Source organism: Streptosporangiales bacterium, assembly GCA_009379955.1.
GTDB lineage: Bacteria > Actinomycetota > Actinomycetes > Streptosporangiales > WHST01 > WHST01.
Map to the genome: position 1 here is coordinate 1 of WHST01000010.1, position 57,671 is coordinate 57,671.

The following is a 57,671-nucleotide window of genomic DNA, read 5'->3' on the forward strand; positions in this document are numbered from 1 at the left end:
CGCCGAGCATCTCCGCAGCGAACGCCACCAGCCGCGGCCTGACCTGGTCCATCTCCTCCGGGGTCACGGATCAGAACACGACCACATCACGAGCCGGATCAGCGGTAGCGACACACGTAACAAAGTACTACTAGTGTCCTGCGTCGGAAGTTGTGTGCCGCTGCCGGCGTCCAGGTGGGTGCATCGCAAGGCGGAGGTAGGCCCTCGTACTGGGCGTACTTGGGCTCTGCCGACAACGCAGCGAGGTGCCCGCCTGGGCGTCGGCAGGGGTGAACGTACCTCCGACGCAGGACACTAGCTGCCCGGGCCGAGCGCCGCGGCGCGGGACTGGAGGTAGCGCTGCTCCGGGACGCGCAGGGTGCGACGGGCGGCGGTGAGGTAGGCGTCCCCGGCGGCCTCGCGGTCACCGACCAGCTCGAGCAGGTGGGCGCGCACCGCGTCCACGCGGTGGTGCCCCGTCAGCGCGTCGTCGGTCTCGGCCGCGGCCAACTCGCCGAGACCCGCGTCCGCACCGTGGACCATCGCGACGGCGACGATGCGGTTCAGGGTGACCATCGGCCCGGGCGCGACGGTGCGCAGCAGGTCGTACAGGCCGAGGATCTGCGGCCAGTCGGTGTCCTCGGCACGCGGAGCCTCGGCGTGCAGAGCGGCGATGGCGGCCTGCAGCTGGTACGGGCCGACCGGCCCCTCGGCGAGCGTCCGCGTGACGAGTGCGACTCCTTCGTCGATGGCCTCCCTGTCCCACAGGCTGCGGTCCTGCTCGGTGAGCGGGACGAGCGCACCGTCGGGACGGGTGCGCGCCGGCCTTCTCGCGTCGGTGAGCAGCATGAGGGCCAGCAGGCCTGCCACCTCGCCGTCGTCGGGCGGCACCGCGAGGAGCTGTCGGGTCAGCCGGATCGCCTCGGCGGTGAGCTCGACGCGCAGCAAAGCCGCGCCCGAGCTCGCGGTGTATCCCTCGTTGAAGGTCAGGTACAGCACCTTCAATACCGCGGCGATCCGCTGCGACCGTTCCTCCGGCGGAGGAAGCCGGAACTCCGCACCACTGGCCTTGATCCGCTGCTTCGCTCGGCTGATGCGCTGGCCGATGGTCGACTCGGGGACCAGGAACGCGCGCGCGATCTCCGCCGTGGTCAGGCCGCCGACGGCGCGGAGCGTCAGCGCCACCTGCGAGGGCAGCGTGAGCGAGGGATGGCAGCAGAGCAGCAGCAGCAGCGCCAGCACGTCGTCCCCGGCCGGTGCGGCCTCGCTGTCCTGTGGTTCGAGCAGCGCCGCGGTGTCCTCTCGTCGGCGGCGGGCGGTGTCGTTGCGCATCGTCTCGATCAGCCGGCGCGACGCGACCGTGACCAGCCACGCCTTCGGACTGTCCGGCACGCCGTCGACGGGCCACTGCTGCGCGGCCGAGAGCAGCGCCTCCTGTACGGCGTCCTCGCAGCTGTCGAAGTCGCCGTACCGCCGGACGAGGCGCCCCACGACCTGCGGCGCCAGCGCGCGCAGCAGGCCCTCGACCTCGGTCTCCGCCGTCACATCTCCAGTCCGCTGAAGGTGCGGACCGGCCGAACCTCGACCACACCGGCCTCCGCCTCGGGGATACGTGCCGCGATCTCGGTCGCGCGGTCGATGCTGTTGCACTCGACCAGGTAGAAGCCCGCCAACTGTTCCTTCACCTCGGCGAACGGCCCGTCGGTCGTCATCGCCTCCCCGTCGCGCACGGTGAGATGCTTGGCGAGTGACGGATCAGCGAGCGATTCCGACACGATCATCTCTCCGGACGCGGCGAGGTCCTCGTTGAGCGCGGCGTAGGCCCGCAGACCACTCGCCTTCTCGGCCTCGGGCAACTGCTCCCAGAGCTGTCGCGCGTCCGGGTTGGTGTAGATCAGGACCAGGTATCGCACAGGTGCCTCCAGAAATCTCGAGGATTCTCCCACTCGTATGTCGAAACCGGCGCCGCAGCTTCTACCTCCTCGTGAGACCCGCAGAGAGAGGAGAACTGATCATGACCGACCAGACCAAGGCACGAATCAACGGGGTGCGGACCGTCGGTATCCCCGTGAGAGACCAGGACCGGGCGCTGGAGTTCTACGTCGAGACCCTCGGCTTCGAGAAGCTCGTGGACGCACCGGTCGAGCAGCTCGGCGGGCGCTGGATCGAGGTGAGCCCGCCGCAGGCCGCCGTCACCATCGCGCTGACACCCGCCCACGACAAGGTGCCCGCCGGTGTCGACACGGGAATCCGGTTCACGACCGACGACGCGGCAGCGCTGCACACCCAGCTGTCCGGACGCGGCGTGGACGTCGACGAACTGCTGCGCTGGGAGGGCATCCCGCCCATGTTCGACTTCCGCGACCCGGACGGCAATGTCCTCTACGTCGGCGAGAGCTCCTAGGAGAGAGCGCGCATCACCAGGGCGTTGAGGTGCCAGTGCACGCCGGAGTCGCCGGTGAGCTCCAGGTCGTGCTCCGTGCCGCCGGCCAGCTCGAACCGCAGCCAGGTGAACGAGCCGTCGGGCTGCGGACCGGTCTCGGCGAGCAGCGTGCCGCCGGACCTGATGTGCGTCGGCCCGGACGAGACCGTGTCGCCGACGAGGACGTGCACCTCGTGGTCGCCCGACGGCACGGTGAGACGCAGCACGCCGGCGGCGGAGTTGTTGACGAAGTCGCGCCGCAGCGGGTCGACGGTGGCACCGCGGTCGCGGGACTGGGGTGCGGTGCCGACCCAGCCGTAGCCGCGCTGCGCATCCCAGGCGTCGCCGGGAGCGAGCCGCGTGTACGTGTCGAGCAGCGGGGAGTCGGCGGAGCCTGCGTCGAGCGCGAGCGCGACCTCGTCACCGGACGGCACGACGTCGACGCGCTCGTCGCGGCGGTCGACGGCCTCCTCCCCGCCGGTACGGACCTCGATGCCGATCGTGGCCACGGTCGGCGCCACCGTGGGAGGAGTGACGGGCACCGTCACCTCGGCGGTCTCGCCGGCGGGGACCGTCGCGGTGTCCTCGCCACCCGTCCACCCGTCGGGGACATCGGCCAGGACGGTGACCGCGAGGGCTGCGTCGGTGGTGTTGGTGACCGGCACCACCACGTCGTTGGCGCGGCCACCGAACATCGGCGCCGGTACGCGCGCCTCGCCGAGCACGGCCTGCGGCACCTCGCCTTCTGGGTCGATCACGACGAGCGCGTTGAGGTGCCAGTGCTGGGTGTCCTCGCCGCTGAGCTCGAGGTCGATCTCGCGTCCGCTCGCGCCGCCGTCGAGGGTGAAGCTCAGCCAGGCGAACGTGCCGCCGAACTTGAACTCGCTCTCGGCGATCACCTTGCCCTCGGAGCGCACGAACGTCGGGTACGACGAGTGCTGGTCGCCGGTGAGCAGGTAGGTGTCGTACCGACCCGCAGGGATCGCGAGGCGCAGCGTGCGGGCCGTGGCGTCGTTGCAGAAGTCGCGCCGGAGCGGGTCGTAGGAGGTGCCGCGGTCGCGGGTCTGCGGCTTGCCACCGACCCAGCCGTAGCCCAACGCCTGGTCCCAGGTGTCGTCGGGTGTGAGTCGCCGGTACGTCGACATCACCGGGCTCGACGTGGATCCCGCGTCGAGCGCGAGGACGCACTGGTGCCCGGTCGGGGCGATGACGACGGAGACGTCGGCCCTGGCGCCGGTGAGCACGTCGACGCGTGCCGCGTCGGCCTCGACGTGCATCATGGCGAAGCCGGTGAGGACGTCGGTGGGCACCGTGACCGGCAGCGTCGCCTCTCCGAACTCGCGCGAGGGCACGGACAGGTCGGCGGTGCCGCTGGTCCAGGTCTCGGGGACCTCGGCACGCGCGGTGAGGTCGACCGCCCTGCGCGTGGCGTTGCCCGCGGTCACTCGGAACCGGTTGGTCAGGCCGGTCAGGAACGCGTGCGGGCCGTCGGCCGAGCGGATCTGCACCCAGGAACGCCGCGCGTCGAGGATCCGGCACCACTCGAAGTAGTACTCGACCATCGTGTCGCGCCAGACGGTGGCGTGGTCGACCTGGCGGTCGAAGCGCTCGAGCGTGTCGGCGTACCTGCTGGCGTCGATGCGCGGCCGGACCGAGCGCCACTGCCTGCGCAGCCGTTCCGCGGCCTCGAGCCCGTCGAAGTGCGTGTCGTAGATGTGCTGGATGACGTTGCGCCCCGACCGCAACCGGTGCGAGAACGGCACGTGGTGGAAGAACAGCAGCAGCTCGTCGGGACAGCTGTCGAGCGACTCGTACAGCCGGGTGTTCTCCGGGTGGTACAGGCCGGTGTAGCCGTTGCCGGTGGCCGTGGTTCGGTCGAAGCCGGTGCCCTTCTCGTCGGTGCGGTGGAAGCCGTGCGAGACGACCGGGTCGGGGTCGAGGTGGTTGGATCCCGACGACATGAAACCGCAGCCGAGAGGTGAGGTGTAGTCCTCGTAGGTCTCCCACGACGACAGCAGGATGCGCTTCACCGTGGACACCGTCTGAGGATGCGACCCGTAGGTCATGCGCACCCACTCCTCGGCGATGTCGTCGGCCTCGAGCGAGGGGTTCCAGGCGAGCCGCGCGTATCCGTGGTTGTTGGCGGCGGCGAGCTGGTGGAGGGTCCAGTCGTCGCCGTCGTCACCGAAGTTCATGACGCCGGCGACGCCGCTGTGCGAGTAGTCGTACGCGGTGCCGTCGACGATGTCGGCGACCGTCGGACCCTTGCCCTTGGCGTGGGTGTCGAAGTCGTAGACCTGCTTCCACTGCGGCACGAGGTAGCACAGGTGCGTGGTCTGGCCGGTGTACTCCTGGGTGATCTGCAGCTCGAGCATCGAGTTGGTCTTCGGCAGCGCGCCGAACAACGGGTGCACTGGTTCCCTGACCTGGAAGTCGATCGGCCCGTTCTTCATCTGCAGCACGACGTTGTCGGCGAACTCGCCGTCGAGCGGCTTGAACGTCTCGTACGACTTGTGCGCCCAGGTGTCCGGGTCGAAGTCGTGGATGAACGCGCGCCACATGACGATGCCGCCGTGCGGCTCGACCGCCTCGGCGAGCATGTTCGCGCCGTCGGCATGGGTGCGCCCGTAGTCGAGCGGGCCCGGCTGTCCCTCGGAGTTGGCCTTGACCAGGAAGCCGCCGAAGTCGGGGATGGCGGCGTAGATCGTGTCGGCCTTGCGTCGCCACCAGGCCCGCACCTCGCCGTCCAACGGGTCCGCGGTGTCGAGCCCGTCGAGCAGCATCGGGCTGGCGTAGTTGGCGGAGAGGTAGCAGGTCACTCCCCAGGCGCGCAGCGTTTCAAAGAGGCCGCGCAGGTCGCGGATCATCGTGTCGGAGAGGAACTGCGAGTTGGCGTTGACGTTGTTGACGACGGTGCCGTTCATGCCGACCGAGGCGAGGATCCGCGCGTAGTCGGTGTAGTGCGGCAGAACCTCGGGCAGCTCGTCCCAGTGGAAGACCGACAGGCCCGCGTAGCCGCGTTCGACGGTGCGGTCGAGGTTGTCCCAGTGGTTCGCGATCCGGATCGGCAGCGCGGGGCGTTCCCTGACGTCGAGACCGCCGAGACCGCGCTGGGTCTGCAGCAGCCGCAGCAAATGGAACGCGCCGTAGAGCGCGCCGCGCTCGCTCGCGCTGGCCACGAGCACCGCGTCGTCGCCGTCGACGCGACGCCGCCTGAGCACGTAGCCCTCGGGGCCGAGCCGGTCCAGCTCCGCGGCGCCGACGTGCCTGGCGATCCATCGTGACGACCGCCGCGTGCCGACGATCACCGCGCCGTCGTCGCGCGGTTCCTGGCGCTCCGGGATGCGCCGGTCGAGCAGGCCGGACAGGCCCTTCGTCAGCTCCGCCGCCGCGGACCGCAACACGGGATGGCTGCCGCCGGCGACCACATGGGTCAACGCCTCGCGGTACGCGTGCAGCAGGGAGGAGTCGTCGACCCGCGGGTAGCGCAGCCACAACGCGTGGCCGTCCTCGTTCGGCGGCGGACGCCAGTCGGCCCATGCCTCGCGCGGGTTCACGACCAGGCCCGCCGCGGCCACGGCCGCACCGCCGACCAGCAATCCCCGACGTGTCACGTGCTCGGTCATCGCGATGACTCCAGCCTGCTCCGGCGACGCTGCGCGGTATGAGCAACCGGTTTCTGACCGTAGGGTCGGTGCGGAGTCGCGTCAAGGTCGCAGGACGCGGCTACGGACGGTGAGCGCCTTGTGGCCGCCGCCACCTCGGGTGCCCGATCGCGCTGTCAGTGCTGGCTCATCATCGGTCTCGCGGTACGTCACCGGCTCGGGTCGCCGGTTCCCGCGACACGGGTGCCCGAGTAGTATCGACGCACGGTCACCGATGGATGAGAAACCGGTCTCCATGCCGGCTCGAGTGCGTAGGGGGTTCGTTGCGACGCGCCGGACACGTGACGATCTCGAACGTCGCCGCCGCCGCCGGCGTGTCGAAGGCCACCGTCTCGCGGGTGATGAACGGCGTCTCGACGGTCGCGCCCGAGTTCGTCGACCGGGTACGCGACGCCGCCGACCGGCTCGGCTACCTGCCGAGCGCCACCGCGCAGAACCTCTCCCGCGGGCGCACGGGTGCGGTCGGCGTGCTGGTCCCCGACCTCGCCAACCCGCTGTACACGTTGATGCTCAAGGGCATCGAGTTCCAGGCGCGTGACGACGGCTACCACACACTCGTCGCCGACACGAACGAGGAGCCCGAGCAGGAGCCGTGGCGGGCCGCCGAGCTCGCCAGGCAGAGCGACGGGCTGATCCTGTGCGGGCCGCGGATGAGCGACGCCGCACTCGCGGAGCTGACCACGACCGGCCTGCCGGTGGTGGTCGTCAACCGCCGCTCGGCGCGCGGCCTGTTCCTCTCGGTGTGGGTCGACTGTCGCGAGGCGATCGACGGCCTGGTCGCGCACCTGCGCGAGCTCGGCCACCGGCGCGTGGCGTACCTCGCCGGTCCCGAGCGGTCCGCCGCCGACGCCGACCGGTGGACGGCCCTGCAGGCGGCGACGACGCGGCCGATGAGACTGACGCGGGTGGCGGCGGGCGCGATGATGGACGACGGCTACCGCGTGGCCGACCAGGCCCTGGAGCAGGGGGCGACGGGCCTCGTCGGGTACAACGACCTCGTCGCGCTCGGCGCGATGGCCAGGCTCGCCGAACGCGGCATCGCCGTGCCCGACCAGGTGTCGGTGGCGGGCATCGACGACATCACCTACGCCAGGTACACCAGCCCCGCGCTCACCACGATCGCCGTGCCCCAGGCCGACTTCGGCAGGGAGGCCTGGCGGCTGCTCGCCCCGTCCCTGCTCGGCCGCAAGGGCCGCCGGAGCCGGACCCTGTCGGCGCGCCTCGTCCTCCGCGCCAGCACGGGCCCCGCGCCCCGTTGATCACGTCAACGTGATCAACGGTGACTTCACCTCGTGCAGAGACGAGGTGAAGTCACCGTTGGTGAGGTGAAGCGGTCCTACCAGGTCGTGCGGAGGCCGGCGATGAACCACTCGAACGCCGGCGCCATGCTCGGCATCTCGTGCTGCCAGCCGTTCACCTTGCCGACGAGCTGCCAGTAGCGTTCGACGCGGCGGTCGTTGAACAGTGCCAGCCGGTCCGCCAGCTCCGTGCGGTACGAGCCGCCCGCGGGGTCGTCGCCCTCGCCCGCCATCGCCGCCGCCAGCTCGTCGACCAGCGGCCGTGCCTCGGCTGACGCAGGGTCGACGCCGTCGGCGAGGGCCCGACCGGCCTTCTCCGCCACGAGCTGTGCCGCCTGCTGCGCGTTCTCGTCGGGCTGGCCGACGCCCTGCTCGCGCAACTCCTGGCCACGCACGGTCATCTCGCGCGTCCTGGCCTTGTAGTCGGGGTCCTGGATCAGCTCGGCGAGCTCGACCCACGCCTCGACCTGCTCAGGCGTCGGGTCGTCCGGGAGCTCCGGCGGCGCCTGACGCATCATCGACCCGACGGTGCCCTCCTCGACACCGGCGAAGGCGTCGTCGAGGTACTCGGTGACGAGACGTCGCCGTTCCTCACCGGTCATCTGGGCCAACTTGTTCATGATCTCCATCTCCTTGGGTGTGGCCCCTCGCCTGGCCACCGCGCGCAGCACCGTGCGATGCAGGCGCAGCATCCGGATGTGCGCGTCGAGCGCGTCCGCGTGGGCGGACGCGACCTCGGCGACGGTGACCTCGCGGGCCAGCACGCGCTGGACCGTTCGCAGATCGACACCGAGGTCGCGCAGCGTGCGGACGAGCGCGAGCCGGGCAAGCGCCTCTTGCCCGAACAACCGGTAGCCGGCGGGGGTCCTGCCGTCCGGCGGAACGAGACCCTCGTCGGACCAGAACCTGACCGTCTTCACCGTGAGACCGGTGCGCCTGGCCAGTTCGCCGATCGAGAGCAGTGCCGTGCCGCCGTCCATGTCTCCCACCGTGCACCCTCCAGTCGCTGGAGACTCAAGTCCCGATTCTGCACGGTCCGCGCTGCGGGCGGAGTCAGTCGGCGCGCAGGACGGGGCGGAGGGCGTCGAGCACCCCGGCGTCCTCGATGGTCGACGGGACGGGTTCGTCGCGGCCGTCGGCGATGCCGCGCAACGTCTTGCGCAGGATCTTGCCCGACCGTGTCTTCGGCAGGGCGCCGACGACGTCGACGCGTCGCATCGCCGCGACCGGGCCGATCTCCTCGCGTATGTGCGCGACGAGCTCGGCGCACAGCGCGTCGGGATCGGCGTCGATGCCGGCCTTGAGGACGACGAACGCCCGCGGCACCTGCCCCTTGAGGTCGTCGTGAACGCCGACGACGCAGCACTCGGCCACCGCCGGGTGCGCCGCGATGACCTCCTCCATCGAACCGGTCGACAGCCGGTGCCCCGCGACGTTGATGACGTCGTCGGTGCGACCCATGACGAACAGGTAGCCGTCGTCGTCGAGGTGGCCGCCGTCGCCGGTGAGGTAGTGCCCGGGATGCCGGGAGAGGTACGAGGACACGAACCGGTCGTCGTCGCCCCACAGCGTGGGCAGGCAGCCGGGCGGCAGCGGGAGGCGGACGACGATGTCGCCGTCCTCGCCCGCCGGCGCCTCGGTGCCGTCGGGACGCAGGATGCGGACGTCGTAGCCGGGTACGGGGACGGTGGGTGAGCCTGGCTTGGGCGGCATCGGCTCCAGGCCGCGCAGGTTGGCGGCGATCGGCCAACCCGTCTCGGTCTGCCACCAGTGGTCGAGCACCGGGATGCCGAGCAGTCGCGACGCCCAGTGGTACGTCTCCGGGTCGAGCCGCTCGCCGGCGAGGAACAGCGAGCGCAGCGACGAGACGTCGTAGTCGTGCAGCCGCCTGCCGTCGGGGTCGTCGCGCTTGACGGCGCGGAACGCGGTGGGCGCGGTGAACACGACGTGCACGCCGTGGTCCTGCACGAGCCGCCAGTACGCACCCGAGTCGGGCGTGCCGACCGGCTTGCCTTCGTACAGCACCGTCGTGCACCCGTGCAGCAGCGGCGCGTAGACGATGTAGGAGTGCCCGACGACCCAGCCGATGTCGGAGCCGGTGAACATGGTCTCGCCGGGCGCGAGCCCGTAGACGTTGGGCATGCTCCAGTTCAGCGCCACCGCGTGTCCGCCGTTGTCGCGGACGATGCCCTTGGGCTTGCCGGTGGTGCCCGAGGTGTAGAGGACGTAGAGCGGGTCGGTGGCCGCGACCGGCACGCAGTCGACAGGCCCCGCGGTCTCCATCGCCTCGTACCAGTCGACGTCGCGCCCGGACACCAGCGGGGTCCGCGCCTGGTCGCGCTGCAGGACCACGCAGTGCGTCGGCTGGTGCGCGGACAGCTCGAGGGCGCGGGTGAGCAGCGGCCCGTACTCGACGACCCGCGCGGGCTCGACGCCGCACGACGCCGCGACGACGACCTTGGGTGCCGCGTCGTTGATGCGCGCCGCGAGCTCGGCGGCCGCGAAGCCGCCGAACACCACCGAGTGCACGGCTCCGATGCGTGCGCACGCGAGCATCGCGACGACGGCCTCCGGCACCATCGGCATGTAGACGACGACGCGGTCGCCCTTCTCGACACCGAGCCCGGTGAGCACCCCGGCGAAGCGCGCGACGTCGTCACGCAGCTCCCGGTAGGTGTACGTGCGGGTGGTGCCGGTGACCGGGCTGTCGTAGCGCAGAGCGTCCTGGTCGGCGCGGCCGCCTTCGACGTGCCGGTCGAGGGCGTTGTGGCAGGTGTTCAGCTCGCCGTCGGGGAACCAGCGGACGAACGTCGGATCGGTGTCGTCGAGCGCCGTCGTGGGAGGCCGGTGCCAGTCGATCTCCCCGGCTGCGTCGAGCCAGAACCCCTGCGGATCGTCGAGACTCCGCCGGAACGCCGTCGCGTACGCACCCATCGGGTACCTCCTGTGTCGCACGGTGGGTCCACGCCGAGCTCCCACTGGACCGTACTCCGCCGACCCGCCGGCGCGATACGTCGCGGCGGTCCGATTGCGAGGCATCAGGTCACGCGGGCACGATGGGGTCATGCGTCTGATCGCGGCACTCGGCTCGCTCCTGCTCGCCTGCTGTCTCGGCTCATGGGTCGCGCCGGAAGTCTCCGCTTCGACCGCGAAGGTGCGAGTGGTCGACGCCGACGCGCCGTACCCCGAGGGCCCGCTGTGGCGGCACGGCCGGCTGTACTACACCGACTACGCGAACTCGCGGGTCACCGTGTGGCGGCACGGAAGGGAACGGACGTTCTGGCAGCAGAACGGGTGCGGGGCGAGCGGCCTGCTGCCCATGCCGCGCAGCCGGCTCCTCGTCACCTGCTACGACTCGGACACCCTGGTCGAGCTCGACCGGTACGGCACCGTCGTCCGCACGATCGCGAGGGACAGCGCGGGTCGGCCGTTCCTCGGTCCCAACGACTTCGCCCGCGCCCCCGGTGGTGGGATCTACTTCTCGGCGTCCGGCGTCTACGACGTCGACGCGCCGGTCCAGGGGAAGATCTACCACCTCGCCCCCGGCGGCCGGATCCACCAGGTGGCGGCGAAGCTCCACTACAGCAACGGCCTGGCCGTCACACCGGACGGCCGGCACCTGCTCGTGGCCGAGATGCTGGCCAACCGGGTGCTCGGCTACCGCATCCGCGCCGACGGATCGCTGGGCGAGCGCCGGGTGTTCGCCGACATGCGCGAGCTCACGCCCGGACCGCCGCCCACCGACCCCTATACCGGTCCCGACGGGCTGAAGATCGGCCCCGACCGGCGGGTCTACGTCGCGCAGAACGGGACCGGCCGGGTCGTGGTCACGGACCTCCGCGGTCGGTTCGTCCGTGCACCGCGGGTGCCTGCCAGGTACGTCACGAACGTGGCGCTGGGCCCCGGCCGCGCGCTCTTCGTCACCGCGGCGTTCGACGCGAACGCCGAGCCGTACCCGGGTGCGGTGTACGAGCTGCGCCGCTAGTGTCCCCGCCGGAGGACTCGCGGACGACCAGGGACGGTTCGAAGACCAGGCGCTGGTGGACGTGGTCGTCCGGCTGGTCGGCCTCCTCGATCAGCAGCCTGGCGGCCGTCGCGCCAAGCTCGTGGCGCGGCTGGCGTACGGACGTCAGCGGCACGGCGGCAGCGGCGGCGAACTCGATGTCGTCGTAGCCGACGATCGCGAGGTCGTCGGGCACCCGGACGCCGCCGCGCACCGCCTCCTGCAGCGCACCGAGCGCGAGCAGGTCGTTGGCGCAGAACACGGCCCTCGGCGGGTCCGGCAGATCGAGGAGGCAGCGGGTCTGCTCGCGGCCCGAGGCGACGTTGAGGCCGCCGCCCTCCAGGACCACGAGGTCGGCGGGCTTGCGGCCCGCGCGGTCGAGGGCGCGCAGGGCGCCGATGTGCCGGTCGCGGTCCTGGCGGATGGTGAACGGCCCGCAGATGTAGCCGATGCGCTCGTGCCCCTGCTCCAGCAGGTGGGTGACCGCGATGTCGCCGCCGAGCACGTCGTCGACGGACACCGAGCACTGGTCGCGCCGGCTCGCCCTGCGGTCGACGAGCACGACCGGGATGCCGCGTTCGCGCAGCTGGGCGACCCGGCTGCGCAGACCCCTGACCGGACTGATGAGCACACCGCGTACGCGTTGCTCCTCGAGCACGTCGAGGTACGCGGCCTCCTTGCGGGGCGACTCGTCGCTGTTGCAGAGGATGACCGCGACCCCGGCCTCGTTGGCCGCGTCCTCCGCCCCGCGTGCGACGTCGGTGAAGAACGGGTTGGCCACGTCGAGGACGACGAGGCCGATGGTCCGGCTGCGTCCCAGGCGGAGCTGCCGCGCCGACTCGTTGCGGACGAAGCCGAGGTCGGAGATCGCGCTCTGCACACGCTCGCGCGTGGACGGGGTGACGAGGTCGGGACGGTTGAGTACGTTGGACACCGTGCCGACCGACACGCCGGCCCTGGCCGCAACCTCCCGGATGCTTGTCGTGGGCGCCACCCGTCCCCCCGTCCCTCTCCTTGACAGTCAAGACGGCCCGATCCTACCCTCACAGCCAGGGCGCTTGAAACGATTCACATAATCGTGCTGCGAGACGGGACGCAATGACGGACACCGCGCAGGTCAAGGAGCTGCTGCGTACGCAGCGAATCGAGACGCCGTCATGGGGGTACGGCAACTCCGGCACCAGGTTCAAGGTCTTCGCGCAGCAGGGCGTGCCGCGCACCCCGTACGAGAAGGTCGACGACGCCGCCAAGGTGCACGAGTACACCGGCATCGCGCCGAGCGTCGCGCTGCACATCCCCTGGGACACCGTCGACGACTACGACGCGCTCGCGAAGCACGCCGCCGACCGGGGCGTGCGCATCGGCACCATCAACGCCAACGTCTTCCAGGACGACGACTACCGGCTCGGTAGCGTCGCCAACCCTGACCCCGTTATCAGGCGGAAGGCGGTCGCGGCCCTGCTGGAGTGCGTCGACGTGATGGACGCGACGGGGTCGCGCGATCTGAAGCTCTGGTTCGCCGACGGAACCAACTACCCGGGGCAGGACGACATCCGCGGCCGGCAGGACCGGCTCGCGGAGACCCTGGCGCGGACCTACGACCGGCTGTCGGGGCAGCAGCGGCTGCTGCTGGAGTACAAGCTGTTCGAGCCGGCGTTCTACAGCACCGACGTGCCCGACTGGGGCACTGCGTACGTCCACTGCGTGCGGCTCGGCACGCGCGCGCAGGTGGTCGTCGACACCGGACACCACGCGCCTGGCACCAACATCGAGTTCATCGTCGCGCTGCTGCTGCGCGAGAAGAGGCTCGGCGGGTTCGACTTCAACTCCCGGTTCTACGCCGACGACGACCTGATGGCGGGCGCCGCCGACCCGTTCCAGCTGTTCCGGATCATGCACGAGGTGATCCGTGGCGGCGGGTTCGGCGCCGACACCGGGATCGCGTTCATGCTCGACGAGTGCCACAACATCGAGCCGAAGATCCCCGGCCAGATCCGCTCCGTCCTCAACGTCCAGGAGGCGACGGCGAAGGCGCTGCTCGTCGACGCCGACGCGCTGGCGCGGGCGCAGCGGTCCGGTGACGTCCTCGGCGCCAACGCCGTGCTGATGGACGCGTACGACACCGACGTGCGGCCGCTGCTCGCCGAGCTGCGGGCGGAGCAGGGCCTCGACCCCGACCCCATGGCCGCCTACGCCCGCTCGGGCTACGCCGAGCGCATCGTCGCCGAGCGGGTCAGGGGCGAGCAGGCGGGTTGGGGAGCGTGAGGTGACACCGGAGGTTGGGCGGCTGCTGGATCGCTCGCACGAGCTCGGGGCCGACCCGCGCACCACCAACTACGCCGGTGGCAACACGTCGTGCAAGGCGGCGGTCGACGACCCCGTCACCGGCACGCCGACCGAGTTGCTGTGGGTGAAGGGCTCAGGCGGCGACCTCGGCACGCTCACCGAGGACGGCCTCGCCGTCCTGCGTCTCGACCGGATGCGCGCGCTCGTCGACGTCTACCCGGGCGTCGAGCGCGAGGACGAGATGGTCGCCATGTTCGACCTGTGCCTGCATGGCAGGGGCGGTGCCGCGCCGTCCATCGACACCGCGATGCACGGCCTGGTGCCGAGCGCGCACGTCGACCACCTGCACCCCGACGCGGGCATCGCGTTCGCGGCGGCGGCCGACGGCGAGGCGCTGACGCGGGAGTGCTTCGGCGACCGGGTCGTCTGGGTGCCGTGGCGGCGTCCGGGGTTCCAGCTCGGGCTCGACATCGCCGCGATCCACGCGGCCAACCCACGGGCGATCGGCTGCATCCTCGCCGGCCACGGCATCACGACCTGGGGCGACACGTCGGTCGAGTGCCGCGACCGTTCGCTGGACGTGATCCGCACCGCGCAGGCGTACATCGACGCGCGGGTCGCCGAGCCCTTCGGCGCGGTGCTGCCCGGGTACGCTCCGCTGCCCGACGCCGAACGCCGTGCGCGTGCCGCGGCGCTCGCCCCGGTGATCCGCGGTCTGGCCTCGAAGGATCGGCCGCAGGTCGGCCACTTCACCGACTCCGCCGAGGTGCTCGACTTCCTCTCGCGCGCCGAGCACCCGCGACTGGTCGCGCTCGGCACCTCGTGCCCCGACCACTTCCTGCGCACCAAGGTGCGGCCGCTGCTGCTCGACCTGCCGCCCGACGCACCGCTCGACGACGTCGTCACGCGGTTGGCCGAGCTGCATGCCGCCTACCGGGAGGACTACGCGGCGTACTACGGGCGGCACGCCACCGAGGACAGCCCTCCGATGCGCGGCGCCGACCCGGCGATCGTGCTCGTACCGGGCGTCGGCATGTTCTCGTTCGGCAGGGACAAGCAGACGGCGCGTGTCGCGGGCGAGTTCTACGTCAACGCGATCAACGTCATGTACGGCGCCGAGGCGATCTCCACGTACGCACCGATCGGCGAGGCGGAGAAGTTCCGCATCGAGTACTGGGAGCTCGAGGAGGCCAAGCTCAGGCGTATGCCACCGCCGAAGCCGCTGGCCACACGCATCGCGCTGGTCACCGGCGGCGGCTCGGGCATCGGCCGCGCGATCGCGCGGCGTCTCGCGAGCGAAGGCGCGTGCGTCGCGGTCGCCGACCGCGACCTCGCCGCCGCCGAGGAGACCGTCGCGGCGATCGGCGGGCCCGACCGGGCCGTCGCCGTGCGCGTGGACGTCGGCGAGGAGGACGCCGTCGAGGCGGCCGTCCGCGCGACGGTGCTCGCGTTCGGCGGTCTCGACCTCGTCGTCAACAACGCCGGGCTGTCGCGCTCCGCGCCACTCGTCGAGACGTCCGTCGACGACTGGGACCTCCAGCACCGGGTGATGGCGCGCGGCTCGTTCCTCGTCAGCCGGGCGGCGGCGCGGGTGTTGACGGCGCAGGACATGGGCGGCGACATCGTCTACGTCGTCAGCAAGAACGCCGTCTTCGCCGGGCCGAACAACGTCGCGTACGGCGCGGCGAAGGCCGACCAGGCACACCAGGTGCGGCTGCTGGCCGCCGAGCTCGGCGGCCAGGGCATCCGGGTCAACGGCGTCAACCCCGACGCCGTCGTCCGCGGATCCGGCATCTTCGCGTCGGGGTGGGGGGCCCAGCGCGCGGCGGTCTACGGCGTGCCGGAGGAGAAGCTCGGCGCGTTCTATGCGGAGCGCACGTTGCTCAAGCACGAGGTGCTGCCCGACCACGTCGCCGCCGCGGTGTTCGCGCTGGTCGGCGGCGACCTGAGCCAGACCACGGGGCTGCTGGTGCCCGTCGACTCCGGCGTGGCGGCGGCGTTCCTGCGCTGACCGATGATCTTGGAGGTCCTCTCATGACGGTGACACAGGGTTCGGTCGGTCTCGACCGGGTGGCCGGCACGCGACCGAGGATCGGGCTGGTGTCCGGCGGTCTTGGCGCGTACTGGCCGCAGTTCCCCGATCTGCTGCCGCAGCTGCGGGAGTCGGCCAGGCGGGTGGGTGAGCGGCTGCGTGAGCTCGACGCGGACGTCGTCGACGTCGGCTTCGTCTCCGACGCGCAGGAGGGTGCGGTCGCCGCGGAGAAGCTGCGCGCGGCCGGGTGCGACCTCATCTGCGGGTTCCTCACGACGTACATGACGGCGACGATGCTCGTGCCCGTCGCGCAGCGCAGCGGCGCGCCGATGCTGCTGCTTAACCTGCAGCCCACCGAGGTGATGGACCACGCCACGTTCGACACCGGGCAGTGGCTGGCGTACTGCGGCGCGTGCCCGCTGCCGGAGATGGCGAACACGTTCGAGCGGTGCGGCGTGCCGTTCCGCTCGGTGTCGGGCTACGTCGAGGACGAGCGTGCGTGGGAGCGCATCGCGCGCTGGGTGAGCGCGGCCGGCATCCGTGCGACGTTCCGGCGCGGCCGGCACGGCCTGATGGGTCACCTCTACCCGGGCATGCTCGACGTCTCGACCGACCTGACGCTGGTGCCGGCGCACTTCGGCGGGCACGTCGAGGTGCTCGAGTTCGACGACCTCCGGGTGCGGGTCGAGAAGGTGACCGACGTGCAGGTCGAGACCAAGCTCGCGCAGACGCGACAGGTCTTCGAGCTCGACGACTCCGTCGACCCCGACGACCTCGGCTGGGCGGCCCGGGTGGCGTGCGGGCTCGACGTCCTCGTCGACGACTTCGAGATCGACAGCCTCGCGTACTACCACCGCGGGCTCGACGGAGAGACGCACGAACGCCTCGGCGCAGGCATGATCCTCGGCGCCTCGCTCCTCACCGCGCGGGGCGTCCCCGCCGCCGGCGAGTACGAGCTGCGCACGTCGCTGGCGATGCTCGTCATGGACCGGCTCGGCGCGGGCGGGTCGTTCACCGAGATCCAGGCGCTCAACTTCCGTGACGGCGTCGTGGAGATGGGGCACGACGGCCCGGCGCACCTCGCGATCAGCGACGGCAGGCCGTTGCTGCGAGGGCTCGGCGTCTACCACGGCAAGCGCGGCTGGGGCGTCTCGGTCGAGTTCGACGTACGGCACGGGCCGGTCACCGCGTTCGGCCTCACCCAGCTGCGCGACGGCTCGTTGCGGTTCGTCGCCGCGGAGGGCGAGGTGGTGGCGGGGCCGTTGCTGCGGATCGGCAACACGACCTCGCGCGTCGACTTCGGCCGCGACCCGGGCGAGTGGTGCGACGCGTGGGCGGCGACCGCCATGTCGCACCACTGGGCGCTCGGGACGGGACACCGCGTCGGCGAACTGCGCGCGGTCGCCGAGCTGCTCGAGATCCCGCTCGTGGAGGTCGCGCCGTAGCCTGGCGGCATGAACCCAGCGCGGGAGAAGGCGGGCGCATGAGTGGCGACTCGTACACGCATGGCAGGGCCGAGTTCGACGACCGCATCACGGCCGACCCCAACGCGCGCTGGCCGGTCGAGCCCGAGCGCTACCGGCTCGTCGCGTCGCTCGCCTGCCCGTGGGCCAGCCGCGCGGTCGCCGTGCGCCGGCTGCTTGGCCTCGAGGACGTCCTCGGCCTCGCGATCGTCGACCCGATCCAGGACGAACGGAGCTGGCGGTTCACCCTCGACCCCGGCGGCCGCGACCCGGTGCTCGGCATCGCGTTCCTGCACGAGGCGTACGACGCGACCGGCGTCGACTACAGCAACGGCGTCAGCGTGCCGGCGATCGTCGACGTGCCGTCCGGCAGGCTCGTGACCAACGACTTCCACCGGATCACCCTCGACCTTTCGACGCAGTGGACCGCCTACCACCGGCCGGGCGCGCCCGACCTGTGGCCAGAGCCCCTGCGCGACGAGATGGACGAGGTGATGGGGCGCGTCTACCGGGAGCTCAACGACCCCGTCTACGGCGCGGGCTTCGCCGGCAGCCAGGGCGCGTACGAGCACGCGTACGCGAAGGTGTTCGGTTGCCTCGACTGGCTGAGCGAGCGGCTGCGTGACCGGCGATACCTCATGGGCGACCACGTGACCGAGGCGGACATCCGGCTGTTCACGACGCTGGTGCGGTTCGACCCCGTCTACCACGGCCACTTCAAGTGCAACCGCAACAAGATCGCCGAGGACCCGGTGCTGTGGGCGTACCTGCGCGACCTCTACCAGACCCCCGGCATCGGCGACACGGTCAACATGACGCACATCAAGCGGCACTACTACGAGGTGCACACGAACATCAACCCGTCCGGCATCGTCCCCGTCGGCCCCGACCTCGCCTGGACGTCACCCCACGGCCGCGAGGAGCTCGGCGGCTCCCCCTACGGCCCCGACGGCACCCCACCCACCCGCGCCGCCGACCTTCCCACCTACCGCGACACCCTCGACACCTGACCGGTGCCCGAGCGGCCCTTGGTCGAATGATCACGTTCAGTTGGTGAACCCGCACCGAACATGGCGCATGCGCCATGGGAGGTGCGTACTCACCGTGGGAAGTGCGCGGAGTGATGCATCGCGGACGGACGCGCCGCCGCACGCGCGAACGCCGCCCTGACCTTTGCGACGACGCGCTCCGGGTGGGCCAGGTCGGACCAGACGATCCTGACCACCTCGTAGCCCAGCTCGCGGAGGCGGTCCTCGCGGCGCTTCTCCCGGAAGAGCACCAGCGCCGGGTCGGCGCCGTCGGGCGCGTACTTCACCTTGCCGTCGAACTCGACGACAGTCCGCTCCTCCGCGAACAGGAAGTCGACGCGACCGACCACGGCGCCGTCGGAGTCTGTGATCGTCACCTGCGGGACGGGTTCAGGCATGCTCATCCGGTCGAACAGCACTCGGAGTCTCGACTCGCCCACCGACTCGGCTCGGCCGTCGGCGAATCCCACGACGGCTCCGACATCGTGGGAGTACGGCCACGCGTGGAGCTCGGCCGACGCGTCGGCGAGATCGTCCGGAGTGGCGAGATCGCGGTACAGCGCCGCGTCCGCCGCGACCACCGCAGTCTCGAACGAGGCGAAGCACGCTGTCTCCACGACCGCGCGAGCCGTCTGGACCACCGCTACGCCGTCGATCCACGTGGTGTCGCCAGCCCTGAGGTTGCCGACGTGGTGGTGTACGCCGCCCTCGGTCCTGGCGGCGCCCATGTCGGTCCTGGTCACGTGCACCTGCCGCAGATCGGCGTCCCACAGCGGCAGGCCGTACAGGGCCGCGGCCGAGAGGTGGCTCACGACGGTTCGCTCGCCGAGGGACAGGACGACGGCGCGCGTGCGCAGGACGTGCCGGCCGACCTCGTCGAGGCCATCGTGGTACGCGCGTGCGACGTACGCGCCGCGGCGGATCCGCAGCCACAGCCCGTCCCGCAGATACCTGCGTACGTCCTGCTCGGTGTATCCGCAGGCGAGGAGTTGGCCGTAGGTGACGACCTGGCCCTGTTGGGCGAAGAGTGCTTCGAGGCGTCCGTTCATCCGTTCACGATGCGGCCTCCGGAGTGGACCGAGCGGTGCGAGAGGTGGATCTGTGGACGGCGGGTCTCCCACACACTTCCCACGGTGAATACGCACTTCCCACGGCCCATGAGCCGTGTTCGGTGCGGGTTCACCAACTGAACGTGATCATTCGCGGAGGGTTGCGGCGGTGGGGCGTTTCGGGTAGGACCGTTGAAACGATTCACGGGCCGGAGGGGCGATGACCACGGGCGGGACGGTGACGTGTGCGGCCGTCGACCTCGGGGCCGCGAGCGGGCGGGTGGTGCTCGGCAGGGTCGGCGCGGACGTCCTCGACGTCACCGAGGTGCACCGGGTGCGCAACGAGCCGGTCCGCCGCGGCGGTCACCTGTGCTGGGACGTCCCGCGGCTGTACGACGCGGTGCTCGACGGACTCGCCGTCGCGGCGCGTACGGCCGACGTCGTGAGCGTCGGGGTCGACTCGTGGGCCGTCGACTACGGTCTGCTCGACGCTGACGGCGAGCTGCTCGGCGACGTCGTGCACTACCGCGACGAACGGACGGCCGGGCTGGTCGACGACGTCGCGTCCGTCGTGCCGCGGCAGGAGCTGTACGCGCGCACGGGCATCCAGTTCCTGCCGATCAACACCGTCTACCAGCTCGTGGCCGAACGCGCGGACGGCCGGCTCGCCGCCGCGCGCACAATGCTGCTCGTCCCCGACCTGCTCGCCTACTGGCTGACCGGCGAGGTCGGCGCCGAGGTGACGAACGCGTCGACCACCGCGCTGCTCGACGTCCACACCGGCGGCTGGGCGACGGACCTCGCCGAACGCCTCGGTCTGCCCGCGCGGTTGTTCCCCCCGCTGCGTCACCCCGGTGACCGCATCGGCCCGCTGACGGCCGACGCCCGCCGCCGCACCGGGCTGCCCGAGGCGACGCAGCTGCTCGCGGTCGGCTCCCACGACACCGCGTCGGCGGTCGCCGCGGTGCCCGCGAGCGGGGAGCGTTTCGCCTACGTCTCGTGCGGCACCTGGTCGCTCGTCGGCGTCGAGCTGCCCGCACCCGTCCTGAGCGACGAGAGCCGCGCCGCGAACTTCGCCAACGAACGCGGCGTCGACGACACGGTCAGGTACCTGCGCAACGTCATGGGCCTGTGGCTGCTGCAGGAGTGCCTGCGTCACTGGCGCGAGGACGGGTTCGACGCCGACATCGCGTGGCTGCTGCGCCGGGCCGGCGACGAGCCCGCGTTCGCCGCCGTGGTCGACCCGGACGACCACGCGTTCCTGCCGCCGGGCGACATGCCGGCGCGCATCGCCGACGCGTGCCGACGCACGGGGAAAGCCGTCCCCGCGACCCCTGCCGCGACCGTCCGGTGCGTGCTGGAGAGCCTCGCCCTCGGCCACCGCAGGGCCGTACGCGACGCGGTGCGGCTGTCCGGACGCGACGTCGACATCGTCCACATCGTCGGCGGCGGCGCGCGCAACGCGTTGCTCTGCCAGCTCACGGCCGACGCCTGCGACCGGGCGGTGGTCGCCGGTCCGGTCGAGGCGACGGCACTCGGCAACCTCCTCGTGCAGGCACGCGCCCTCGGGAGGCTCGGCGACCTCGCCGACCTGCGCCGTCTCGTCGCCGCCACGCAGCCGACGACGCGGTACGAGCCGCGTCCCGCCCTCGTCTCCCGGTGGGACGCCGTGGACGCATCGGTGCCACGCACCGCAGGCTCCGGCTGATTCGACGGACCCGGCACGGTCCGTCGCTGTTGTGGCGCGGCGCGTCGCCGGCGACGACAATGCCGACATCGACATGCGGCGAGGAGCTGACCCATGGCCGGTGGGACGGGACGTGGGGGCGGGCAGGGACTCGCGGCGATCTCGGCGCCCGGCCTCGTGGGCCGCGACGGAGAGCTCGCCGCGCTGGTCGAGGCGCTGTCCGGGCAACCCGCGCTCGTCCTCGTCGCGGGTGAGGCCGGCATCGGCAAGTCCCGGTTGTTGCGGGAGTTCCTGGCGCGGAACGACGGTCACCGGCGCCGCACGCTCCTCGTCGGCTGCCCGCCGTTCCGCGAGCCGTACACCCTCGGCCCCGTCGTCGACGCGGTACGGCAGGCGACCGACGACGTCGCCGACCTCGGGCTCTCGGGGCTCGCCGGCGCACTGCGACCCGTCTTCCCGGAGTGGGCAGACGGGCTGCCGCCCGCACCGGAGCCGCTCGACGACGCGAAGGCGTCACGGCACCGGCTGTTCCGCGCACTCGCCGAGCTGCTGAGCCGGCTCGACGTCGGCACGCTCGTGCTCGAGGACCTGCACTGGGCCGACGAGGTGACGCAGGAGTTCCTGCTCTTCCTCGCGTCGTACGACCCGCAGCAGCTCAGCCTCGTCGTCTCGTACCGTCCCGAGGACGTGCCCGCCGACTCGCTGCTGCTGCGGCTCTCGTCGCGGCTGCGGGGCCGCACTCCGCAGCTGCGGCTGGACCTGGAGCCGCTCGACGTCGACCAGACGGCAGGACTGGTGTCGTCGATGCTCGGTGGCGAGCACGTCTCCGCCGCCTTCGCGACGTTCCTGCACGGGCACACCGACGGCCTCCCGCTCGCCGTCGAGGAGTCGGTGCGGTTGATGCGCGACCGTGCCGACCTCGTGCGCCGCGACGGTGAGTGGGTCCGCCGGCGGCTCGACGAGATCGAGGTGCCGCCGACCGTCAGGGACGCCGTGCTCGAACGCACGTACCGTCTCGGCGCGGACGCCCAGGTCGTGCTCCGGGCCGCGGCGGTCCTGAGCGACCCGACCGACGAGGCCGTGGTGATCGCCACCTCGGGCCTGGAGCGCGATCGCGCGACGGCGGGCCTGACCGACGCGCTCGCCTGCGGGCTGCTCGTCGAGGACGAGCGCCTGCTGGTGTCGTTCCGGCACATGCTCGCGGGCAGGTCGGTCTACGACGCGGTCCCCACGCCCCAGCGACGCGCGCTGCACGCCCGTGCGGGCAGGGCGCTCGAAGGGCGCACCCCGCCACCGATCGCGCGCCTTGCGCGGCACTTCCGCGAGGCCGGCGACACCGAGACGTGGTGCGGGTACGGCGAGCGCGCCGCCGATCTCGCGCTCGCCTCGGGAGACGAGGCCACGGCGACGGACCTGCTGTGCGACATGATCGGTGCCGGAGATCTGTCGCCCAGGGCGCTCATCCGGTTGTTCGACAAGGTCAGCATGGGAGCGCTCGCTCACCCGTCGTCGTTGCATGACATCGTTCGCGTGCTCCGCGCGGCTCTCGCCGCCGGCGACCACTCGCGCGAGATCGAGGGCGAGCTGCGTTTCCAGCTCGGTCGGGCGCTGAGCGGGCTCGAGGAGTACACGGCGTGCGGCGACGAGTTCGTGCTGGCCGTGCCGTTGCTGACCCACGCACCGCTCAAGGCGGTCCGGGCGATGTTGCTGCTCGGCCGGCCGCGCCGCACCGCAGAGGCGGTCGCCGGTCACCGCCGCTGGCTCGAGCGGGCCGCGAAGTCGTCGGTACGCCTGTCGGCGACCGACCGCCTCGGCGTGCAGGTGGAGCGGGTGACCTCGTTGCTGCTGCTCGGTGAGGAGGACGGCTGGGCGGAGGCGGCCAAGATTCCCGAGGAGCCTGCGTCGCCGGACGAGCGCCAGCACGTCGTCCGCGCACACCTCAACATCGGCGACGCGGCCGTGCAGTGGGGCAGGTACCCGGAGGCGCGGCGCCGGCTCCAGCTGACCGTCGAGATGGCGGAGCGCTACGAGCTGGTTCGCAATCGCTGGCTGGCCCGTGTGAACCTCGTCCACCTCGACTGGTTCACCGGGAACTGGCAGGGACTCGCCGAACGCGCTGCCGACCGGGAGCTCGACGGCGTCGACCTGCCGATGCTGCGTGAGGCGGTCCTCGTGCGCGGCCTGTTGCTGGCGGTGGCCGGCGAACGGGTGGCGGCCGCGGAGCACCTGGAGCAGATCCTCGCGGACACCGGTCGCACCGGCGCGGTCGACGCGAGCCTGGAACCGGCAGCGGCCCTCGCACACGTCCATCTCGCCGACGGTAGGGTCGACGAGGCGCTCGCGGTGACGGCCGACGCCGTCACCGCGATGAGGACCAAGGGACTGTGGTTCCTCGCCACCGAGATCGTGCCCGCCCGCGTCCAGACCCTTCTCGCCGCCGGCCGGGTCGCGGATGCCGGCGAGCTGGTCGACGCCTTCACCGCCGGGCTCGGCGGACGCGGCGCGCCGAGCGCGGGAGCCGCGCTCGAGCTGTGCCGGGCGCTGCTGACCGAGGCCACGGGCGACGCGTCGGACGCGGCCGTTGCGTACGGTCGCGCCGCCGAGGCCTGGCAGGCGCTGCCGCGCCCGTACGACGCGCTGCTCGCCCGGGAGCGGCAGGCACGCTGCCTGTTCGCGTCCGGTGACGACGACGCGGCGCTCGCCCTCCTCACCGGCGCGCTCGCCGGGCTGACCGAGCTCGGCGCCGTGGCCGACGCGACACGGGTGACGCACGCGCTGCGGCAGCACGGCGTCGACGTGAAGCGTCCCTGGCGCGGGGGGCGGCGAGGGTATGGCGACGAGCTCTCCCCACGCGAGCTCGACGTGGCGCGCCTGGTCATCGGTGGCCGGACGAACCGCGAGATCGGTGCGGAGCTGTACCTGTCGCCGAAGACGGTCGCGCGGCACCTGCACGGCGCGATGCGCAAGCTCGGCGTGTCGACCCGGACCGCACTCGCCGTCTCGGTCGTCGAGGCGGGCCTGGCGTCCGACACCGGACGACCCACGGCAGAGCGCGCGGGCTGAGCGAGGGGCGGAGCGCAGGAGGGCTGCGGGAAACTGGGTCATCTGCCCACTCGCTACGGAGCAGGGCGCGGCCACAGCCTTGGCCCATGCCACCTCCCCCTGATCACGCGGTGCCCGACCAGCCCGACGGCGTCCCCGACGACGCGGCGTCTGCGGACGGCGTGACCGGGGAGGACGGCGACCGCGACGGCTACGAGCCGCTCTGACGACGGACGCCCGCGCACCCATCGGCCGACGATGAGACCACATGAAGATCCGGAGAGCGATCGGGGCGCTGGCCGTCGCGTTGCTGACGGTCGGTGGTGCCGCCGGCGGGGCGGCGGCGAACACCGACCCGCAGGGCTCCGACCCGGCGGTCGACGAGCGCGGTGTCCCGCGCGACGACGCCGCCGCGACCGGTGCCCCCCTGCCGCCGAGCTCGACGGTCACGCTCGTGTCGGGTGAGCGCGTGCGGCTCGACGTCACACCGAGCGGGGAGCAGGACGTCGAGGTGCTCACCAGCGCCGACGGGAAGGCGAAGCCGGACGCGTCGACGTTCGTGCAGTTCGCCTGGCACGGCGACGAGTACGTCGTGCCCGACCGCGTCGTCCCGTACCTCGGCGGCACCCTCGACCCGCGGCTGTTCGACGTGAGCTACCTGGTGCGGGCGAAGCTCGACGACGCCCACCGCAAGAACGTGCCGGTCACCGTCGAGGAGACTACGCGCGGCGCGGCGGGCGACCTGCCGGGCGTACGCGTGCAGCGCACGGCGGGTGACAAGGCGCAGGCGGCGGTCGACAAGTCCCAGGCCCCCGGCTTCGGCGGGATGCTCGCCGACCGCTGGGCGTCGAGCCGCGCTGCGCGGTCCAGCGTCCCGGCCGGCCGGCTCGCCGGCATCGAGCGGATCAGCCTCGCCCCACCGTCCGGAGCGCCCGCCCCGCCCGCGTCGCCGTTCGCGGAGCCCACACGCGCCGAGGGCATCCCGTACCGCACCCTCACGGTCCGGGTCACCGACCGCGACAGCGATCCCGGCGTGGCGCTCGGCTTCGTCCAGAACGTCGACGACGCACGCCTGTCCCGCCTCCTGGTCACCCTGGAGGGCGAGGCGAGCTTCAGCGTCCCGCAGGGCACGTACAGCCTCGCGTTCAGCGTGCTGACGGCCATCCCGACCACGGACGCGTTCGAGACCGCCCTCACGGTGAAGCCCGAGGTACGGGTCGCCTCCGACACCACGGTCCACCTCGACGCGCGCAGGGCCGTGCCGTTACGTGCCGAGCTGGACACTCCCGCGGACCACAACTACCGGTGGGAGGCGTTGCGCTTCACCAGGACGAGCGCGACCGGCGGCGGCACCACCGTTGCCGGAGGCGAGATGCTGGCCATGCGGCTCGTCGCCGTGACACCGAACAACAACCCGGGCTTCGGCGCCTCGCGTCTCCTGGCGACGCCCACGCCGAAGGTGACACGCGGAACGTTCGGGTTCGAGGCCGCCACGCAGCTCCGGATGCGTGACGCCCAGGGCAGACAGACCTCCGCGCCTTCCTACTTCCTGCACTTCCCCCGCGAGGGGCGGATCCCGTCGTCGCTGACCTACCGGGTTCCGGAGCGGGACCTGACGACGGTGCGGTCGCGCCTGTACGACAGCGCGACCGGTACCTGTGACCAGCGACAGCTCAGTGCCGGACTGACGTCGACCCGCTGGGCCGGGGGACTGTCACTCGCCCTGCCGCTGGCGTCCGCGCAGGACCGCACGGACTACTGGTACACCGCGGAGCCGGGGGCGACCAGTTGGTCGTCGGCCTACACCGCCAACGACTGCGTGCAGCGGTTCCGTGCTCCCCGCACGATCGCCCACGGCCAGCGGATCACCGAGGTGTGGGCCAAGGGTCCGCCGGTGCCCTCTCCGGCACCGTCGATCGTGAACAAGCTCAGCCAAATGCCGAACCCGCCGACCAACAGCGTCACCGTGTGCCCGGCCTGCCGGCAGGACGACATCGGCATGCTCTACCTGATGGAGGGCGGGGACTCCGATCCCGCGCACTTCGCTGACCTCGGCCTGTGGAACCACCGTGAGACGCACCTGCGGCTCTTCCGCGACGGCGAGCTGGCCTTCGACAGCGCCGGCCTCGACGTCGGCTCGGTAGGCCCGACCGGCACGCTGAACCCGATCAAGGTGCCGCTGCCTCTCCTCCCCGACCCGGCGGCCTACCGGCTGGAGTGGCGTCACGCCGGGGCGAGCCATCCGGACGACGCGAACATCGAGACGTCGTGGGCGTTCCGCTCGTCGCGCAAGGACCCGAAGGCGACCTTCCCCGAGACGCAGACGTGCAGTCCCGACCCGAGCAGGAGATGTTCATTCCTGCCGCTGCTCTTCCCCGTCTACGACCTCGCGCTCGACCACGCGGGCACCGCCCGCGCGGGTGGGTCGTTCGACGTCGCCTTCAGCGTGACCGGCCAGGCGTACGCGCCGGAGCCGTTCGGCGCGCATGCGTCGGTGTCGGTCTCGTACGACGACGGTGAGACGTGGCGGCCCGCGGAGTCCGGCCGCGCCACGAAGGCGGCCGGCGACGGCAACGCGTTCGGCGTGACGATCGAACACCCGCCGCTCGCCGAGACCAGCGGGTTCGTGTCGCTGAAGATCCACGCGGAGGACCGTGCGGGCAACACGGTCGACCAGACGGTGATCCGCGCCTACGGGCTCAGGGACTGACCGCGGTGCGGGCGAAGGGAGCAGGAGCCATGACGGAACGGCGTGGAGGGGCCCGGCGGGTCGCGTGGCTGGTCGTCGCCGCGCTCGCGGTCTCGCTCGGTGTGGGCGGTGGTGCGGCGCCGGCCGAGGCCAGGCCCGCGGCGGGGTTCGCGGCGCCGCGGGGGATCGCCCCCGAGCAGGTCTGCGAGGCACCGGCGAAACGGCGGGCCGGTTGTGACGCGACGGTCGTCGTCGACAGTGCGGGCCGGCCGCTGGGACGCAAGTCGGCCACCGCGGCGGGCCTGCGGCCGTTCACGGCGGCCGACCTGCAGGACGCGTACAAGCTGCCGTCCGCGCTGCTCGGTGCCCGGCAGACGATCGCGATCGTGTCGGCGTTCGACGCGCCGAACGCGGAGGCCGACCTGGCGGTCTACCGCGAGGTCAACGGCCTGCCGCCGTGCGATGCGGACTTCCCGTGCTTCCGCAAGGTCGACCAGCGCGGAGGCACCGCCTACCCGCGGCCCGACCAGACCTGGTCCACGAGCTCCACGATCGGCCTGCAGATGGCGTCCGCGGCCTGTCCCAACTGCGAGCTGCTGCTGGTCGAGGCGGACGACAACCAGCTGCCCAACCTCGGCGCCGCGGTCGACACCGCCGTCGAGCTCGGCGCCGACGTGGTGAGCAACGCGTACAACGCCCGCGAGTACGCCGGCATGCTCACCGACCTCGGCGATCACTACGTCCAGCCCGAGGCGGTCGTCGTCGCGGCGTCGGGTGGCGCGGGGTTCGGCGCCACGGTCCCCGCCGCCCTGCCGAGCGTCGTCGCCGTCGGCGGCACCACGCTCTACCGCGACGACAGCGCGAGGGGATGGGGCGAGGAGGCCTGGGCGAGCGCGGGCTCCGGGTGCTCGGCGTACATCGCCAAGCCCGACTGGCAACTGGACCGACTGTGCGGCAAGCGCACGGTCACCGACGTCGCGGTGGTCGCCGACGGCAACACACCGGTCGCCGTCTACGTCACGTACGGCTATCCGGGCTGGGTCGCCGCGGGCGGCCCGAGCGTGGCCGCACCGTTGGTCGCCGGCGTGTACGCACTCGCCGGCAACGCCGGCGAGATCACCCCGGGCGCGCGCCTCCGTGCGCAGCGGGACCGCCTCTTCGACGTCACCTCCGGCAGCAACGGCGTGTGCGGCGGTAGCTACCTCTGCACGGCGGTCCGCGGCTACGACGGCCCCACCGGGTGGGGCACCCCCAACGGCGTCGGCGCCTTCTAGGAGATCTCATGCGCATCGGCAGAACGGTCCTCGCCCTCACCGGCGTCACGGTGCTCACCGCCGTCATCGGCGGCGCCGGTCCCGCGGTCGCCGCGCCCGCCGGCTGCACGCCGACATGGCAGGCGGTCGAGACCCCGCCCAACCCGCCGGGCTACAGCAAGCTGACCAACGGCGGGGTCTCCGCCGTCGCGCCCGACGACGTCTGGTTCGCGAACTCGGTCGGCGAGAACGCGACGCCGGAGATCTCCGCGATCACGCGCTGGGACGGCAGGGCGGTCCGCCCGATGAAGCGCCAGATCCCGCAGGACCGGGTCATGAACCCGACGGTCTACGACGGGTCCTTCGACAGCGGCACGAGCGGCTGGGTCATCGGCATCGACTCGGTGTACGGCCTCAAACCCGGGACGGTGCCCTACGCGACGCGCTGGTACGACGGCCGCTGGACGCGGACCCCGCTGGCGCCGTCGCCCGCGCCGTCCACCACCAGCGTCGCCCTGTACGGGATCGCGTCGGTCTCCCCGACGGACGCCTGGGCGGTCGGGAGCGCGGCCGGCGCCGAGAGCGGGGCGGTCGTCCAGCACTGGGACGGCACGCGGTGGTCCGCGACCGACCACCCCGGTGGACGTGTGGCGAACGCCGCCCTCATGGACGCCTCGGCCACGGCACCCGACGACGTCTGGGCGGTCGGCAACGTCGGCAACGGCACCACCGAGGACGTTCCGCTCGTCGAGCACTGGGACGGCACGTCGTGGACCGTCGTCGACCTGCCCGAGCTCCCGCCCGGTGTGGCCCTGGGGTCGCTCACGAGTGTGAGCAGCTCGGGCCCCGACGACGTCTGGGTGAGCGGGTTCCAGGGAGCGGGCCAGTGGTCCGGCCGCGCACTCCCGCTTCTCGGGCACTGGGACGGCGAGAGCTGGCGGTGGGTCGACCTGCCCGACACCGGACCGGCGGTGCTCACCGGCGTCTACACCGCGGGGCCCGCCGACGTCTGGGCGGTGGTCAACCGACCGGGCGGTGACCCGGGCGAGCTGCTGCGCTGGGACGGCGAGGAGGCCACCCTCACCGCGTGGCCGGGCCGCCAGGAGTACGGCCTCCACTACTTCGCGAACGACATCGACGGCACCGGACCCGACGACGTCTGGGCGGTCGGGTCGGCCACGAGGAACCCCGGCTCGACCGTCTCCGAGGTTCGGCAGATGGTCGCGCACCTGAGCTGCGTCGAGCGATGAGGCGGCGAGCCATGCGGAGCGACGACGACACCCCCAGGAGGTCCACCGTGCGGCAACGACCCGTGAGGTCCCTGCGCAGGTTCGGTGTCGCCGCGGCGATGCTGTGCCTGGTCTCCCTCGTCGGTGGCATGCTGGCGCCCGCGTCGGCGGGTGCTGACCTCACGAAGGCACCCGACCCTCGCGCGAAGGTGGAGAACCGGCTCGAGACCGCGTTCGCGAAGGACGGCAGGCAGGACTTCTGGATCCGCTTCGCCGAGCGCGCCGACACGAGCGAGGCGCGGCGGATCGACGACTGGGCGAAGCGCGGTGCGTACGTCCACGACGAGCTCAGGAAGGTCGCGACCGAGTCGCAGCGCCGGGTACGGCAGCGGCTCGACGCCGACGACGTGACGTACGAGGCGTTCTGGGTCAGCAACGCGATCCTCGTCCGCGACGGCTCGCAGGCGCTCGCGCTGCGCATGGCGGCGATGTCGGAGGTGGGCAGCGTGCGGCAGCCGCGCGAGTACCGGCCGGTGGAGCCGGTCGAGTCGCGCCCGGCGGCGAAGCAGCCGCGTGCCGCGGAGTGGGGGGTCTCGCGCATCCACGCGCCGGAGGTGTGGAGCACGTACGGCGCCACGGGTGAGGGCATCACGGTCGCGAACATCGACACCGGCGTCCAGTACGACCACCCGGCGCTGGCGACGCACTACCGCGGCTACACCGGTCCCGGCCAGGTCGACCACGACTACAACTGGCTCGACACCGGCACCACGAGCCCGGATGCGCCCGCCGACGGCAACGGCCACGGCACGCACACGATGGGCACGATGGTCGGCGACGACGGTGCGGGCAACCAGGTCGGCGTCGCCCCCGGCGCGACGTGGATCGCCGCCAACGGCTGCTGCGCGTCGGACCAGACCCTCATCGACTCCGGTCAGTGGATGCTGGCGCCCACCGACCTGCAGGGAGCGAACGCCGACCCCGCCAAGCGCCCGAACGTGGTCAACAACTCGTGGGGCACGTCGACGCCGACGAACGACCCGTTCATGGAGGACGTCCTCCTCGCATGGGGCGACTCCGGGATCTTCGGGGTGTTCTCCAACGGGAACAACGGCGAACAGGGTTGCGCCTCCAGCGGCTCACCCGGCAGCAGGGTGGCGACGTACGCGGTCGGCGCCACCGACTCCGCCGACAGGATCGCCCCGTTCTCCAGCCGCGGCGCGGGTCAGGACGGTGAGGTGAAGCCGAACATCTCCGCGCCGGGCGCCGGCGTCAGATCGGCGTGGCCGGGTGGCACGTACCAGCAGATCTCCGGCACCTCGATGGCCGCCCCGCACGTCGCGGGTGCCGTCGCCCTGCTCTGGTCGGCGGTGCCGGGGCTCGTCGGCGACGTCGAAGGGACGCGGGCACTGCTCGACGAGACCGCCGTCGACACCTCCGATCTGACCTGCGGCGGCACCGCCGACGACAACAACGTCTACGGCGAGGGTCGGCTCGACGTGCTGGCGCTCGTCGAGCTCGGCAAGCTCGGTGGCACCCTGACCGGGCGCGTGACCGACGCGGCAGGCGCGCCGATCGTCGGCGCCACGGTGACGGCGTCAGGGCCGTCGCAGCGCACGGCGACGACCGACGTCGAGGGCGGCTACGGGTTCCCCGCACTCGCCGGCTCGTACGAGGTCCGCGTGACGGCGTACGGCCACGAGCCGCACGACGCGACCGGCGTCGTGGTGACGACGGGCGAGTCGGCGCGGCACGACGTGACGTTGCAGCCGACCGAGCGCGTCGACGTTGCGGGTGTCGTGGGCGACGGCTCCGGTCACGGCTGGCCCCTGTACGCGAAGGTCACGGCGACCGACGCTGACGGGCACAAGGTGTCGGCGTACTCCGACCCGGTCACCGGCCGGTATCGCCTCGCTGTGCTGCCGGACACCGAGTACACGGTGCGCGTGGTCGCACAGGACCCCGGCTACACCGAGGCAAGCGAGACCGTCGACGTCGCGTCGGGTGACGTCGCGAAGGACGTCGACCTCGCCGTGGACGCCCTCGCCTGCACCGCGCTCGGCTATCGCGCCGAGCGGTCGGGCACGACGCAGGCGTTCGACGCCACCACGGTGCCGGCGGGCTGGCGCGTCGCGAACACCGACCCGGTGCAGCAGCCCGGCTGGGCGTACACGCCCGGCTGGCAGTTCACGAACCCGGGTGACCGCCCCAACGACACCGGTGGCACGGGGAACGCCGCGATCGTCGACAGCGACCACACCGGGGCGCGGCACGTGCAGGACACGACGCTGACCACCCCGGCGATGGACCTGTCGGACGTCACGCGGCCGGTCGTGCGGTTCGCGAGCGACCTCGAGCCCGCGGTCAACTCGACGGCGACCGTCGACGTGAGCGTCGACGGCGGCACGACGTGGACCACGGTCTGGCGCAGGGCCGGCTTCCCCGGTCTCCGCGGTCCCGCGAGTCCCGTCGTCGGGCTGCCGACCGCCGCGCACCAGGCCGACGTCAGGGTCCGCTTCAGGTACGTCGGCAGCTGGTCGAAGTGGTGGCAGCTCGATGACGTCTTCGTCGGGCAGCACGACTGCTCACCCGTGGCCGGTGGGCTCGTGACGGGCCTGGTCACCGCGACCGGCGGCGAGGGCCTCGTCGGAGCGACGGTGACGGCCGACGCCGACCCGCAGGCGCGGGCGACGACGGTGGCGACGCCGGACGACCCGGCGTTGGGCGACGGCCTGTACCGGCTGTTCTCCGCGGCGACGGGTGAGCAGGCGTTCACCGCCGCGATGGCCGGCTACGCCTCGACGTCGGTCACGGTGACCGTCGCCGCCGACGCCGTGACGTCCGCGAACGTCGAGCTACCGGCGACCGGCGGGTGACCCGTGACGGGCACCCTCACAGTGCCAGGGTGCGGTGAGGGTGCCCCTCACGGGTGCGAACGCCCCGGCGTCGAGGGGTCAGGCCGCCAGCTCGCAGGCGGCCCGACCGCGGGCCTCGCCGGCCGGGGTGAGGCAGTCGCGCAGGTGGTACGTCTGCTGGCCGTAGCGGGCGTCGGGGACGACCGTGACGTTGCCGGCCTCGTCGACCTCGCACGGGTTGTCGAGGCTGCAGTCCGCGCCGGTGTTCTCGTACGCGGTGTTGTTGACGCCGACGATCTCGTTGCTCGCGGCGTCGATCACCGGCGAGCCGGACGTGCCGCCGATGGTGTCGCAGCCGGGCGTGTAGCGGATGGAGTCCTTGGCGACGTAGCCGTCCTCCTTGAGCTGGGGGACGAACCCGTCGATGCCGCAGGAGTAGATCTCCTCCCAGTAGCCCGACACGACCTTGATGTCGGTGCCCGCGGTCGGGTGGGACTCGGCGAGGGTGAGCGCCTCGGTGTCGTACTCCGACCTGAGCTCGGCGTACGTCTCCTCGACCCGGTACACGGCGGCGTCGGTGTCGGTCATCGTGGCGTACGCCAGCAGGTCGGCGGTCAGCGTGCCGACCGTGTCGTCACCGGCCGCGTTGAGCAGCTGGAACGTCCTGGTGGACGGCTCGTTCGTCATGACCTCGCCGGGCTCCGGCATGCCGTCGACGCAATGGCCGTTGGTGAGGACGAGCGCCTTCGCGTCGTCGGCCGAGTCGGCGAACCGGAAGACCGAGCCCGAGCAGTTGCTCAGCTTCACGATCCCGCGGAAGTCGACCGCGGCCCGGTCGGTGCTCGGCTGGTCCGTACGGGGCGCGGCACCTGCGGAGCCCGTGGCCATGCCGAGGGTGAGCGCGCCGCCGAGCACGGTGGCCAGCAGCGCGGTCGTGAGGGTTCGTGCCTTGCGACGCATCGGCGTCCTCCCGGGGATGCGTGGCGCCGTGGGGGGTCGGCGCCGTACTCGACTGAGGGCAATCGGCCCACTACACCGAGTTGTGGGAGATCGGTCAAGTACGGGTGGCGTCCGCCACAGTCCGTAGTGGCCGGAACGGTGCCTCGTACAGTGTGGGCCCATGAGTGCGGACGAATCGGCGGTACACATCGGCACGCTGGGTGAGCACCGGCCACGGGTCCACGAGGAGGCCTGGGTCGCTCCCGGCGCCGTCCTCGTCGGTCGAGTGACGATCGGGGCCAGGTCGAGCATCTGGTACGGCTGCGTCCTGCGCGCCGACGACGAGGACGTCGTCATCGGCGACGAGGTCAACATCCAGGACCTCTCCTGCCTGCACTCCGACCCGGGCCAGCCCGCCGTCCTCGAGGACCGCGTCTCGGTCGGGCACCGCGCCATCGTGCACGGCGCCCGCATCGGCGCGGGGTCGCTCGTGGGCATGGGCGCGATCGTCCTCGGCGGCGCGGAGGTCGGCGCGGGCTCGCTCGTGGCCGCCGGCGCGGTCGTCCGCCCCGGCGCCGTGATCCCGCCGGGCATGCTCGCCGCGGGCGTCCCCGCCAAGGTGCTCAGGCCGCTCAAGGACCAGGAGCTCACCATGCTCGAGGGCACCTGGCGCTCGTACGTCGGCCGCGCCGACCGCCACCGCACCGCCACCTGGTGAGGTGGGCCTAGCGCTTGCGCGTCGTGACGTAGTGCGCCACCTCGTGCAGCTCGTCGCGGACGTCGCCGGCGAGCGGGACGGCGTCGAGTGCGCCGAGCGCCAGGTCGAGCCTGGTCGCGGCCTCGCGCTCCGCCCAGTCGCGGCCGCCTGCCGCCACCACGAGGTCGGCGCAGCGGCGCAGCCCGTCCTCGTCGAGGTCGGGACGGGCATACGAGGCAGCCAGCTCGGCGGCCTCGGGACCCGCCGACCGCAGCGCGTACACGACGGGCAGCGACTTCTTCCGCGTCCGCAGGTCGGTGAGCACGGGCTTGCCCGTGACGTCCGGCGTGCCCCAGATGCCGAGGAGGTCGTCGACGAACTGGAACGCCAGCCCGAGGTGGTGGCCGTAGTCGCCCAGCGCGGTCGTGAGTGCCGGTGACCCGCCCGCCCACAGCGAGCCGAGGGAGCAGGCGGCGGACAGCAGCGCGGCCGTCTTCGCCTCGGCCATCGCGACGCACTCGTCGACGGCGACGTCCGCGCGCCGCTCGAACGAGATGTCGACGGCCTGCCCGGTCAGCATCCGCCGCGTCGCCGTGGCGAGCGTACGGCCGGCCGCCTCGGCGCGTCCCGCGTCGCACGCGACGGTCTCGTGGGCGAGGGTGAGCAGCGCGTCGCCGGCGAGCACCGCGGCCGGCATGCCGAAGACCGCCCACACCGTCGGACGGTGGTGCCGCTCGCCGTCGCCGTCGATCAGGTCGTCGTGCACGAGCGAGGAGTTGTGCACCAGCTCCACGGCGACCGCCGGTGGGATCGCCTCGGCGTCCGACCCGCCGGCGGCCCTGGCACCGAGCAGGGCGAGCGCAGGTCGCAGCCCCTTGCCCGCGCCACCGTCGTGCGGGTGGCCGTGCTCGTCCAGCCAGCCGAAGTGGTAGCCGACGACCTCCCGCAGCGGCGACTCCAGTCGCTCCACCGCGGCGCGGATCGCGGGTCGGACGGCCGTGCGCGCCGCGCCGAGCACCGCGGGGACGTGGGTCACGCCTCGCAGCGTACGTGCGCTCCCGTTGGCCGTGACGTACGGGATTGGCCAAGATGGGGACCATGACCCACCCCGCGGTGCTCTGGAGTCCACCCGACGACGTACTCGAGACCTCGCGCATCGGTGACTACCTGCGCTGGCTCGAACGCACCCGCGGCCTTGCCTTCGCCGACTACGCCGCGTTGTGGCGCTGGTCGGTCGACGACCTCGAGGGCTTCTGGTCGTCGCTGTGGGACTACTTCGACGTCCGCTCACACGCGCCGTACACGGCGGTGCTGAGCGGCCGGACGATGCCCGGTGCCAGGTGGTTCGAGGGCGCGACGCTCAACTACGCCGAGCACGCCCTGCGGATGCCAGGCGTCGCCGACGACGACGTGGTGATCGTGGCACGGTCGCAGTCCCGCGGGCCCGTCGAGCTCACGGCGGCGGAGCTGCGTGACCAGGTCGGACGCGCGCGCGCCGGGTTGCGCAGGCTGGGCGTCGGTCGGGGTGACCGGGTGGCCGCGTACCTGCCGAACGTCCCCGAGGCGACCGTCCTGCTGCTCGCGACGGCGAGCCTGGGCGCGGTGTTCTCCTCGTGCGCGCCGGAGTTCGGCAGCCGCAGCGTCGTCGACCGGTGGCGGCAGATCGAGCCGAAGGTGCTGGTGACCGTCGACGGCTACCGCTACGGCGCGAAGGACGTCGACAAGTCCGCGGAGATCGCGGCGATCCGTGCCGAGCTGCCCGGCCTCGCGCACACCGTCCTCGTGCCCTACCTCGATCCCGGCGCGCACCTGCCGGACACCGTGGGCTGGGCTGAACTGCTCGCCGAGCCGGCGGAGCCGGTCACCGACCCGGTGCCGTTCGACCACCCGCTCTACGTGCTCTACTCCTCCGGCACCACCGGCCTGCCGAAGCCGATCGTGCACGGGCACGGCGGCATCCTGCTCGAGCACCTGAAGATCCTCGCCCTGCACTCCGACCTCGGGCCGGGCTCGCGGTTCTTCTGGTTCTCCACCACCGGCTGGATGATGTGGAACTACCTCGTGTCCGGTCTCCTCGTGGGCTCCACGATCGTGCTCTTCGACGGCAACCCGGGGCACCCTGACCTCGGCGAGCTGTGGCGGATCGCCGGCGAGACGGGGATGACGTACTTCGGTACGAGCGCGCCCTTCCTGATGGCGTGCCGCAAGGAGGGGATCGAGCCGCGTGAGGTCGCCGACATCTCACGTCTGCGCGGCATGGGATCCACCGGAGCGCCGCTCACCGCCGAGGGCTTCCACTGGGTGTACGAGCACGTCGCCGACCAGGACGACACGCCCGGTCTGCAGTTGGCGTCGGTGTCGGGCGGCACGGACGTGTGCACCGCGATCGTCGGCGCCGTGCCGCTGCTGCCGGTCCGGGCAGGGGAGATCCCCTGCCGGTGCCTGGGCGCGCGCGTCGAGGCGTACGACGAGGAGGGCGCGCCGACGATCGGGCGCCAGGGGGAGCTGGTGATCACCGCGCCGATGCCGTCGATGCCGGTCGGCTTCTGGGGTGACACCGACGGGTCCCGCTACCGCGACGCGTACTTCGACACCTACGACGGCGTGTGGCGGCACGGTGACTGGATCACGATCGGCGCCGACGGCCACTGCCTGATCACCGGGCGGTCCGACGCCACGCTCAACCGGGGTGGCGTGCGGCTCGGCACGGCGGAGTTCTACACCGTTGTCGAGGGGATGGACGAGGTCGTCGACAGCCTCGTCGTGCACCTGGAGCGCGGCGACGACCCCGCGGGACGGCTGCTGCTGTTCGTCGTGCTCGCCGACGGCGTGAGCCTCGACGACGGGCTGCGCAGGCGCATCGCCACCGAGCTGCGCACGGCCCTGTCGCCCCGGCACGTCCCGGACGACGTGCACCAGGTCGCCGCCGTCCCCCGCACGCTGTCCGGCAAGAAGCTCGAGGTGCCCGTGAAGCGGATCCTCACCGGCACACCGGTCGAGGAGGCCGCGGCGAAGGGTGCCCTGGTCAACCCCGAGTCGCTCGTGGAATACGAGAGGTTGGGAGTCCGCTGCTGACCCCGCCCGCCGCCCGTGTGACCATTGTCGCCGGGTGGGCGCGTAACCACTTGTTGCCCTAACATGCCCAACGCGTAACCGCCCCGTTCATAGGAGCTAAAGACGTGCGTATACGGCTTACGCCGCGAGACCAGACGTTCTACGAGCTGTTCACCGAGTCGGCCAAGAACATCCTCGTCGGCTCCAGGCTCCTCGTGGACCTGTTCAACGACGGCGCGGACCGTGCGGCCATCGCCGAGAAGATGCGGGCCTGCGAGCACGCGGGTGACGACTGCGTCCACCGGATCATGAAGCGGATGAACCAGACGTTCGTCACGCCGTTCGACCGGCAGGACATCCACCGGCTCGCCGGCGAGATGGACGACGTCCTCGACTTCATGGAGGCCGCGGCCGACCTCATCGTCCTGTACCAGCTCGAGGAGCTGCCGAAGGAGATGATCGCGCAGGTCGAGGTGCTCGAACGGGCCGCCGAGCTCACCGCCGAGGCGATGCCGCGGCTGAAGGCGATGCGCGACCTCGAGGAGTACTGGATCGAGGTCAACCGGCTGGAGAACCAGGGCGACCAGATCTACCGGCGGCTGCTCGCCAAGCTCTTCGGCGGCGACTACGACGCGCTCACCGTGCTCAAGCTGAAGGAGGTCGTCGACCAGCTCGAGCAGGCGATGGACGCGTTCGAGCACGTCGCCAACACCGTCGAGACCATCGCGGTCAAGGAGTCGTGAGCGTGCGACCTGCGGCGAAGGGCGGGCGCGCGTAATGGAGTTCGCCGGCCTCGTCGTCGTCCTCGCTGTCGCGTTGCTCTTCAACTACACGAACGGGTTCCACGACGCCGCCAACGCGATCGCGACGTCGGTCTCCACCCGGGCCCTGACGCCACGGGTGGCTCTCGCGATGGCCGCCGTCATGAACCTCATCGGGGCGTTCCTCGGCACCAAGGTCGCCGAGACGGTCGGCAGGGGCATCATCGAGACGCCCAAGGGCCCGCACGGGCTCGTCATCGTGTTCGCGGCACTCGTCGGGGCGATCGCCTGGAACCTCGTCACCTGGTACTTCGGGCTGCCGTCCTCGTCCTCCCACGCTCTCATCGGCGGCATGATCGGCGCGGCGCTGGCGGCCAGCAGCCCCGTCCTCTGGCACGGCGTGGTCGAGAAGGTCCTCATCCCGATGATCGCGTCGCCGATCGTCGGCGGCCTGCTCGGCTACCTCGTCATGCTCGGGATCCTCTGGGGGTTCAGGAGGTATCCGCCGGGCAAGCTCAACCGAGGGTTCCGGGTGGCCCAGTCCGTCTCGGCCGCCGCCATGGCGCTCGGCCACGGCCTGCAGGACGCGCAGAAGACGATGGGCATCATGGTCCTCGCCCTGGTGACCACCGGCTACCACACCGGCTTCAAGGTCCCCGTCTGGGTGACGGTCTCCAGCGCGCTGGTGATCTCGCTCGGCACGTACTCCGGCGGCTGGCGGATCATGCGCACGCTGGGCCGCCGGGTGATCGAGCTCGACCCGCCGCACGGCTTCGCCGCCGAGGCGACGGCGTCCTCGGTGCTCTACACGACGGCCTTCGTGTTCGCGGCACCGATCTCGACCACCCACACGATCACCTCGGCGATCATGGGCGTCGGCGCGACCAAGCGGCTGTCCGCCGTCAGGTGGGGCGTCGCGGGCAACATCGTCACCGCCTGGGTGCTGACGATCCCTGCCTCGGCGATCGTGGCGGCGATCGTCTACTGGATCGCCCACCTCATCACCCGTGCCTGACCGCTGCGCGTCTCACGCGCGGCGGGCGTACATCGTGTCGGTGCCGCCGTGGACGAAGCCGAGTTTTCGGTACAGGCCGACGGCGGCGGTGTTGTCCGACTCCACGTAGAGGGTCACGGTGTCGAGCCCGCGGTCGCGGAGGTGGGCGAGCCCCGTCAGCAGGAGGACCTTGCCGAGCCCGGTGCCCTGCTCGCCGGGGTCGACGCCGATGACATAGACCTCGCCGACGCCGTCCTCGACCTTGGTCCAGTGGAACCCGACCAGCCGGTCGTCGCGTTCGGCGAGGAAGAAGCCCTCGGGGTCGAACCAGTCCGCGCGCTCGCGCGCCTCCAGGTCGGCGAGCTGCACGCGACCCTGCTCGGGGTGGGAGGCGAACGCCCTCGCGTTGACCTCGAGCCACGCCCGCTCGTCCGCGCCCGGACGGAACAGCCGGACGGTCAGACCGTCCGGCGCCACCGGCTCGGGGAGGTCGGGGACGTCCGCGAGCGCCAGACGCATCTGCCACAACGACCGCACCGGCGCGAAGCCGAGCCGCTCGGCGAACGCGGCGGCCGCGGGCAGTCCGCCGTGGGCCCACACCCGCAGCCGCGGATCCGTCCGCTCCGCCGCCGCCACGAGCGCACGCCCGACGCCGTGTCGCCGCGCGTCCGCGGCGACCACGAGCTCGCCGGCGGCACCGGCGGGATCGTGGGGATCGAGCTGCGCGTACCCGGCGACCTCGTCGCCGCGGTGGCCGAGCAGGTGCGTCACGCCGTCACCGTCGCCGCGCAGGCGCAGCAGGAACTGCTCGCCCAGCGGCGCGACGCCGTCGGCGGCCTGCGCGGACCCGGCGATCTCCTCGACCCGGTCGGCCTGCTCGGCGGTCAGCCGGTCGGCGGTCACCACACGCGTTTCGCTCACCCCGGTACGGTACGCGGCGACTTCTCGCCGCCGGGCGCGTCCTGCGCCGGGACGAAGCGGTAGCCGACGTTGCGCACCGTGCCGATCAGCGACTCGTGCTCGGACCCCAGCTTGGCGCGCAGTCGCCGCACGTGGACGTCGACGGTGCGGGTGCCGCCGAAGTAGTCGTAGCCCCACACCTCCTGCAGCAGCTGCGCGCGGGTGAACACCCTGCCCGGGTGCTGCGCGAGGTACTTCAGCAGCTCGAACTCCTTGAACGTCAGGTCGAGCGCCTGACCGCGCAGCTTGGCCGTGTAGGTCGACTCCTCGATGGTGAGGTCGCCGTCGCGGACGATCCCCGGGGAGTCCTCGCCGTCGCCCTCCGTACGCCCGACGGCCAGCCGGATCCGTGCCTCGACCTCGGCCGGTCCCGCCGTGTCGAGGACGACGTCGTCGGCGCCCCAGTCCGCGTGCACCGCGGCGAGCGCACCCTCGGTCACCACGAGCAGCAGCGGGCACCGCAGGCCGGTGGCGCGGATCACCCGGGACAGCCCGCGCGCCCGGACGAGGTCGCGCCGCGCATCGAGCAGCACCACGTCGGCGGTCGGGGCGTCGATCAGAGCGGCTGCCTCGGCCGACACGACGCGCACCGTGTGGGGGAGCAGCGCGAGGGCGGGAAGCACCTCGGCAGAGGGGCCTGAGGCGTTGGTCAGCATCATGACCATACCCATGGGTCCTCCTCGTAGTGACCAGTCGACTCGAAGGTAGCGGGTGCTCGCGGGCCACGTGACCTGCGAGCGGCTGCCTTCGAGTCGGGCTGGTCACCATCTGCACGGTTGATAGGCGAGGATAGCGAGGTGAGCACCGCAACCATCAGGTACTGGGCGGCGGCCAGGGATGCCGCGGGCACCGCGGAGGAGAGCTACGAGGCCGCGACGCTGGCCGAGATGCTCGACCACGCGCGCGACCGGCACGGCTTCGACGAGCGCTTCGTCGCGGTGCTCTCGTACTGCTCGTTCCTCGTCGACGGCACCCCCGTCGGCGCCCGTTCGACCGGCTCCGTCGAGCTGCGCGACGGCATGACCGTCGAGGCGCTCCCGCCGTTCGCGGGCGGCTGCTGATGCGCGCGCTCGTCGGGATGCTCGTCGCCCTCGTCGTCCTCCTGGCGCTCGCCGTCGGCGCCGACCGGGTGGTCGACTACAACGTCGAGAAGCGCGCCGCCGAGTCGCTGGCCGGGCAGCTCGGCACCACCCCAGACGTCGACGTCGCCGGCTTCCCGTTCCTCACCCAGTGGGGGTCGGGACGGTACGAGCGGGTCACCGTCACCGCTGACCGCGCGACCCTCGGCGACACCCGCGTCGAGGACGTCGAGATGGTGCTGTCCGACCTCCGCGCGCCGGCGTACGTGAGCAACGAGCGCGACGTCGCCGCCGCCACCGCCGGCTCGCTGCGCATGACCGGCACGCTGCCGTACGGCTCCCTGGCGTTGCCCGCCGGGATCAAGGCGAAGCGCAACGGCACGTCGAGGCGCACCGTGCACCTGTCGGGCGAGGTCGAGGTGCTCGGCCAGCGGCCGAAGTTCGAGGCGGTCGTCCGGGTGAGCCTGCGCGACGGCCAGGTGCGGCTCGAACCTCGCTCCGTCGACTTCCTCGGCGGCATCCCGAGCGCCGCCATCACCGCCCTCGTCCGCGACAACCTCACGCTCACCCTGTCGCCCGACGTGCCCGAGGGCACGGCGATCACCGGCCTCGCCGTGGCCGACGACGGTCTCGACCTCACCGTGACGGGCACGAACGTCACCATGCCCCGCTGACGTCACCGAATGGCGGCTCGTCCACCATGCGGACGGACCGCCGACGGAGGGCGGGCACGACGGGTACAGTGGCTCCATGTTCGCGATCGCGCTCACCAAGCGCCGCGCGGTCGATTACGTCCGCGTGAACAGCTCGCTCTGTCGCGTTTCGGCACGCGCCTCCCGCTGACCGTTCGACGGTCGTCACATCCGCGGGCACCGCGCACGCAGGCACCTCCTCCGCGCCATCTCTCCGGCATACGCGGGCGTGCCACACCGTTTGCACGATGACGACTTCCATCTACAGGAGGACAGGAATGAGCCGTTCAGAGGTACTCGTCGACGCCGACTGGGTCGCGGAGCATGGTAACGACCAGGGCGTCGTCCTCGTCGAGGTCGACGAGGACACCACCGCGTACGACAAGGGGCACATCGCGGGTGCCGTGAAGGTCGACTGGAAGCAGGACCTGCAGGACCCGGTCCGTCGCGACTTCATCGACAAGGCGGCGCTCGAGGAGCTGCTGTCGAGCCGTGGCGTCGCCAACGGCGACACCATCGTGCTGTACGGCGGCAACAACAACTGGTTCGCGGCCTACGCGTACTGGTTCTTCAAGCTCTACGGCCACGAGAAGCTGCGCCTGCTCGACGGCGGCCGCAAGAAGTGGGAGCTCGAGTCGCGCGAGCTCGTCGAGGACATCGCCGACCGCTCGCGCACCCAGTACCAGGCCAAGGACGCCGACTCCTCGATCCGCGCGCTGCGCGACGAGGTGCTCGCCGCCATCGGTCAGCGCGACCTCGTCGACGTGCGGTCTCCCGACGAGTTCGTCGGCCGGCTGCTCGCGCCCGCCCACCTGCCGCAGGAGCAGGCCCAGCGCGCCGGGCACATCCCGACGGCGCACAACATCCCGTGGGCCAAGGCGGCGAACGAGGACGGCACGTTCAAGTCCGACGACGAGTTGCGTGCGCTGTACGCCGAGGCGGGCCTCGACGACGGCCGCGACACGATCGCGTACTGCCGCATCGGCGAGCGTTCCGCACACACCTGGTTCGCCCTGCACGAGCTGCTCGACCGGCCCAACATCAAGAACTACGACGGCTCGTGGACCGAGTGGGGCTCGCTCGTGGGCGTGCCGGTCGAGACGGGGGAGGGCAAGTGAGCTGCGCGGCACCCGAGGGCGGCGTCCAGATCGACGAGGCCGGGCTGGCGACGCAGGCCGTGGTGGCGGGCACCGTCTCGAAGGACGACGCGCCCGCCTACCCGGCGTACGCCAGGCTGCTGAACTCCTCGGGTGACTTCGTCGCCGAGGTGCCGACCGGACCCGACGGTGGGTTCCGCTTCTACGCGGCGCCCGGCGAGTGGACGGTCCGCGTCCTCGTGCCCGGCCGCGAGGCGGCACAGCAGACGGTGACGACCGACCTCGGCACCGTCGCGCAGGTCACGCTTGCGGTCTGACCCGGGGCAAATGGGGCACGGAGCGTGATGACCAGCGCGATCCGTCGTGGCATGGCGCCGACCTTGACGGTCGATAGCCACGCGCCTACGGAACGTGCGAGGATAAGCGTCGTCACTCTGCAGAGATGACCCCCGACCCACACGTGGTCGGACAAGGGGCGTACGGCTGATCCCCCCTGGCCGTGCGCCCCTTGCTTGTCTCCGGGGTGTCGGGATCGCGCCGGCGGCTACCGGGGGCGCGGCGTCCAGCCGAGCAGCCGCTTCGCGCGGTCGAGGTTCATCACCCGGCCGGCCGAGTCGCCGCTGATCGCGAACGCGTCGAACCCGTGCCCCCGGTAGCGGACGGCCGCCTCGACCGCGGAGGCCACGTCGCTCGCGGCCGTGCTGACCAGCTGCTCGACGATCGTGCCGCGCCGCGGCCACTCGTGGTCAGGGGTGGGCAGCGACAGCCGCAGGCACACGGTGTCCATGCCCCACTCGTCGGACGCCGCACGGCAGACCTCCTCGCCGAGCCGCTTGGCGAGACCGTAGAAGTCACGCGCGTCGGGCTGTGCGCTCTCGTCGGGGAACCGCGCGAGCTGGTCGCCGGTGGCCGGTCGGTCGGTGCCGGCGACGGTGCGGCGGTGGACCGACATGCTGCTCGCGTACACGGCGTGGCTCACACCCGCGCCGTGCGCCGCCGTGAGCGCGAGGTGGAGGCCGGTCACGCCGGCGTCGAAGTGCTGGCGGATGGTGTGCGGCGTGCCCCATCCATCCTGCGCGCCGGTGGCCAGGTACACGAGAGAGTCGGCCCCGAACGCGAGCCCGGTGACGAGGTCGAAGTCGCGCACGTCGCCCTCGTGGTAGGCCACGCCGGAGACCGGCAGCGACGGTGGACGCAGGTCGAGCACGGTCACGTCGTGGTCCTGCGCGAGATGCGGCAGCACGAGGGAGCCGAGCCAGCCGCAGCCACCGACGACGAGAAGGGAGTACGCGCGCACGGGGTCGATTGTCTCGTCCCGAGGTCCGGTACGCCAGCGTCCGTATCCCGAGACACGGGAGGCCGTGTGTCAACGGCGGCGGGGGCGGCGCTCGACCAGCCACCATTCGGCGACCAGCAGGGGGAGCGTCCAGCCGAGCCAGGTGGTGAGGCCCGCCAGGGTCTGTGCGGTGGCGGGGTCGGCGAACTGGTCCGGAGTCATGCCGAAGGCGATGGCGAGGACGACGCCCCAGACGCGGTTGGTCACGATCGAGAAGGTCAGTGCGAAGCTGCGAATCATCCACCGCTTGTGGTCGGCGAACCGGCGCTGTCGCGCCATCCGGAAGCCGGTGACCGTGCATGTCAGCCACAGCGTCGCCAGCACGACGTTGCTGGCGGCTGCGACAGGCCCGAACGGTGCCGCGACCGCGATGACCAGAGCGCAGACTCCCGCCGGCAGAGCACCGCCGAAGACGTAGACCCGCCCGATCCGTCGGTGTGCGACGGGGAAACGCTGGCGGAACCACGGCCATACCTGCAGGCAACACGTCACCATCGCGACCGAGGCGAACATGACATGACCGACCAGCGCCGGATAGTACAGCGGGAACGACTCCGGTGGCCGGATCCTGGACAGCTCGGGGTCCAGCGCCGCATACGGCGGTACGGAGAAGGCGAGGAACACCAGGGCGACGAGCGCCAGCGGCACCACCCAGGGACGCTGCCACCATCTCCGTCGCCGGGTGGCCGGCCGGTGGCCGGTGGGCGGCGTGTCGGTCGTCGTCGCCATGCGGCACCCGTTTCATGGAGGCGGTCGTACACCGTACGTTCTGCTAGTGCAGCGTACTACGAACACATGCAACCGTGTCATTACCGGGCTATGCGGGATCCAGTGCACTAGTGCACCGGATCTGGAGTACAGTGGCTAACCTAGTGCACTGACCTGGAGGTGTGAGGTGGCGGTCGGCAGGGACTCGCCGTACCAGCGGATCGTCCGGCAGATCCGGCGGCGGATCGAGGCCGGCGAGCTGCGCCCTGGGGACACCGTGCCGTCGACCCGTCAGATAGTCGCCGAGTCCGGCGTCGCCATGGCGACGGCCACCAAGGTCCTGACGACGTTGCGGCACGAGGGGCTGGTGGAGGCGGTGCCAGGCGTCGGCACCGTGGTACGCACACCGGCACGGCGCGTGCGCGACCAGACGCCGGCCCGCGGCCTGACCGTCGGCGAGATCGTCGGCAGTGCCGTCGACATCGCCGACGCGGAGGGGCTGGCGGCGGTGTCGATGCGTCGCGTGGCGGCGGCACTGGACGTCGGCGTGATGTCCCTCTACCACCACGTGCCGAGCCGGGCCGAGCTCGTCCGGCTGATGGCCGACACCGTGTTCGGCGAGGAGCCCGTTCCGGATTCGGATCCCGACGGCTGGCGCGCCGGGCTGGAGACGATCGCGCGGATGCACTGGCGGGTGTACGGCCGGCATCCCTGGGTGGCGGTACCGGCGATGACGTCCGTCGCCCACCCGCCGTTCCTGCCCCGGGCGATCGCCCAGGTCGACTGGCAGCTACGGGCGCTCGACGGTCTCGGGTTGACCCACCTCGACATGATCCACGCGGTCTCGTCGCTGAACGGCTTCGTCGGCGGGATGGCGCTCAGCCACGCGATGGAGGGTGAGGCCGAGCAGGAGTCCGGTGTCAGTGCCGAGCAGCGCTGGGCGGCGGTCAGCACAGGGTTCGACGACCTGGTCGGCGCCGGTCACTTTCCCACGTTCGGTGCGCTCACCATCGACGAGGCCGCTGCCACCGACATCGACGTCATCTTCGAGTTCGGTCTCCAGCGTCATCTCGACGGCCTCGCCGCATACGTCGCCGCACGCATGCATCACGACCAGGTCCCTGATCCTTCTCGCCGCTGCGACTAGGGTTCGGCGATGGCGTCGGCCTCGCGGGCGGCGCGCGCGACGTGCCACCAGGTCGGCTGGAGGCCGAGGAGGAACGCGACCGCGGCGAGCACGGCGAGGGCCACGAGCCCGACCCACCAGGCGATGAGCAGGGCGAAGCCCGTGGCGATGACGACCGCGAACGACGCCATCAGCCACCAGGGCAACGGCGGCCGCCAGGCTCGCTGGACGGCGAGTCGCGCGAGCTCGTGCTTCTCCCTGATGTCCTGGGCGAGCTGGCTCTGGTCATCCGGGTCGAGCAGCGAGAGCGCCCGACCGGTCAAGCGGTCGACGAGGCGCGCCTGATCGGCGGTGGTGAGGCAGACGAGGCCGTCCTTGAGCGAGGTCATCTCGTGCACGCAGGTGTCGTGCAGCGCCTGGGCGAGCGCCGCCCGGTGGTAGGGGACGCGCGGCGCCTCGGCGACGACCTGCTCCAGCACCGCGATCGCCTCGCCTGGCCGGCCGAGGTGGACGAGCGCGTCGCCGACCGCCGCCCGGTACTCGGGGACGTGCGGCGCGAGCCGCGCGGCGGACTCGAAGGCGCCGATGGCCTGCGTGTGGTTCTCCGCCTGGACGTACGCCTGGCCGAGCTCGAAGTGCAGGGCCGGGTCGTGTGGGTGGCGCAGGATCGCGTAGTGGAAGGCGTCGATCGCCCGCGCCGTGTCGCCCGCCCGCAGCGCCGTTCGCGCCGGCTCCGCGGCCGCGTCGACCTCGGCGCTCGTCGTGCTCGGAGTGCCGTTCGACCGCTGGGGCTCGAGCGTGAGCAGCTCGGACTGGACGCGCACGGGCGCGGGGTCGCTGCGGGCGTCGGCCGGGGCGGCGGGCGCCTCCGCATGCACCGCCGCGGCGGCGGCGCCGTTGGCCGAGCCGTTCTGGCGTCCGTGCCACTCCTCGTCGTAGTCGGCGCGTTGCTCGGGGTCGAGGAGCACCACCTCGGCCAGATCGATGGCCCGCACGCGCTCGCCGACGGCGTCGCGCTCGGCCTCGCCCGGGTCGTCGCGGCGCGGCTCCCAGACCCGGCGTTGCGCGACGATCGCCTCGCGCACGGTGTCGAGAGGGGCGTCGCTCGGGACGCTCAGCAGTGCGTAGAAGTCGACGAACCGGCCGGCCACGAGATCGAGCGCCCCCTCCCAGGAGAGCCTCCGCGTGTGGAGGCAGGGTACCCCGGTGGTATCCCCTACAGTCATGGTCATGGAACTGCTGTACGCAAGCCTCCTCATCGCCGTCGCGCTCGGCATTGCGTGGGCGGCGGGCTACGTGGCGTACACGCTCTACCGGCGGCCATGAGCGCCCCACCAACCAACGAACTGCACCCGGCCTGCGTGCCGCTGAGCTTCCTGCTCGGTACCTGGCGAGGCGCCGGCGTCGGCGGGTACCCGACCCTCGAGAGCGACTTCAACTTCGTCCAGCAGGTCACCTTCAGCCACGTCGGCAAGCCCTTCCTCGCGTACGAGAGCCGCTCGTGGCTCGCCGACGAGTCCGGCGAGCCGGTGCGCCCCGGCGGCTCGGAGGCGGGCTTTTGGCGTCCCATCGGCGAGGGCAGGCTGGAGGTCGTGCTCAGCCACCCGACCGGGGTGGCCGAGATCTGGTACGGCGACTTCACCGGCGCCAGGATCGAGCTGGCCACCGACGCCGTCGTCCGCACCTCCACCGCCAAGGAGGTCACCGCCGGGCACCGACTGTACGGGCTGGTGGAGGGCGACCTCGCGTACGCGTACGACATGGCCGCCGTCGGGCAGCCGCTCCAGGCCCATCTGTCGGCGCGGCTGGTCAAGGCCGGCTGACCCCGTTCACCGGCGCGTTACCTGCGGGGTGTCGCGGGTTCGCCGGATCGAGTCATTATTGATGCATGGCCATCGACCCAGCGGAGACCCTGACGTTCGGTGCTCCGTCGTACGTCGAGAAGCTCGTGGAGGACGTCGAGGACGAGCTCAACCCGCCGCCCCGGTCCACGGTGTCGACAGCCGGGCTGCCGCAGGACAGGTTCCTCGACCGTGAGCTGAGCTGGCTGGAGTTCAACGCCCGCGTCCTCGACGTCGCCGAGGACCCCGCCACCCCGCTGCTCGAGCGGGCCAGGTTCCTCGCCATCTTCGCGAACAACCTGGACGAGTTCTTCATGGTGCGCGTGGCCAGCCTGCGCCGCAGGATCGCCGGTGGTCTCGTCTCGACCGTGTCCAGCGGGCTCACCCCGCGCGGCGAGCTCAGCGCCGTCCTCACCGGCACCAGGAACCTGATGGACCGCCACGTCCAGGTGTTCCAGGACCAGGTGCTCCCCGCCCTCGTCAAGGAGGGCATCGAGATCGTGCGCTGGGACGACCTCACGGAGTCCGACCGCGCCACGGCGCGGCAGTTCTTCCATGAGCGGGTCTTTCCGGTCCTCACGCCGCTCGCGGTCGACCCAGCGCACCCCTTTCCCTACATCTCCGGCCTGTCCCTCAACATCGCGGTCGTCGTGCGCGACGACGAGGACCGGGCGCACTTCGCCCGGGTCAAGCTGCCGTCGAACCTGCCGCGGCTGTTCCCCCTGGGTGACGCGCGGTTCGTCCCGCTCGAGCAGATCATCGAGGCGCACCTGCCGCGGCTGTTCAGCGGCCTGGAGGTCGTCGAGGCGTCGACGTTCCGGGTCACGCGCAACCAGGACCTCGAGGTCGAGAGCGCCGACGACGAGAGCCTGCTCAAGGTGCTGGAGCGCGAGCTCCAGCGGCGCCGGTTCGGTCCGCCGGTACGCCTGGAGGTCGAGGCGGGCACCAGCCGGCGGGTGCTCGACCTGCTGCTGGCCGAGCTCGGCGTACGCGAGGACGAGGTCTACCGGCTGCCGCCGCCGCTCGACCTGCGCGCCCTGTTCGCCGTCGCCGACGTCGACCGGCCCGAGCTCGACCGCCCGTCGTTCCTGCCGAAGACCCACCCGCTGCTGCGCGCGCGCGAGGACGGTCGCTCGCCCGACTTCTTCTCGGTGCTCAACGAGACCGACCTGATCGTCCACCACCCGTACCAGTCGTTCGGCACGAGCGTGCAGGCGTTCGTCGAGCAGGCGGCGTCCGACCCTCGGGTGCTCGCGATCAAGCAGACGCTCTACCGCACCAGCGGCGAATCGCCGATCATCGACGCGCTCATCGACGCCGCCGAGTCGGGCAAGCAGGTCCTCGTGTGCGTCGAGATCAAGGCCCGCTTCGACGAGCAGGCCAACATCCGGTGGGCCCGCCAGCTGGAGCGCGCGGGCGCCCACGTCGTTTACGGCATCGTCGGGCTGAAGACGCACGGCAAGGCGTGCCTCGTCGTGCGGCAGGACGCCGACGGCACGCTGCGCAGGTACTCCCACGTCGGCACCGGCAACTACAACCCCAAGACCGCCCGGCTGTACGAGGACCTCGGCCTGTTCACGTCCGACCCGGACGTCGGCGCCGACCTGACCGACCTGTTCAACCACCTGTCCGGCTACACGCGGCACCGTGGCTACCGCACGCTGCTGGTCGCACCGGAGTCGCTCCGCGGCGGACTCGTCGAGATGATCGGCCGCGAGGCGGGTCACGCGCGTGCCGGTCGTGCCGCCGGCATCACCCTCAAATGCAACGCGCTCGTCGACGAGGAGGTCATCGACGCGCTCTACCAGGCGTCGCGCGCGGGCGTCCCGATCGATGTCGTCGTGCGGGGCATGTGCGCCCTGCGTCCCGGCGTGCCCGGCCTGTCCGAGACGGTCCGCGTCCGCAGCGTCCTCGGCCGGTTCCTCGAGCACTCCCGCATCGTGCGGTTCCGCAACGGCGGCGACAACGACTACTGGATCGGCAGCGCCGACATGATGCACAGGAACCTCGACCGCCGGGTCGAGGTGGTGGTCCGCATCGCGCATCCGAAGGTCCGCGAACGGCTCGAGACGCTGCTCGAGCTCGCGACGTCCGACCGCATCGTGGCCTGGGACCTCGACGCCGACGGCGTCTGGACCAGGCGCTCGGGTGACGACCTCATCGACTTCCAGGACGAGCTCGTAGCGAACGGCACGCGGCCGGCGTCGCGCGGATAAGCTGACGCGGTCTCGTTCATTTCTCGGTCGGGAGGACCGACGTGCCACCCGGTCCGCGTCTGGAGACCAACCTGCTCTGCCTGCACCGCGTCCAGCACGGGCACCCGGTCAGTTTCTACACGTACAAGAGGCAGCCGGTGATCGCCGACCGTCCGGCCGAGGGGAAGGACCCCGCGCCGCTCGTGGTCAAGTGCCAGGCGTGCCGCGAACGCGTGCGCTACCGCGTGCTGAGCGTTGGCGCGACCAGGTGGGCACGCCGGATCTGGGCCCTGGCTGCGATCGGCTGTGTGCTCGTCGCGGCGCTGTCGGTCGCGATCTTCGTGAAGGTGGTCGTCGGCTTCGACACCACGACGGAGCCCGGTGTCGAGTACGCCCTGATCCCCGTGGGGTTCGTCGTGGGGCTGTGTTTCAGCTTCCTCTTCCTGCGGATGGCGAAGAACGATCCTGGCGCGCGCGGGCCCGGCGTGCCGGTGACGTTCTCCAAGGCCGGGCACAAGCTCGAGGGCAGCGTCTTCTGAGCCCGCCTAGACTCGCCCCGTGGTCGAGGACTGGGTGGCCCTGCTCCGTACGCGTGGCTACCGGCTGACGCAGCAGCGCAGGCTCGTGCTCGAGGCGCTGCGCGAGCTGAGTCATGCCACGCCGGAGGAGGTCTACCGGCACCTGCGCAGCGAGGCCGGCGGCGTCGACCTCGCGACCGTATACCGCACCCTCGAGCTGCTCGGCGAGCTCGGCCTCGTCGGGCACACGCGCCTCGACAGCAGCGCAGAGACCTACCACGTCGTCGACCACGCCGACCACGTCCACCTCGTCTGTCGCGAGTGCGGCACCGTGAGCGAGGCGCCGGTCGAGGCCGCCGACGGGTTCGCCGACCGGCTGCGTGCCGAGCAGGGGTTCGAGGCGGACCTCGGCCACCTCGTCGTCTTCGGCCGCTGCGCCGCCTGCGCAGGTCGCTGACGGATGGCCTGGTCCGGGCCGGACGGGCGGCGGCTCTACTACGAGGACACCGGTCGCGGTGACACCGTCGTGCTGCTGCACGGCTGGGGTGGCAGCATCATCGAGCTCGATCACCTCAGGCGAGAGCTCGTGTCCGGGTTCCGCGTCGTCGCCGTCGACCTGCCGGGGTCCGGGCGGTCGGAGCCCAAGCCGCGCCACTACGCGCCCGGCTACTACCTGGACGACGCCCGCGCCCTCCTCGGCCTGCTCGACCGACTCGAGGTCGGCGTCGCCCATCTGGTCGGCTTCAGCGACGGCGGCGAGGAGGCGCTCCTCATGGCGGCCCTCGCACCCGGTCGTGCCCTCTCCGCGGTCACCTGGGGCGCGGCCGGTCGGGTCGAGACGTCGCCGGAGATGCTCGACGCGCTCGCCCACGTAGTCGACGCCCCGGCCGGTCCTCTCGAGACACTGGCGGCGTACCTGGTCCAGGCGTACGGCGTGGCGGAGGCCAGGATCATGACGGAGAGCTGGGCCGGCGCGCTCGGGGCGATCATCGAGAGCGGCGGAGACGTCAGCCGCTCCCGGGCCGCGCTCATCACCTGCCCCGCACTGCTCATCACCGGCACCCACGATCCGTTCTGCCCGCCGGAGCTGGTCAGGGAGATGGCCGACGCCATCCCGCGCGGCGAGTTCCGCGAGGCGACGGGAGGCGGGCACGACGTCCACCGCTCACACCGCGGCTGGTTGGTGTCGACCGTCGCCGACTGGCTCAGCGACCATTAGCCACGCGGCCGACAGGTGGCCGGGAGACCACCTAGTGTGGAGGGCGTGGACAGCCCGCTTCTCTCCCTGCCAGGTGCCGTGCCCGCCGACCCGCCCGACGAGGGGGTGGCGTGGCACTACGGTGACCCGGTCCGTGAGCAACGCGCGCTCGAGGACGGTCGCGGCTTCGTCGACCTGTCCCACCGTGCCGTCGTCCGGGTGAGCGGACCCGACCGGCTCGGCTGGCTGCACCTGCTCACCACCCAGCACCTGGAGCACCTCGCGCCGCACGAGGCGGCAACCGCGCTGCTGCTCTCCGCGCAGGGCCGGGTCGAGCACGCCCTCTCCCTCGTCGACGACGGCGAGGCCGTGACCATGCACGTCGAGCCGGGCACGGCAGCTCCGCTGGTCGAGTTCCTCGACCTGATGCAGTTCCGCTCCGACGTCGAGATCACCGACCTCACCGACGAGCTCGCGGTGGTCTGGGAGCCCCCGAACGACACCATGACGCCGTACCTCGCCCGGGTGTCCGACCGTGGTCGCGAGCTGTTCGTGCCCCGCGGCGAGCTGCCCGCGTACGCGGAGCGGCGCGGCGACCCGGCCGGTGTCTGGGCGTACGACGCGCTGCGGATCGCGGCGCACGAGCCGCGGTTCGGCCGCGAGACCGACCACAAGACGATCCCGCACGAGGTCGGCTGGATCGGCACCGCCGTCCACATGGACAAGGGCTGCTACCGCGGCCAGGAGACCGTCGCCCGGGTGCACAACACGGGCCACCCCCCGAGGCGGCTGGTGTTCCTCCACCTCGACGGCTCGGTCGAGACGCTGCCCGCGCACGGCGACCCGGTCGAGGCCGACGGCCGCGAGGTGGGCTTCGTCGGTAGCGCTGCGCGCCATCACGAGCTGGGCCCGATCGCGCTGGCCCTGGTGAAGCGGTCGACCCCCGTCGACACACCGCTGCTCGCCGGCGGCGTCGCCGCGTCCCAGGAGGTCATCGTGTCCCCGGACGCCGGCCTGCACCTGCGTCCGAAGCAGCTTCTCGGCGACTGAACGTCCCTTCCCGCTCGCGGGCCGTCACGCCGATCCTCGTCGTCTCCCTCTGCGATTCACACGTATGCTCGCGTCAAGCTGCGTTCTTGGAGGAGAGATGACTGAAGCTGAGCAGGCCACGGGGACGGGTCCTGCCAGGCCGACCACGGCCGGCGTCTACGACGTCTACCTGGGCGGCGACCACCACACCCAGCTCGAGCGGGAGACGGCGGAGAAGCTGCGCTCGCTGATGCCCGACGTCGAGTCGATGGCGTGGGCGAACCGCAGCTTCCACCAGCGGGTGGCGCGCTGGCTGGCCGAGCAGGGCGTCCGCCAGTTCGTCGACCTGGGTGCCGGTCTGCCGACCCAGGACAACACCCACCAGGTGGTGCAGCGCGTCTCCTCGGACGCCCGCGTGGTCTATGTCGACATCGACCCGCGCACGGTCACCGCGGGGCAGCAGCTGGTCGCCGACTCACCGCACGTGGCCGTGGTCGAGGCCGACCTGCGTGAGCCGGAGGACGTGTTGGCGCGGCCCGAGCTGCGCGGAGTCATCGACCTGACGCAGCCCACCGCGTTGCTGTGCACGGCGGTGCTCCATTTCATCTCCGACGACGCGGACCCGTGGGGGATGATGAAGACCTACGTCGACGCCCTGGCTTCCGGCAGCTACCTCGCGCTGACCCACATCACCGCCGACAAGCAGGCCGCCGGCCCCGTGCAGGCGATCTCCAGCATCTACCGCGGTGCGGATCAGATGATCTACTTCCGCAACCGCGAGCAGGTGGAGTGGTTCTTCACCGGCCTGGACATGGTGCCCCCGTACGAGGGCGCCGACCCCAAGATCACGTTCATGGGCATCTGGGGCTGCGAGGACCCCGTCGAGGCTGACGACGACATCGGCCGGTGGGCCCACGCCGGGGTCGCGCGCAAGCCGTGAGCCGGGGCCGGGGGCCGGGTGAGGGGAGGCGGGTTCCGTGTCCGATCGGTCCAAGCCGACCGTGCACGATCTGGGCGTCGACGTCGACGCGCTGACCTGGCGGCGTTCCGGTGACAGTGCCACGGACCTCGAGGTCGCGTTCGCCGGTGAGTGGATCCTGGTACGCGCCGGCGGCGGCCAGGTGCTCGTCTTCGACCACGCCGAGTGGGACGCGTTCGTCCGCGGCGCACGCGGCCGCGAGTTCGACGACGCGGCGACACCGGACGGCGGTTGACCGCTCGAAGGCGAAGGTACGCGACTTGCGATTCACAAGTTGGGCAGGCATAGTATGGTGACGTTGCTCTGTCAAGGAGGGGATCCGAGGTGAGCGGCAGCGCCTACGGATCGACGATCGCCAAGCGGAGGCTGTCGCGCCGCCTGACCGAGCTCAGGCTGGCGAACGGATTCACCGCCAACCAGGTCTGCGACAAGCTCGACTGGGGACGCGGCAAGGTCGGCAGGTTCGAGAGCAACACCTGGCGGCGGCCGGAGATGTCCGACGTCCGCGACCTGCTCCGGCTCTACGAGAAATCCGAGGAGCAGCGGCGTGAGCTCGAGGACCTGGCCATCAAGGCCCGCGAACGCGCGTGGTGGCGCGACTACCCCGACGTGTTCGACAACGAGTACGCAGGCTATGAGGCCGACGCGACGCGCATCCGCGTCTACGTGCCGCTGCTCGTGCCGGCACTGCTCGCCACCACGGCCTACATCGAGGCGGGCATGCGGGGCGGTAACCGAGAGCCGGAGTGGCGGCAGCGAGCGCTGGAGACGCGCCTGCGCCGGCAGGAGGTCCTCGAGCGCGACGACGGCACCGCGCCACAGTTCGTCGCGGTGCTCACGGAAGCGGCGCTGAGGTACCACTGGGGCAGCCGCGACGACCGGCGGGCGCAGGTCAAACACCTGATGGAGATGAGCAAGCGGGCCAACATCGAGCTGCGGATCATCCGCTTCGCCGACGGCCCACATCCCGGGATCCTGGGGCCCGTGACCGTCTTCGACTTCGACGGGGACGAACCGAGCGTCGTGTTCGCCGAGACCGACCTGGCGGTGCCCGAGATCAGCGATCGGGCGCAGGCCGAGACCTACATCGAGTCCTTCGAACGTACCCGCGTGGCCGCCGCCACGCCGTCCGGCACGACCGCATATCTGGAGAAGATCGCGACAACACTGGAGTAGATCATGACCGACCTGTCTCAAGCCGTCTGGCGGAAGGCCAGCTACAGCCAGAACGGCGCCAACCAATGTGTGGAGGTCGCAGCGAACCTCCGCGGCGTGACGGCCGTGCGTGACAGCAAGCGGCCCGACGACGGCGCGCTGGTCGTCGACCGCGCCACCTTCGCGCGGTTCCTGCGCGACGTCAAGGATGGCCGCTTCGATTTGTAGCTCGCGGTATCGAACACAGACGAAGATCCCCCGGCGGAGCGCACACTCCCCCGGGGGATCTTCTTTGTCCGCGTCCTGTCTCAAGACACGCGCGGCCAACGTTACAACGCCTCACCCGGCCCGGCCGTCAGCGCGACGGAAGTCTTGTGGACGTCTTCATGGAGACGGCTTGTCACCACAAACTGACGTAGCGTAGAGTGCAGACTCAGCTTCTGTGAATCACAGATCATGAGTCGCCGATGCACAGACCGAGACTCGGAAAGCGGAGATTCACCGGTGCAGAGCGGAGCCCCGTCAGACCACGACCACGGCGCCGAACGTCGTGGCCTCCCGTGGACCAAGGTCGACGACCTCAGTGCGGGTCAGCTCGCCGCGATGCAGACGATGGACGACGCCAGGCGCGAGGGCGTGCTCTCCGACGCGGATGCGCATGTGATCGAGGACCTGATCCGGGCCGGACACGTCCACGGCGCGCGGAAGCGGGTCAGCTCGGCGCGCAGGCGGGCGCAGACCGGGCCGGGAGGATGACGCTCCGGCGTCCATGAGCCCGAGGCCGGGCAGCGGAGGCCCCGATGCCGCTGCCCGGCCTCGATCCAACGCCCTCGCAGGTCACCAGGTGGGACCCTCGGAGCCTGCGAGGACCGTGGGTGTGGCGGCGATGACCCCGAGATCGCCGCCACACCCTCCGCGAAACCCTCCGCGAACGTGTCCCTGCCGCTCAGGCCTCGACGATGAGGGTCACCGGACCGTCGTTGACGAGGCCGACCCGCATGTCCGCGCCGAAGCGGCCGGTCGCGACGGTCGCGCCCAGCCGCCGCAGCTCGGCCACGACGGAGTCGACGAGTGGTTCGGCGACCGCGCCCGGTGCCGCCGCCGACCACGACGGTCGGCGTCCCTTGCGCGTGTCGGCGTAGAGGGTGAACTGGCTGACGACGAGCAGCGGCGCATCGACGTCGGAGCACGACCTCTCCCCGTCGAGGATGCGCAGCCCCCACATCTTGGCGGCGAGCTTGGCCGCCGTCGCCTCGTCGTCGGCATGGGTGATCCCGACGAAGGCGAGCAGCCCGGGTCCGTCGATCGCGCCGACGGTCTCCCCGGCCACCGTGACGCTCGCTTCCCGCACCCGCTGGACGACCGCGCGCATCCGCCGAGCGTATCCGTCGTGAGGTCCGCGGACCTGTCGGACGTGCGTGCGAACATGTGTGCGACGAACGGTCGAGGCGAAGGCAGGGCGTGGTGCGCGACGAGCCGAGCATCCTGCACCTCGACCTCGATGCGTTCTTCGCGGCGGTCGAGCAGCGCGACAAGCCGTCGCTGCGCGGCCGGCCCATCGTGGTGGGTGGGCTCGGTCCCCGCGGAGTGGTGTCGACGGCGAGCTACGAGGCCCGGGCCTACGGCGTGCACTCGGCGATGTCGACGGGCGAGGCCCGCCGCCGCTGCCCGCAGGCGACCTATCTGGTCCCGAGGTTCGAGCCGTACCGCGCCGCGAGCGACATCGTCATGGGCGTGCTCGGCGAGCTCTCGCCCCGCATCGAGCCGCTGTCGCTCGACGAGGCGTTCGTCGACCTCGCCGACTCGGGCCACCGCCCACTCGACCGGGCGGCCGTGGTCGCGCTGGGCGCGGAGCTCAAGCGGCGCATCCGCGAGGCCACCGGGCTCACCGCGTCGGTCGGCGCCGGCACGTCCAAGCTGATCGCGAAGATCGCCTCCGACCTGCGCAAGCCCGACGGCCTCGTCGTCGTCCCGCCCGGCGACGAGCGTGACCTGCTGCGGCCGATGCCGGTGACCACGATCCCCGGCGTCGGCAAGGCGACGGCCGACCGGCTGGCGGGTGCGGGGGTGCGGTCGATCGCCGAGCTCGAGCGGTTGACCGAGCGCGAGCTCACCGGACTTCTCGGCGCGGCGCACGGCGGCGGGCTCCACCGCCTCGCGCGTGCGCAGGACGACCGGCTGGTCCAGACCGAGCGCGAGAGCAAGTCGATCAGCATCGAGGACACCTTCGACAGCGACGTCGCCGATCCGTCCTGGCTGCGCGCGACCAGCGACCGCATGGCCGTCCGGGTCACCGAGCGCCTGCGACGCTCCGGCTTCGCCGCGCGCACGGTCACGGTCAAGGTGCGGCTGTACGACTTCGCCACCCACACCCGCTCGTCCACGCTGCCCGCCGCCACCGACGAGCCCTCCGTGGTGGCCCGGGTCGCGCGCCGGCTGCTCACCGAGGTCGACACGTCCGACGGGGTGCGGCTGCTGGGGGTCGGCGTCGCCGGCCTCGTGACAGGATCCCAGCCGGAGCTCTGGCTCGACGACCTCGCCCTGCCCGACTCCACCGACGGCGACGAGCCGCGCCGGCTGCTCGTCGGGCACGACGTCGAGCACGCCGATCACGGCCGCGGCTGGCTGGTCAGGGTCGACGACGAGCGGGTCGTGGTCAGGTTCGAGACCCGGGAGACGGGTCCCGGCCCGACCCGCACCGTCGTCCGCGACGACCCCCGGCTCCGGATAGTCTGAGACGTGAGCTCAGCGCTTCTGCCCATCCTCGCCGAGGTCGTCAGATCGGGTTTCGTGGAGTCGACGCACACGGGCTCGGCCGTCGCGATCGACTCCGACGGCAAGGTCGTCCTCGCCCTCGGTGACGTCGACCGGCCGTGCTTCCCGCGCTCGTCGAACAAGCCGCTGCAGACGGTCGGTATGGTCCGCGCCGGGCTCGACCTGCCCGACGACCTGCTCGCCCTGGCGAGCGCGTCGCACTCCGGCGAGCCGATGCACGTCGAGGGTGTCCGCCGCCTGCTCGACTCGGCGGGCCTCGACCCGTCGGCGCTGCAGTGCCCGCCGGCGATGCCGATGAACCCGGCCGCCCTCCGGGCGAGCTACGTGGCGGGCGAGGGCCCCGACCTGCTGCGGATGAACTGCTCGGGCAAGCACGCGGCGATGCTCGCGACCTGCGTCGCCGCCGGCTGGCCGACGCAGACCTACCTCGACCCGGCGCACCCGCTGCAGCGGGAGATCAGGGCGACGGTGGAGGAACTCGCCGGCGAACGGGTCGCCCACACCGGCGTCGACGGCTGTGGCGCGCCGCTCTTCGCGATCACCCTGACCGGGCTCGTC

Annotated in this window: 50 protein-coding genes (1 of these 50 running past the window's edge); 35 read left to right on the top strand and 15 right to left on the bottom strand. The window is 71.8% G+C overall.

Annotated elements, in window-relative coordinates; genetic code table 11:
* Nucleotides 1-294: 294 nt before the first annotated feature.
* Both GEV10_04700 and GEV10_04705 read right to left on the bottom strand, forming a co-directional pair.
* Nucleotides 295-1,524, bottom strand: coding sequence for a sigma-70 family RNA polymerase sigma factor (locus GEV10_04700; protein ID MQA77768.1), 1,230 nt, complete (start codon nucleotides 1,522-1,524; stop codon nucleotides 295-297).
* Nucleotides 1,521-1,892, bottom strand: coding sequence for a YciI family protein (locus GEV10_04705; protein ID MQA77769.1), 372 nt, complete (start codon nucleotides 1,890-1,892; stop codon nucleotides 1,521-1,523). The genes GEV10_04700 and GEV10_04705 overlap by 4 nt, the downstream gene beginning before the upstream one ends.
* Nucleotides 1,893-1,993: 101 nt before the next feature.
* Here GEV10_04705 and GEV10_04710 point away from each other — a divergent pair, with 101 nt between their 5' ends.
* On the top strand, nucleotides 1,994-2,383 hold the full coding sequence (locus GEV10_04710) for a glyoxalase (protein ID MQA77770.1): 390 nt from the start codon (nucleotides 1,994-1,996) through the stop codon (nucleotides 2,381-2,383).
* On the opposite strand, the gene GEV10_04715 is transcribed toward GEV10_04710, so the two are convergent.
* Nucleotides 2,380-6,027: a glycoside hydrolase gene (locus GEV10_04715; GenBank protein MQA77771.1), complete on the bottom strand. Its 3,648-nt coding sequence runs from the start codon at nucleotides 6,025-6,027 to the stop codon at nucleotides 2,380-2,382. The genes GEV10_04710 and GEV10_04715 overlap by 4 nt on opposite strands.
* Before the next feature lie 257 nt (nucleotides 6,028-6,284).
* Here GEV10_04715 and GEV10_04720 point away from each other — a divergent pair, with 257 nt between their 5' ends.
* A complete protein-coding gene (locus GEV10_04720; GenBank protein ID MQA77772.1) occupies nucleotides 6,285-7,325 on the top strand; it encodes a LacI family DNA-binding transcriptional regulator in 1,041 nt (346 codons plus the stop codon).
* 77 nt (nucleotides 7,326-7,402) lie between these two features.
* Here the strand turns inward: GEV10_04720 and GEV10_04725 are convergent, their stop codons facing one another.
* Both GEV10_04725 and GEV10_04730 read right to left on the bottom strand, forming a co-directional pair.
* On the bottom strand, nucleotides 7,403-8,344 hold the full coding sequence (locus GEV10_04725) for a MerR family transcriptional regulator (GenBank protein MQA77773.1): 942 nt from the start codon (nucleotides 8,342-8,344) through the stop codon (nucleotides 7,403-7,405).
* Nucleotides 8,345-8,417: 73 nt separating this feature from the next.
* Nucleotides 8,418-10,298 carry an AMP-binding protein gene (locus tag GEV10_04730; GenBank protein ID MQA77774.1) on the bottom strand — a complete coding sequence of 627 codons (1,881 nt, stop codon included), beginning with the start codon at nucleotides 10,296-10,298 and terminating at the stop codon, nucleotides 8,418-8,420.
* 130 nt (nucleotides 10,299-10,428) lie between these two features.
* Between GEV10_04730 and GEV10_04735 the strand changes: the two genes are divergently transcribed.
* Nucleotides 10,429-11,349: a hypothetical protein gene (locus GEV10_04735; GenBank protein ID MQA77775.1), complete on the top strand. Its 921-nt coding sequence runs from the start codon at nucleotides 10,429-10,431 to the stop codon at nucleotides 11,347-11,349.
* Here GEV10_04735 and GEV10_04740 read toward each other — a convergent pair.
* Nucleotides 11,285-12,361, bottom strand: a complete 1,077-nt coding sequence (locus GEV10_04740; protein ID MQA77776.1) for a substrate-binding domain-containing protein — start codon at nucleotides 12,359-12,361, stop codon at nucleotides 11,285-11,287. The genes GEV10_04735 and GEV10_04740 overlap by 65 nt on opposite strands.
* A gap of 104 nt (nucleotides 12,362-12,465) precedes the next feature.
* Here GEV10_04740 and rhaI point away from each other — a divergent pair, with 104 nt between their 5' ends.
* The 4 genes from rhaI to GEV10_04760 are packed head-to-tail and all read left to right on the top strand — an operon-like array spanning nucleotide 12,466 to nucleotide 18,158.
* Entirely contained in the window at nucleotides 12,466-13,632 is a 1,167-nt protein-coding gene (rhaI, locus tag GEV10_04745) for an L-rhamnose isomerase (GenBank protein MQA77777.1), read from the top strand.
* A gap of 1 nt (nucleotide 13,633) precedes the next feature.
* Nucleotides 13,634-15,664 carry a bifunctional aldolase/short-chain dehydrogenase gene (locus GEV10_04750; protein ID MQA77778.1) on the top strand — a complete coding sequence of 677 codons (2,031 nt, stop codon included), beginning with the start codon at nucleotides 13,634-13,636 and terminating at the stop codon, nucleotides 15,662-15,664.
* Between the two features lie 23 nt (nucleotides 15,665-15,687).
* Entirely contained in the window at nucleotides 15,688-17,130 is a 1,443-nt protein-coding gene (locus tag GEV10_04755; GenBank protein ID MQA77779.1) for an arabinose isomerase, read from the top strand.
* A 38-nt stretch (nucleotides 17,131-17,168) separates the two neighbouring features.
* Nucleotides 17,169-18,158, top strand: coding sequence for a glutathione S-transferase family protein (locus tag GEV10_04760; GenBank protein MQA77780.1), 990 nt, complete (start codon nucleotides 17,169-17,171; stop codon nucleotides 18,156-18,158).
* An 89-nt stretch (nucleotides 18,159-18,247) separates the two neighbouring features.
* On the opposite strand, the gene GEV10_04765 is transcribed toward GEV10_04760, so the two are convergent.
* The gene (locus GEV10_04765) at nucleotides 18,248-19,225 is read right to left on the bottom strand and encodes a hypothetical protein (protein MQA77781.1); all 978 of its coding nucleotides are present in this window, start codon (nucleotides 19,223-19,225) and stop codon (nucleotides 18,248-18,250) included.
* A gap of 220 nt (nucleotides 19,226-19,445) precedes the next feature.
* On the opposite strand from GEV10_04765, the gene GEV10_04770 reads away from it, so the two are divergent.
* The 6 genes from GEV10_04770 to GEV10_04795 all read left to right on the top strand — a co-directional run bounded on the left by GEV10_04770 (nucleotide 19,446) and on the right by GEV10_04795 (nucleotide 32,001).
* The gene (locus GEV10_04770) at nucleotides 19,446-20,933 is read left to right on the top strand and encodes a rhamnulokinase (protein MQA77782.1); all 1,488 of its coding nucleotides are present in this window, start codon (nucleotides 19,446-19,448) and stop codon (nucleotides 20,931-20,933) included.
* 93 nt (nucleotides 20,934-21,026) lie between these two features.
* Entirely contained in the window at nucleotides 21,027-23,975 is a 2,949-nt protein-coding gene (locus GEV10_04775) for an AAA family ATPase (GenBank protein MQA77783.1), read from the top strand.
* Nucleotides 23,976-24,222: 247 nt separating this feature from the next.
* The gene (locus tag GEV10_04780; GenBank protein MQA77784.1) at nucleotides 24,223-26,664 is read left to right on the top strand and encodes a hypothetical protein; all 2,442 of its coding nucleotides are present in this window, start codon (nucleotides 24,223-24,225) and stop codon (nucleotides 26,662-26,664) included.
* A 29-nt stretch (nucleotides 26,665-26,693) separates the two neighbouring features.
* Entirely contained in the window at nucleotides 26,694-27,917 is a 1,224-nt protein-coding gene (locus tag GEV10_04785) for a peptidase S8 (protein ID MQA77785.1), read from the top strand.
* A gap of 8 nt (nucleotides 27,918-27,925) precedes the next feature.
* A complete protein-coding gene (locus GEV10_04790; GenBank protein ID MQA77786.1) occupies nucleotides 27,926-29,146 on the top strand; it encodes a hypothetical protein in 1,221 nt (406 codons plus the stop codon).
* Nucleotides 29,143-32,001: a S8 family serine peptidase gene (locus tag GEV10_04795; protein ID MQA77787.1), complete on the top strand. Its 2,859-nt coding sequence runs from the start codon at nucleotides 29,143-29,145 to the stop codon at nucleotides 31,999-32,001. The genes GEV10_04790 and GEV10_04795 overlap by 4 nt, the downstream gene beginning before the upstream one ends.
* 78 nt (nucleotides 32,002-32,079) lie before the next feature.
* Here the strand turns inward: GEV10_04795 and GEV10_04800 are convergent, their stop codons facing one another.
* A complete protein-coding gene (locus GEV10_04800) occupies nucleotides 32,080-32,868 on the bottom strand; it encodes a serine protease (protein ID MQA77788.1) in 789 nt (262 codons plus the stop codon).
* A gap of 232 nt (nucleotides 32,869-33,100) precedes the next feature.
* Here GEV10_04800 and GEV10_04805 point away from each other — a divergent pair, with 232 nt between their 5' ends.
* Nucleotides 33,101-33,637, top strand: coding sequence for a gamma carbonic anhydrase family protein (locus GEV10_04805; protein MQA77789.1), 537 nt, complete (start codon nucleotides 33,101-33,103; stop codon nucleotides 33,635-33,637).
* 7 nt (nucleotides 33,638-33,644) lie between these two features.
* Here the strand turns inward: GEV10_04805 and GEV10_04810 are convergent, their stop codons facing one another.
* Nucleotides 33,645-34,652, bottom strand: coding sequence for a polyprenyl synthetase family protein (locus GEV10_04810; protein ID MQA77790.1), 1,008 nt, complete (start codon nucleotides 34,650-34,652; stop codon nucleotides 33,645-33,647).
* Between the two features lie 62 nt (nucleotides 34,653-34,714).
* Here GEV10_04810 and GEV10_04815 point away from each other — a divergent pair, with 62 nt between their 5' ends.
* The 3 genes from GEV10_04815 to GEV10_04825 all read left to right on the top strand — a co-directional run bounded on the left by GEV10_04815 (nucleotide 34,715) and on the right by GEV10_04825 (nucleotide 38,446).
* Entirely contained in the window at nucleotides 34,715-36,691 is a 1,977-nt protein-coding gene (locus GEV10_04815; GenBank protein MQA77791.1) for an acetoacetate--CoA ligase, read from the top strand.
* Nucleotides 36,692-36,795: 104 nt separating this feature from the next.
* Nucleotides 36,796-37,413 (top strand): DUF47 family protein, encoded by a 618-nt coding sequence (locus GEV10_04820; GenBank protein ID MQA77792.1) that lies wholly within the window; start codon nucleotides 36,796-36,798, stop codon nucleotides 37,411-37,413.
* 34 nt (nucleotides 37,414-37,447) lie between these two features.
* The gene (locus GEV10_04825; protein ID MQA77793.1) at nucleotides 37,448-38,446 is read left to right on the top strand and encodes an inorganic phosphate transporter; all 999 of its coding nucleotides are present in this window, start codon (nucleotides 37,448-37,450) and stop codon (nucleotides 38,444-38,446) included.
* Nucleotides 38,447-38,458: 12 nt separating this feature from the next.
* Here GEV10_04825 and mshD read toward each other — a convergent pair whose 3' ends face one another.
* Together mshD and GEV10_04835 are read right to left on the bottom strand one after the other, a co-directional pair.
* Complete coding sequence (gene mshD / locus GEV10_04830; GenBank protein ID MQA77794.1) at nucleotides 38,459-39,346, bottom strand: mycothiol synthase; 888 nt, start codon at nucleotides 39,344-39,346, stop codon at nucleotides 38,459-38,461.
* Nucleotides 39,343-40,056 (bottom strand): DNA-binding response regulator, encoded by a 714-nt coding sequence (locus tag GEV10_04835; protein MQA77795.1) that lies wholly within the window; start codon nucleotides 40,054-40,056, stop codon nucleotides 39,343-39,345. The genes mshD and GEV10_04835 overlap by 4 nt, the downstream gene beginning before the upstream one ends.
* A 126-nt stretch (nucleotides 40,057-40,182) precedes the next feature.
* Between GEV10_04835 and GEV10_04840 the strand changes: the two genes are divergently transcribed.
* The 4 genes from GEV10_04840 (at nucleotide 40,183) to GEV10_04855 (ending at nucleotide 42,570) form a co-directional block, all read left to right on the top strand.
* Nucleotides 40,183-40,446, top strand: coding sequence for a MoaD/ThiS family protein (locus tag GEV10_04840; protein MQA77796.1), 264 nt, complete (start codon nucleotides 40,183-40,185; stop codon nucleotides 40,444-40,446).
* Nucleotides 40,446-41,138, top strand: coding sequence for a DUF2993 domain-containing protein (locus GEV10_04845; protein MQA77797.1), 693 nt, complete (start codon nucleotides 40,446-40,448; stop codon nucleotides 41,136-41,138). The genes GEV10_04840 and GEV10_04845 overlap by 1 nt, the downstream gene beginning before the upstream one ends.
* A gap of 296 nt (nucleotides 41,139-41,434) precedes the next feature.
* Nucleotides 41,435-42,274, top strand: a complete 840-nt coding sequence (locus GEV10_04850) for a sulfurtransferase (GenBank protein MQA77798.1) — start codon at nucleotides 41,435-41,437, stop codon at nucleotides 42,272-42,274.
* A complete protein-coding gene (locus tag GEV10_04855; protein ID MQA77799.1) occupies nucleotides 42,271-42,570 on the top strand; it encodes a DUF1416 domain-containing protein in 300 nt (99 codons plus the stop codon). The genes GEV10_04850 and GEV10_04855 overlap by 4 nt, the downstream gene beginning before the upstream one ends.
* 227 nt (nucleotides 42,571-42,797) lie before the next feature.
* Here the strand turns inward: GEV10_04855 and GEV10_04860 are convergent, their stop codons facing one another.
* A complete protein-coding gene (locus tag GEV10_04860; GenBank protein MQA77800.1) occupies nucleotides 42,798-43,559 on the bottom strand; it encodes an NAD-dependent epimerase/dehydratase family protein in 762 nt (253 codons plus the stop codon).
* A gap of 60 nt (nucleotides 43,560-43,619) precedes the next feature.
* The gene (locus GEV10_04865) at nucleotides 43,620-44,318 is read right to left on the bottom strand and encodes a DUF2306 domain-containing protein (GenBank protein ID MQA77801.1); all 699 of its coding nucleotides are present in this window, start codon (nucleotides 44,316-44,318) and stop codon (nucleotides 43,620-43,622) included.
* 166 nt (nucleotides 44,319-44,484) lie between these two features.
* Between GEV10_04865 and GEV10_04870 the strand changes: the two genes are divergently transcribed.
* Nucleotides 44,485-45,444, top strand: coding sequence for a GntR family transcriptional regulator (locus tag GEV10_04870; GenBank protein MQA77802.1), 960 nt, complete (start codon nucleotides 44,485-44,487; stop codon nucleotides 45,442-45,444).
* On the opposite strand, the gene GEV10_04875 is transcribed toward GEV10_04870, so the two are convergent.
* Nucleotides 45,441-46,655, bottom strand: a complete 1,215-nt coding sequence (locus tag GEV10_04875; protein ID MQA77803.1) for a tetratricopeptide repeat protein — start codon at nucleotides 46,653-46,655, stop codon at nucleotides 45,441-45,443. The two genes, GEV10_04870 and GEV10_04875, sit on opposite strands and share 4 nt — an antisense overlap.
* A 90-nt stretch (nucleotides 46,656-46,745) precedes the next feature.
* Here GEV10_04875 and GEV10_04880 point away from each other — a divergent pair, with 90 nt between their 5' ends.
* The 11 genes from GEV10_04880 to GEV10_04930 all read left to right on the top strand — a co-directional run bounded on the left by GEV10_04880 (nucleotide 46,746) and on the right by GEV10_04930 (nucleotide 55,094).
* Nucleotides 46,746-47,246 carry a DUF1794 domain-containing protein gene (locus GEV10_04880; GenBank protein MQA77804.1) on the top strand — a complete coding sequence of 167 codons (501 nt, stop codon included), beginning with the start codon at nucleotides 46,746-46,748 and terminating at the stop codon, nucleotides 47,244-47,246.
* A 65-nt stretch (nucleotides 47,247-47,311) separates the two neighbouring features.
* The gene (locus tag GEV10_04885; GenBank protein MQA77805.1) at nucleotides 47,312-49,480 is read left to right on the top strand and encodes an RNA degradosome polyphosphate kinase; all 2,169 of its coding nucleotides are present in this window, start codon (nucleotides 47,312-47,314) and stop codon (nucleotides 49,478-49,480) included.
* 41 nt (nucleotides 49,481-49,521) lie between these two features.
* Nucleotides 49,522-49,998 (top strand): hypothetical protein, encoded by a 477-nt coding sequence (locus GEV10_04890; protein MQA77806.1) that lies wholly within the window; start codon nucleotides 49,522-49,524, stop codon nucleotides 49,996-49,998.
* 19 nt (nucleotides 49,999-50,017) lie between these two features.
* Nucleotides 50,018-50,434 carry a transcriptional repressor gene (locus GEV10_04895; protein ID MQA77807.1) on the top strand — a complete coding sequence of 139 codons (417 nt, stop codon included), beginning with the start codon at nucleotides 50,018-50,020 and terminating at the stop codon, nucleotides 50,432-50,434.
* Nucleotides 50,435-50,437: 3 nt separating this feature from the next.
* Nucleotides 50,438-51,196, top strand: coding sequence for an alpha/beta fold hydrolase (locus tag GEV10_04900; protein ID MQA77808.1), 759 nt, complete (start codon nucleotides 50,438-50,440; stop codon nucleotides 51,194-51,196).
* Nucleotides 51,197-51,241: 45 nt separating this feature from the next.
* Nucleotides 51,242-52,225: a folate-binding protein gene (locus tag GEV10_04905; protein ID MQA77809.1), complete on the top strand. Its 984-nt coding sequence runs from the start codon at nucleotides 51,242-51,244 to the stop codon at nucleotides 52,223-52,225.
* Nucleotides 52,226-52,289: 64 nt separating this feature from the next.
* A complete protein-coding gene (locus GEV10_04910) occupies nucleotides 52,290-53,144 on the top strand; it encodes a hypothetical protein (protein ID MQA77810.1) in 855 nt (284 codons plus the stop codon).
* A gap of 37 nt (nucleotides 53,145-53,181) precedes the next feature.
* On the top strand, nucleotides 53,182-53,418 hold the full coding sequence (locus GEV10_04915) for a DUF397 domain-containing protein (GenBank protein MQA77811.1): 237 nt from the start codon (nucleotides 53,182-53,184) through the stop codon (nucleotides 53,416-53,418).
* 68 nt (nucleotides 53,419-53,486) lie between these two features.
* Nucleotides 53,487-54,359, top strand: a complete 873-nt coding sequence (locus tag GEV10_04920; protein MQA77812.1) for a helix-turn-helix domain-containing protein — start codon at nucleotides 53,487-53,489, stop codon at nucleotides 54,357-54,359.
* A gap of 3 nt (nucleotides 54,360-54,362) precedes the next feature.
* Nucleotides 54,363-54,566: a DUF397 domain-containing protein gene (locus GEV10_04925; protein ID MQA77813.1), complete on the top strand. Its 204-nt coding sequence runs from the start codon at nucleotides 54,363-54,365 to the stop codon at nucleotides 54,564-54,566.
* Between the two features lie 276 nt (nucleotides 54,567-54,842).
* Entirely contained in the window at nucleotides 54,843-55,094 is a 252-nt protein-coding gene (locus GEV10_04930; protein MQA77814.1) for a hypothetical protein, read from the top strand.
* Nucleotides 55,095-55,284: 190 nt separating this feature from the next.
* Here GEV10_04930 and GEV10_04935 read toward each other — a convergent pair whose 3' ends face one another.
* The gene (locus GEV10_04935; GenBank protein ID MQA77815.1) at nucleotides 55,285-55,710 is read right to left on the bottom strand and encodes a D-tyrosyl-tRNA(Tyr) deacylase; all 426 of its coding nucleotides are present in this window, start codon (nucleotides 55,708-55,710) and stop codon (nucleotides 55,285-55,287) included.
* Between the two features lie 92 nt (nucleotides 55,711-55,802).
* On the opposite strand from GEV10_04935, the gene GEV10_04940 reads away from it, so the two are divergent.
* A complete protein-coding gene (locus GEV10_04940; protein ID MQA77816.1) occupies nucleotides 55,803-57,074 on the top strand; it encodes a DNA polymerase IV in 1,272 nt (423 codons plus the stop codon).
* 3 nt (nucleotides 57,075-57,077) lie between these two features.
* Nucleotides 57,078-57,671 carry the 5' portion of an asparaginase gene (locus tag GEV10_04945; GenBank protein MQA77817.1) on the top strand. 360 nt of this gene lie beyond the right edge of the window, so the window shows 594 of its 954 coding nt (coding positions 1-594); it begins with the start codon at nucleotides 57,078-57,080; its stop codon lies off the right edge, out of view.

What these genes read in the sequence shown, in the direction of transcription:
- GEV10_04825 (MQA77793.1), top strand. Translation starts at nt 37,448, where the DNA reads ATGGAGTTCGCCGGCCTCGTCGTCGTCCTCGCTGTCGCGTTGCTCTTC.
- GEV10_04710 (MQA77770.1), top strand. Translation starts at nt 1,994, where the DNA reads ATGACCGACCAGACCAAGGCACGAATCAACGGGGTGCGGACCGTCGGT.
- GEV10_04850 (MQA77798.1), top strand. Translation starts at nt 41,435, where the DNA reads ATGAGCCGTTCAGAGGTACTCGTCGACGCCGACTGGGTCGCGGAGCAT.
- GEV10_04775 (MQA77783.1), top strand. Translation starts at nt 21,027, where the DNA reads ATGGCCGGTGGGACGGGACGTGGGGGCGGGCAGGGACTCGCGGCGATC.
- rhaI (MQA77777.1), top strand. Translation starts at nt 12,466, where the DNA reads ATGACGGACACCGCGCAGGTCAAGGAGCTGCTGCGTACGCAGCGAATC.
- GEV10_04770 (MQA77782.1), top strand. Translation starts at nt 19,446, where the DNA reads ATGACCACGGGCGGGACGGTGACGTGTGCGGCCGTCGACCTCGGGGCC.
- GEV10_04805 (MQA77789.1), top strand. Translation starts at nt 33,101, where the DNA reads ATGAGTGCGGACGAATCGGCGGTACACATCGGCACGCTGGGTGAGCAC.
- GEV10_04755 (MQA77779.1), top strand. Translation starts at nt 15,688, where the DNA reads ATGACGGTGACACAGGGTTCGGTCGGTCTCGACCGGGTGGCCGGCACG.
- GEV10_04845 (MQA77797.1), top strand. Translation starts at nt 40,446, where the DNA reads ATGCGCGCGCTCGTCGGGATGCTCGTCGCCCTCGTCGTCCTCCTGGCG.
- GEV10_04720 (MQA77772.1), top strand. Translation starts at nt 6,285, where the DNA reads ATGAGAAACCGGTCTCCATGCCGGCTCGAGTGCGTAGGGGGTTCGTTG.
- GEV10_04925 (MQA77813.1), top strand. Translation starts at nt 54,363, where the DNA reads ATGACCGACCTGTCTCAAGCCGTCTGGCGGAAGGCCAGCTACAGCCAG.
- GEV10_04795 (MQA77787.1), top strand. Translation starts at nt 29,143, where the DNA reads ATGAGGCGGCGAGCCATGCGGAGCGACGACGACACCCCCAGGAGGTCC.
- GEV10_04910 (MQA77810.1), top strand. Translation starts at nt 52,290, where the DNA reads ATGCTCGCGTCAAGCTGCGTTCTTGGAGGAGAGATGACTGAAGCTGAG.
- GEV10_04735 (MQA77775.1), top strand. Translation starts at nt 10,429, where the DNA reads ATGCGTCTGATCGCGGCACTCGGCTCGCTCCTGCTCGCCTGCTGTCTC.
- GEV10_04730 (MQA77774.1), bottom strand. Translation starts at nt 10,298, where the DNA reads ATGGGTGCGTACGCGACGGCGTTCCGGCGGAGTCTCGACGATCCGCAG.
- GEV10_04785 (MQA77785.1), top strand. Translation starts at nt 26,694, where the DNA reads ATGACGGAACGGCGTGGAGGGGCCCGGCGGGTCGCGTGGCTGGTCGTC.
- GEV10_04715 (MQA77771.1), bottom strand. Translation starts at nt 6,027, where the DNA reads ATGACCGAGCACGTGACACGTCGGGGATTGCTGGTCGGCGGTGCGGCC.
- GEV10_04935 (MQA77815.1), bottom strand. Translation starts at nt 55,710, where the DNA reads ATGCGCGCGGTCGTCCAGCGGGTGCGGGAAGCGAGCGTCACGGTGGCC.
- GEV10_04875 (MQA77803.1), bottom strand. Translation starts at nt 46,655, where the DNA reads ATGACCATGACTGTAGGGGATACCACCGGGGTACCCTGCCTCCACACG.
- GEV10_04800 (MQA77788.1), bottom strand. Translation starts at nt 32,868, where the DNA reads ATGGCCACGGGCTCCGCAGGTGCCGCGCCCCGTACGGACCAGCCGAGC.
- GEV10_04815 (MQA77791.1), top strand. Translation starts at nt 34,715, where the DNA reads ATGACCCACCCCGCGGTGCTCTGGAGTCCACCCGACGACGTACTCGAG.
- GEV10_04725 (MQA77773.1), bottom strand. Translation starts at nt 8,344, where the DNA reads ATGGACGGCGGCACGGCACTGCTCTCGATCGGCGAACTGGCCAGGCGC.
- GEV10_04760 (MQA77780.1), top strand. Translation starts at nt 17,169, where the DNA reads ATGAGTGGCGACTCGTACACGCATGGCAGGGCCGAGTTCGACGACCGC.
- GEV10_04835 (MQA77795.1), bottom strand. Translation starts at nt 40,056, where the DNA reads ATGGGTATGGTCATGATGCTGACCAACGCCTCAGGCCCCTCTGCCGAG.
- GEV10_04865 (MQA77801.1), bottom strand. Translation starts at nt 44,318, where the DNA reads ATGGCGACGACGACCGACACGCCGCCCACCGGCCACCGGCCGGCCACC.
- GEV10_04765 (MQA77781.1), bottom strand. Translation starts at nt 19,225, where the DNA reads ATGAACGGACGCCTCGAAGCACTCTTCGCCCAACAGGGCCAGGTCGTC.
- GEV10_04885 (MQA77805.1), top strand. Translation starts at nt 47,312, where the DNA reads ATGGCCATCGACCCAGCGGAGACCCTGACGTTCGGTGCTCCGTCGTAC.
- GEV10_04780 (MQA77784.1), top strand. Translation starts at nt 24,223, where the DNA reads ATGAAGATCCGGAGAGCGATCGGGGCGCTGGCCGTCGCGTTGCTGACG.
- GEV10_04880 (MQA77804.1), top strand. Translation starts at nt 46,746, where the DNA reads ATGAGCGCCCCACCAACCAACGAACTGCACCCGGCCTGCGTGCCGCTG.
- GEV10_04790 (MQA77786.1), top strand. Translation starts at nt 27,926, where the DNA reads ATGCGCATCGGCAGAACGGTCCTCGCCCTCACCGGCGTCACGGTGCTC.
- GEV10_04900 (MQA77808.1), top strand. Translation starts at nt 50,438, where the DNA reads ATGGCCTGGTCCGGGCCGGACGGGCGGCGGCTCTACTACGAGGACACC.